49 protein-coding genes (2 of these 49 only partly in view) are annotated in these 57,671 nt (G+C 61.5%); 24 read left to right on the top strand and 25 right to left on the bottom strand.

Features of this window, described 5'->3' with window-relative positions:
• From NXC14_RS19230 to NXC14_RS19205, 6 genes are all read left to right on the top strand, one after another.
• Positions 1 to 340 carry the 3' portion of an EAL domain-containing protein gene (locus tag NXC14_RS19230; RefSeq protein WP_085779490.1) on the top strand. It extends 1,964 nt beyond the left edge of the window, so only the last 340 of its 2,304 coding nucleotides appear in the window; the start codon falls outside the window, past its left edge; the stop codon is at positions 338 to 340.
• Between the two features lie 138 nt (positions 341 to 478).
• Positions 479 to 1,231: a hypothetical protein gene (locus tag NXC14_RS19225; RefSeq protein ID WP_085779489.1), complete on the top strand. Its 753-nt coding sequence runs from the start codon at positions 479 to 481 to the stop codon at positions 1,229 to 1,231.
• A gap of 224 nt (positions 1,232 to 1,455) precedes the next feature.
• Positions 1,456 to 1,680 (top strand): aa3-type cytochrome c oxidase subunit IV, encoded by a 225-nt coding sequence (locus NXC14_RS19220; protein WP_011426827.1) that lies wholly within the window; start codon positions 1,456 to 1,458, stop codon positions 1,678 to 1,680.
• Between the two features lie 207 nt (positions 1,681 to 1,887).
• Positions 1,888 to 3,036 carry a Re/Si-specific NAD(P)(+) transhydrogenase subunit alpha gene (locus NXC14_RS19215; RefSeq protein WP_085779488.1) on the top strand — a complete coding sequence of 383 codons (1,149 nt, stop codon included), beginning with the start codon at positions 1,888 to 1,890 and terminating at the stop codon, positions 3,034 to 3,036.
• The gene (locus tag NXC14_RS19210; protein ID WP_085779487.1) at positions 3,036 to 3,434 is read left to right on the top strand and encodes a proton-translocating transhydrogenase family protein; all 399 of its coding nucleotides are present in this window, start codon (positions 3,036 to 3,038) and stop codon (positions 3,432 to 3,434) included. Before NXC14_RS19215 ends, NXC14_RS19210 begins: the two co-directional genes overlap by 1 nt.
• 7 nt (positions 3,435 to 3,441) lie before the next feature.
• Positions 3,442 to 4,836, top strand: a complete 1,395-nt coding sequence (locus NXC14_RS19205; protein ID WP_085779486.1) for an NAD(P)(+) transhydrogenase (Re/Si-specific) subunit beta — start codon at positions 3,442 to 3,444, stop codon at positions 4,834 to 4,836.
• Between the two features lie 30 nt (positions 4,837 to 4,866).
• Here the strand turns inward: NXC14_RS19205 and NXC14_RS19200 are convergent, their stop codons facing one another.
• From NXC14_RS19200 to NXC14_RS19180, 5 genes are all read right to left on the bottom strand, one after another.
• The gene (locus NXC14_RS19200) at positions 4,867 to 5,349 is read right to left on the bottom strand and encodes a DUF992 domain-containing protein (RefSeq protein ID WP_085779485.1); all 483 of its coding nucleotides are present in this window, start codon (positions 5,347 to 5,349) and stop codon (positions 4,867 to 4,869) included.
• Between the two features lie 59 nt (positions 5,350 to 5,408).
• Positions 5,409 to 7,061, bottom strand: coding sequence for a sensor histidine kinase (locus NXC14_RS19195; RefSeq protein WP_085779484.1), 1,653 nt, complete (start codon positions 7,059 to 7,061; stop codon positions 5,409 to 5,411).
• Positions 7,062 to 7,486: 425 nt separating this feature from the next.
• Positions 7,487 to 8,353, bottom strand: coding sequence for a tetratricopeptide repeat protein (locus NXC14_RS19190; protein WP_085779483.1), 867 nt, complete (start codon positions 8,351 to 8,353; stop codon positions 7,487 to 7,489).
• Positions 8,354 to 8,487: 134 nt separating this feature from the next.
• On the bottom strand, positions 8,488 to 8,700 hold the full coding sequence (gene rpsU, locus NXC14_RS19185) for a 30S ribosomal protein S21 (protein WP_003585885.1): 213 nt from the start codon (positions 8,698 to 8,700) through the stop codon (positions 8,488 to 8,490).
• A 156-nt stretch (positions 8,701 to 8,856) separates the two neighbouring features.
• Positions 8,857 to 10,407 carry an adenylate/guanylate cyclase domain-containing protein gene (locus NXC14_RS19180; RefSeq protein ID WP_245362168.1) on the bottom strand — a complete coding sequence of 517 codons (1,551 nt, stop codon included), beginning with the start codon at positions 10,405 to 10,407 and terminating at the stop codon, positions 8,857 to 8,859.
• A 330-nt stretch (positions 10,408 to 10,737) separates the two neighbouring features.
• Here NXC14_RS19180 and NXC14_RS19175 point away from each other — a divergent pair, with 330 nt between their 5' ends.
• Positions 10,738 to 12,909, top strand: a complete 2,172-nt coding sequence (locus NXC14_RS19175; RefSeq protein ID WP_085780197.1) for an adenylate/guanylate cyclase domain-containing protein — start codon at positions 10,738 to 10,740, stop codon at positions 12,907 to 12,909.
• 6 nt (positions 12,910 to 12,915) lie between these two features.
• Here NXC14_RS19175 and NXC14_RS19170 read toward each other — a convergent pair whose 3' ends face one another.
• Positions 12,916 to 13,953, bottom strand: a complete 1,038-nt coding sequence (locus tag NXC14_RS19170) for a FecR domain-containing protein (protein WP_085779481.1) — start codon at positions 13,951 to 13,953, stop codon at positions 12,916 to 12,918.
• Between the two features lie 307 nt (positions 13,954 to 14,260).
• Between NXC14_RS19170 and NXC14_RS19165 the strand changes: the two genes are divergently transcribed.
• The 5 genes from NXC14_RS19165 (at position 14,261) to NXC14_RS19145 (ending at position 19,925) form a co-directional block, all read left to right on the top strand.
• Positions 14,261 to 15,514 carry a sarcosine oxidase subunit beta family protein gene (locus tag NXC14_RS19165; RefSeq protein ID WP_085779480.1) on the top strand — a complete coding sequence of 418 codons (1,254 nt, stop codon included), beginning with the start codon at positions 14,261 to 14,263 and terminating at the stop codon, positions 15,512 to 15,514.
• A gap of 109 nt (positions 15,515 to 15,623) precedes the next feature.
• Complete coding sequence (locus NXC14_RS19160) at positions 15,624 to 15,965, top strand: sarcosine oxidase subunit delta (protein WP_085779479.1); 342 nt, start codon at positions 15,624 to 15,626, stop codon at positions 15,963 to 15,965.
• On the top strand, positions 15,962 to 18,955 hold the full coding sequence (locus NXC14_RS19155; protein WP_085779478.1) for a sarcosine oxidase subunit alpha: 2,994 nt from the start codon (positions 15,962 to 15,964) through the stop codon (positions 18,953 to 18,955). The genes NXC14_RS19160 and NXC14_RS19155 overlap by 4 nt, the downstream gene beginning before the upstream one ends.
• The gene (locus tag NXC14_RS19150) at positions 18,948 to 19,496 is read left to right on the top strand and encodes a sarcosine oxidase subunit gamma (protein ID WP_085779477.1); all 549 of its coding nucleotides are present in this window, start codon (positions 18,948 to 18,950) and stop codon (positions 19,494 to 19,496) included. Before NXC14_RS19155 ends, NXC14_RS19150 begins: the two co-directional genes overlap by 8 nt.
• Before the next feature lie 30 nt (positions 19,497 to 19,526).
• Positions 19,527 to 19,925: a VOC family protein gene (locus NXC14_RS19145; protein ID WP_085779476.1), complete on the top strand. Its 399-nt coding sequence runs from the start codon at positions 19,527 to 19,529 to the stop codon at positions 19,923 to 19,925.
• 16 nt (positions 19,926 to 19,941) lie between these two features.
• Here the strand turns inward: NXC14_RS19145 and NXC14_RS19140 are convergent, their stop codons facing one another.
• The 14 genes from NXC14_RS19140 to NXC14_RS19075 form a co-directional block, all read right to left on the bottom strand.
• On the bottom strand, positions 19,942 to 20,430 hold the full coding sequence (locus NXC14_RS19140; protein WP_085780196.1) for a MaoC family dehydratase: 489 nt from the start codon (positions 20,428 to 20,430) through the stop codon (positions 19,942 to 19,944).
• 89 nt (positions 20,431 to 20,519) lie between these two features.
• The gene (glgX, locus tag NXC14_RS19135; RefSeq protein ID WP_085779475.1) at positions 20,520 to 22,496 is read right to left on the bottom strand and encodes a glycogen debranching protein GlgX; all 1,977 of its coding nucleotides are present in this window, start codon (positions 22,494 to 22,496) and stop codon (positions 20,520 to 20,522) included.
• Between the two features lie 13 nt (positions 22,497 to 22,509).
• The gene (locus NXC14_RS19130; RefSeq protein WP_085779474.1) at positions 22,510 to 24,141 is read right to left on the bottom strand and encodes an alpha-D-glucose phosphate-specific phosphoglucomutase; all 1,632 of its coding nucleotides are present in this window, start codon (positions 24,139 to 24,141) and stop codon (positions 22,510 to 22,512) included.
• Positions 24,142 to 24,147: 6 nt separating this feature from the next.
• Positions 24,148 to 25,590, bottom strand: coding sequence for a glycogen synthase GlgA (gene glgA, locus NXC14_RS19125; protein WP_085779473.1), 1,443 nt, complete (start codon positions 25,588 to 25,590; stop codon positions 24,148 to 24,150).
• A gap of 3 nt (positions 25,591 to 25,593) precedes the next feature.
• Positions 25,594 to 26,856, bottom strand: a complete 1,263-nt coding sequence (glgC, locus tag NXC14_RS19120; RefSeq protein ID WP_085779472.1) for a glucose-1-phosphate adenylyltransferase — start codon at positions 26,854 to 26,856, stop codon at positions 25,594 to 25,596.
• A gap of 18 nt (positions 26,857 to 26,874) precedes the next feature.
• Complete coding sequence (gene glgB, locus NXC14_RS19115) at positions 26,875 to 29,082, bottom strand: 1,4-alpha-glucan branching protein GlgB (protein WP_085779471.1); 2,208 nt, start codon at positions 29,080 to 29,082, stop codon at positions 26,875 to 26,877.
• A complete protein-coding gene (locus NXC14_RS19110) occupies positions 29,079 to 31,541 on the bottom strand; it encodes a glycogen/starch/alpha-glucan phosphorylase (protein WP_085779470.1) in 2,463 nt (820 codons plus the stop codon). The genes glgB and NXC14_RS19110 overlap by 4 nt, the downstream gene beginning before the upstream one ends.
• A 271-nt stretch (positions 31,542 to 31,812) precedes the next feature.
• Positions 31,813 to 33,048 carry a pilus assembly protein gene (locus NXC14_RS19105; protein WP_085779469.1) on the bottom strand — a complete coding sequence of 412 codons (1,236 nt, stop codon included), beginning with the start codon at positions 33,046 to 33,048 and terminating at the stop codon, positions 31,813 to 31,815.
• A 114-nt stretch (positions 33,049 to 33,162) separates the two neighbouring features.
• On the bottom strand, positions 33,163 to 34,050 hold the full coding sequence (locus NXC14_RS19100) for a transglutaminase family protein (RefSeq protein WP_157131433.1): 888 nt from the start codon (positions 34,048 to 34,050) through the stop codon (positions 33,163 to 33,165).
• On the bottom strand, positions 34,047 to 36,464 hold the full coding sequence (locus NXC14_RS19095; RefSeq protein WP_085779467.1) for a circularly permuted type 2 ATP-grasp protein: 2,418 nt from the start codon (positions 36,462 to 36,464) through the stop codon (positions 34,047 to 34,049). Before NXC14_RS19095 ends, NXC14_RS19100 begins: the two co-directional genes overlap by 4 nt.
• A 37-nt stretch (positions 36,465 to 36,501) precedes the next feature.
• Positions 36,502 to 39,825, bottom strand: coding sequence for a transglutaminase family protein (locus tag NXC14_RS19090; protein ID WP_085779466.1), 3,324 nt, complete (start codon positions 39,823 to 39,825; stop codon positions 36,502 to 36,504).
• A gap of 110 nt (positions 39,826 to 39,935) precedes the next feature.
• Positions 39,936 to 41,318, bottom strand: a complete 1,383-nt coding sequence (locus NXC14_RS19085) for a sensor histidine kinase (protein ID WP_085779465.1) — start codon at positions 41,316 to 41,318, stop codon at positions 39,936 to 39,938.
• Positions 41,315 to 41,992: a response regulator transcription factor gene (locus NXC14_RS19080; RefSeq protein WP_085779464.1), complete on the bottom strand. Its 678-nt coding sequence runs from the start codon at positions 41,990 to 41,992 to the stop codon at positions 41,315 to 41,317. The genes NXC14_RS19085 and NXC14_RS19080 overlap by 4 nt, the downstream gene beginning before the upstream one ends.
• 93 nt (positions 41,993 to 42,085) lie before the next feature.
• Positions 42,086 to 43,954, bottom strand: coding sequence for a tetratricopeptide repeat protein (locus NXC14_RS19075; protein WP_085779463.1), 1,869 nt, complete (start codon positions 43,952 to 43,954; stop codon positions 42,086 to 42,088).
• Between the two features lie 321 nt (positions 43,955 to 44,275).
• On the opposite strand from NXC14_RS19075, the gene NXC14_RS19070 reads away from it, so the two are divergent.
• The 5 genes from NXC14_RS19070 (at position 44,276) to NXC14_RS33070 (ending at position 48,980) form a co-directional block, all read left to right on the top strand.
• Positions 44,276 to 45,322, top strand: a complete 1,047-nt coding sequence (locus tag NXC14_RS19070; protein WP_085779462.1) for an ABC transporter substrate-binding protein — start codon at positions 44,276 to 44,278, stop codon at positions 45,320 to 45,322.
• Between the two features lie 292 nt (positions 45,323 to 45,614).
• Complete coding sequence (locus NXC14_RS19065) at positions 45,615 to 46,559, top strand: tripartite tricarboxylate transporter substrate binding protein (protein ID WP_085779461.1); 945 nt, start codon at positions 45,615 to 45,617, stop codon at positions 46,557 to 46,559.
• A complete protein-coding gene (locus tag NXC14_RS19060; protein ID WP_085779460.1) occupies positions 46,556 to 47,047 on the top strand; it encodes a tripartite tricarboxylate transporter TctB family protein in 492 nt (163 codons plus the stop codon). The genes NXC14_RS19065 and NXC14_RS19060 overlap by 4 nt, the downstream gene beginning before the upstream one ends.
• An 87-nt stretch (positions 47,048 to 47,134) precedes the next feature.
• Positions 47,135 to 48,652, top strand: coding sequence for a tripartite tricarboxylate transporter permease (locus tag NXC14_RS19055; protein ID WP_011426797.1), 1,518 nt, complete (start codon positions 47,135 to 47,137; stop codon positions 48,650 to 48,652).
• Between the two features lie 157 nt (positions 48,653 to 48,809).
• Positions 48,810 to 48,980 (top strand): hypothetical protein, encoded by a 171-nt coding sequence (locus NXC14_RS33070; RefSeq protein ID WP_094299101.1) that lies wholly within the window; start codon positions 48,810 to 48,812, stop codon positions 48,978 to 48,980.
• Positions 48,981 to 49,094: 114 nt separating this feature from the next.
• On the opposite strand, the gene NXC14_RS19050 is transcribed toward NXC14_RS33070, so the two are convergent.
• Positions 49,095 to 50,186 carry a DUF475 domain-containing protein gene (locus NXC14_RS19050; protein WP_085779459.1) on the bottom strand — a complete coding sequence of 364 codons (1,092 nt, stop codon included), beginning with the start codon at positions 50,184 to 50,186 and terminating at the stop codon, positions 49,095 to 49,097.
• A gap of 349 nt (positions 50,187 to 50,535) precedes the next feature.
• Here NXC14_RS19050 and NXC14_RS19040 point away from each other — a divergent pair, with 349 nt between their 5' ends.
• The 3 genes from NXC14_RS19040 to NXC14_RS19030 all read left to right on the top strand — a co-directional run bounded on the left by NXC14_RS19040 (position 50,536) and on the right by NXC14_RS19030 (position 51,879).
• Positions 50,536 to 50,766 (top strand): hypothetical protein, encoded by a 231-nt coding sequence (locus NXC14_RS19040; protein WP_176536215.1) that lies wholly within the window; start codon positions 50,536 to 50,538, stop codon positions 50,764 to 50,766.
• A gap of 59 nt (positions 50,767 to 50,825) precedes the next feature.
• Positions 50,826 to 51,005, top strand: coding sequence for a hypothetical protein (locus NXC14_RS19035; RefSeq protein ID WP_085779457.1), 180 nt, complete (start codon positions 50,826 to 50,828; stop codon positions 51,003 to 51,005).
• 148 nt (positions 51,006 to 51,153) lie between these two features.
• Positions 51,154 to 51,879, top strand: a complete 726-nt coding sequence (locus tag NXC14_RS19030) for a hypothetical protein (RefSeq protein ID WP_085780194.1) — start codon at positions 51,154 to 51,156, stop codon at positions 51,877 to 51,879.
• Positions 51,880 to 51,885: 6 nt separating this feature from the next.
• Here NXC14_RS19030 and NXC14_RS19025 read toward each other — a convergent pair whose 3' ends face one another.
• The 3 genes from NXC14_RS19025 to NXC14_RS19015 form a co-directional block, all read right to left on the bottom strand.
• Positions 51,886 to 52,380 carry a hypothetical protein gene (locus NXC14_RS19025; RefSeq protein ID WP_157131432.1) on the bottom strand — a complete coding sequence of 165 codons (495 nt, stop codon included), beginning with the start codon at positions 52,378 to 52,380 and terminating at the stop codon, positions 51,886 to 51,888.
• A 445-nt stretch (positions 52,381 to 52,825) separates the two neighbouring features.
• Positions 52,826 to 53,869, bottom strand: coding sequence for a porin (locus NXC14_RS19020; protein ID WP_085779455.1), 1,044 nt, complete (start codon positions 53,867 to 53,869; stop codon positions 52,826 to 52,828).
• A 400-nt stretch (positions 53,870 to 54,269) separates the two neighbouring features.
• A complete protein-coding gene (locus NXC14_RS19015; protein WP_085779454.1) occupies positions 54,270 to 54,551 on the bottom strand; it encodes a hypothetical protein in 282 nt (93 codons plus the stop codon).
• Positions 54,552 to 54,842: 291 nt separating this feature from the next.
• On the opposite strand from NXC14_RS19015, the gene NXC14_RS19005 reads away from it, so the two are divergent.
• The 3 genes from NXC14_RS19005 (at position 54,843) to NXC14_RS18995 (ending at position 57,188) form a co-directional block, all read left to right on the top strand.
• The gene (locus NXC14_RS19005; protein WP_198175471.1) at positions 54,843 to 56,078 is read left to right on the top strand and encodes a site-specific integrase; all 1,236 of its coding nucleotides are present in this window, start codon (positions 54,843 to 54,845) and stop codon (positions 56,076 to 56,078) included.
• A 150-nt stretch (positions 56,079 to 56,228) separates the two neighbouring features.
• Positions 56,229 to 56,807, top strand: coding sequence for a hypothetical protein (locus tag NXC14_RS19000; RefSeq protein ID WP_085779452.1), 579 nt, complete (start codon positions 56,229 to 56,231; stop codon positions 56,805 to 56,807).
• A gap of 24 nt (positions 56,808 to 56,831) precedes the next feature.
• Positions 56,832 to 57,188 carry a DUF3768 domain-containing protein gene (locus tag NXC14_RS18995; RefSeq protein WP_245362109.1) on the top strand — a complete coding sequence of 119 codons (357 nt, stop codon included), beginning with the start codon at positions 56,832 to 56,834 and terminating at the stop codon, positions 57,186 to 57,188.
• A gap of 17 nt (positions 57,189 to 57,205) precedes the next feature.
• Here the strand turns inward: NXC14_RS18995 and NXC14_RS18990 are convergent, their stop codons facing one another.
• The gene (locus NXC14_RS18990; protein ID WP_085741730.1) at positions 57,206 to 57,469 is read right to left on the bottom strand and encodes a helix-turn-helix transcriptional regulator; all 264 of its coding nucleotides are present in this window, start codon (positions 57,467 to 57,469) and stop codon (positions 57,206 to 57,208) included.
• 97 nt (positions 57,470 to 57,566) lie between these two features.
• Here NXC14_RS18990 and NXC14_RS18985 point away from each other — a divergent pair, with 97 nt between their 5' ends.
• Positions 57,567 to 57,671, top strand: partial view of a hypothetical protein gene (locus NXC14_RS18985; protein ID WP_085779450.1) — the beginning only. The gene runs 237 nt beyond the window's last position; only the first 105 of its 342 coding nucleotides appear in the window; it begins with the start codon at positions 57,567 to 57,569; its stop codon lies off the right edge, out of view.

Below are 57,671 nucleotides of genomic sequence, written 5' to 3'. Positions count from 1 at the left end.
CGACGATTTCGGCACCGGCTTCTCCAGCCTCAGTTATCTCGACACGCTGCCGCTCGATATCGTCAAAATCGACCGCTCCTTCGTGCGGAATATCGTCGAGGATACTCGCCGCCTCAAGCTGCTGCGAGGGACGGTCAATCTCGCCCGGGAACTCGGTCTGAAGATCGTCATCGAAGGTGTCGAGACTGACGAGCAGCTCGCTCTGCTCAACAAACACCGCAGCACCGATCTGGTACAGGGCTATGTTTTCTCGCGGCCGGTGCCTTCCCAGAACATCCCACTCCTGCAACAGGGCGTCGGCCGCCGCGCCGTCCAACGTCGCCGCAACAAGGTCGCCTGAGCTTTCGGTAGCCGCCGATGTTTCTTGTGATACCCCGCCGTTAACCTTAATACTTTATAAAGGGCCCGAATTATCGGATTTTCTTGCCTAAACCTCACTGACGTATGATTAATGATCCGTTAACGAGTGGATCAAAATATGTCAGACACACTGTTCACGCGTAGTGATTTCAGTACGAAAATTTTGGAAATTCTGGATCATGTCGAATATCGCCGTGTCGAAAGCAGCGAAGACATGGAGGAGGTGGAGCGGCTGCGCTACAAAGCCTACAAGGCCCACGGCGCGCTGTCGCTTGCCCCGGAAGGCCTGTTGGACGATGTCGATTTCGACAGCCATGCCTATATCTTCGGTCTCTACTATTATGGCGAACTGGTCAGTACGATCCGAATTCATTATGTGACGCCGGAGCATCGTATCAGCCGGTCCGGAGAGGCCTTTCCCGAGGCGATGGATGAGCTTCTGGACGCCGGGCTAACCTTGATCGACCCGGCGCGTTTCGCGGCGGACCCGGAGCTCACCGCCAACATGCCATGGGTTCCCTACCTGACGCTGAGACCCGCCATCGTCGCGGCAGCGTATTTCCGGGCTGACCGCGTTATTCAGTCCGTTCGGCCCCCGCATGCCGCCTTCTATAAGCGGGTCTTCTATGCCGATACTATTGTGCCCGGCCGACTGGCGGAGAGTTACGGGGTTGATGTGACGCTGATGGCGACGAATGTGGTGGAGGTCGGGCGCAAGCTGTTGACGCGCTATCCCTTCTTCATCTCCAGCGCCAGCGAACAGCGCATGATGTTTTCGCGCAATCCCCACGATACGCTGCCGCCGCTTACCATCATCCCGACGGCGCGCTTCGTGCCGCAAGGTGAACTCGGCACCGACCTGCCGCTGTAATTTCTCCTGCTCTGCGAATGAGGAGAGGTTATGCAGCAGTGAGGAGATCCGCAGCCGGCGCCCTCACGTTTTTCCTTGCGGAAGAAGGTGGCTTGGAACCCGCGGCTGCGGCATTCTCATGCATTGCGCTTTCGCCTGTCATTGTGTAATTCGTGCAGGCAGGGACTTCCCTCGGCCTAAGAGGGAATCAGGCAGCGCAAAAGCATTTCAGGGAGACGATATTTATGGCCGAACATCATACCGGACCGGTCGAGACCGGCGCGCCGATGGATTACAAGGAACATGAGCAGACCTACAACATGTTCATTGCCGGCACGAAATACGGCACGATGCTTCTCGTCGTTCTCCTGCTCGCGATGACCGCCGGTTTCTTCGGCGGCGCCGGCCTCCTCGGCGGTCTCTTCGTCTTCATCGTTCTTCTCGCCGCCGGCATCTTCCTGTTCCGCTGATCGCGGCTGGCGCATCGGCCTGAAAATCGCAATTCGATTTTCGACAAACACGATGTGTCTATTCAAGGGAGTTGGAGCGTCTTTGTGCGTCCGGGGGGACGCAGGCGCTCTAAGGGGAGGGGAGGCTTCTCCGAAGCCTTGTGAATTAGGTGCTTGGCCTGCGCAGGCGAGCCTGCGGCGGTCTGGCTGACCCGGAGGAGGGGGCAGTTGGGCAATATTGTTTTCGTTGCAAGGGAAACCACGGACGGGGAGACGCGTGTCGCGGCCTCCGCCGAGACCGTGAAGAAGATGAAGGGTTTCGGTTTCGACGTCGTCGTCGAGGCCGGCGCCGGTGCGGCTTCGCGCATTCCGGACGCCGAATTCGAGGCCGTAGGCGCCAGGATCGGCAGTTTTGCCGATGCAGCCTCCGCCGACGTGGTGCTGAAGGTGCGCCGCCCGAGCCCATCGGAAATCGCGGGTTACAAGAGCGGCGCCGTTGTCATCGCGATCATGGACCCCTACGGCAATGACGAGGCGATTGCCGCACTCGCAAGCGCCGGGCTTTCGACCTTCGCCATGGAACTGATGCCGCGCATCACCCGTGCGCAGTCCATGGACGTGCTCTCCTCTCAGGCCAATCTCGCCGGCTACCAGGCCGTCATCGAGGCCGCGGCGGTCTACGACCGCGCGATGCCGATGATGATGACGGCGGCAGGCACCGTGCCGGCGGCCAAGGTCTTCGTCATGGGCGCCGGCGTCGCCGGTCTTCAGGCGATCGCCACCGCGCGCCGCCTGGGTGCCGCAGTCTCGGCGACCGACGTGCGCCCGGCCGCCAAAGAGCAGGTCGCCTCACTCGGCGCCAAGTTCATCGCCGTCGAGGACGAGGAGTTCAAGGCGGCGGAAACGGCCGGCGGTTATGCCAAGGAAATGTCCGCAGACTATCAGGCGAAGCAGGCAGCCCTCGTCGCCGAACACATCGCCAAGCAGGATATCGTCATCACCACGGCTCTCATTCCCGGCCGGCCGGCGCCGCGGCTCGTTTCGCGCGCCATGCTTTCCTCGATGAAGCCGGGTGCGGTCGCCGTCGACCTCGCGGTCGAGCGCGGCGGCAATATCGAGGGGGTCGTTGCCGGCGAGGTCGCCGACGTCGACGGCGTCAGCGTGATCGGCTTTGCGAACATGCCGGGCCGGGTCGCGGCCAGCGCCTCGGCGCTTTACGCCAAGAACCTCGTCACCTTCCTCGAGACGATGGTCAACAAGGAAACGAAGGCGGTCGTCGTCAACCTCGACGACGAGCTCGTCAAGGCGACGATGCTGACCTATGCCGGCGACGTGGTTCATCCCGCCTTCGGCGGCGCGAAGAAGGGAGACGTGTGATGGCCAGTGAAGCAATGGACAGAGCGCTGCAGCAGTTGAACGAAGCGGTGACGGCCGTTGCCACTGCAGCCGCGCAGGCTCCGGAAGCGGCAAGTGCGGCGACCGGCGGGGCGATCGATCCCTTCGTCTTCCAGCTGGCGATCTTCGTCTTGTCGATTTTCGTCGGCTATTACGTCGTCTGGTCGGTGACGCCGGCGCTGCATACGCCGCTGATGGCAGTGACCAACGCGATCTCGTCGGTCATCGTCGTCGGCGCGCTGCTGGCGGTCGGCATCTCCACAAGCGGTCTTGCGACCGGTTTCGGTTTCGTCGCCCTGGTGCTGGTTTCGGTCAACATATTCGGCGGCTTCCTGGTCACGCAGCGCATGCTTTCGATGTACCGCAAGAAGGACAGGTGAGGGATCGATGACCAGTATCGCAGCTTTCCTCTACCTCGTTTCCGGCGTTCTCTTCATTCTGGCGCTGCGCGGCCTCTCCCATCCGGCCACCAGCCGCAAGGGCAATCTCTTCGGCATGATCGGCATGGGTATCGCCATCCTGACGACGCTGGTGCTGGCGACGCCCAACTTCGGCGGGTTCGTGCTGATCATCCTCGGCCTTGCCATCGGCGGCAGCGTCGGCGCCTATGTCGCCCGCACCATCGCCATGACCTCGATGCCGCAGCTCGTCGCCGGCTTCCACTCGCTGGTCGGGCTTGCCGCCGTGCTGGTGGCTGCCTCGGCGCTCTATACACCAGCTTCTTTCCGTATCGGCGAGATCGGCCATATCCACACCGAGGCGCGCATCGAAATGGCGCTCGGCGTGGCGATCGGGGCGCTGACCTTCACCGGCTCGATCATCGCCTTCTTGAAGCTTGACGGGCGCATGTCCGGCAAGCCGATCCTGCTGCCCTACAGGCACCTGATCAATGCAACTCTGCTGGCGCTGATCGTGCTCTTCATCATCGGCCTTGCCGCGACCGAAAGCCATTTCGACTTCTGGGCGGTCGTGGCACTGTCGCTGGCGCTCGGTGTTCTGCTGATCGTGCCGATCGGTGGCGCCGACATGCCCGTCGTCGTTTCGATGCTGAACTCCTATTCCGGATGGGCTGCGGCCGGCATCGGCTTCACGCTCGGCAATCTGGCGCTGATCATCACCGGAGCGCTCGTCGGCTCCTCCGGCGCCATCCTGTCGTATATCATGTGCAAGGGCATGAACCGCTCCTTCATCTCCGTGATTCTCGGCGGTTTCGGCGGCGAGTCGGCGTCCGGCGGGACCGACACGTCAGACAGGACGGTCAAGCTCGGCTCCGCCGAGGATGCGGCCTATCTGATGGCCAATGCCTCGAAGGTCATCATCGTGCCGGGATACGGCATGGCGGTCGCTCAGGCTCAGCATGCGCTGCGCGAATTAGCCGATAATCTCAAGAAGAACGGCGTCGAGGTGAAATATGCGATCCACCCGGTCGCAGGCCGCATGCCCGGCCATATGAACGTGCTGCTGGCCGAAGCCAATGTTCCCTATGACGAGGTCTTCGAGCTCGAGGACATCAATTCGGAATTTGCCCAGGCCGACGTCGCCTATGTAATCGGCGCCAATGACGTCACCAATCCGGCTGCGCGCGACGACAAGACCTCGCCGATCTACGGCATGCCGATCCTCGACGTCGATCGGGCGAAGACCTGCCTTTTCGTCAAGCGCTCGCTTGGTTCGGGTTATGCCGGCATCGACAACACGCTGTTCTACAAGGACGGCACGATGATGCTGCTCGGCGACGCCAAGAAAATGACCGAGGATATCAACAAGGCGATCGCGCATTGAGCCGATGAGCCGCCCTTCGGGGCTGCTTTCTCATATTTCGCCCGGCACCAGCGTCATCTTCTCGACGCCGATCGCCAGGTTCAGCCCTTCCTGGGCCTGAACATTCAGAGGCTGCAGCATGAAAGCCTTATTGGTGCCGCCGGCGATCACTTTGGCGCCGGCGCCCGCACCGATGCTCGCATCAGCGCCGACTCCGTAATATTCGCCGGCAAGGGCGAATTGCGGCATATCGGTGCCGGTCTTTGCCAGGACCTGCCAGATCATCACGCTCTTGCCCGTCTGGCCGATATCGAGGCCGAATTTCTCGATTTTGCCGGCATAGACCGCCTTGGCGCCGCCGGCTGCCGGTGTATAGGTGCAGATGAGGTTCTTCTGCGAGGTGACGATCAGACCCTGACCGCCATCCGATCCGCAGACCAGACGGCCAAGCGTCACATAATTTTCCGCGCTCGCCGGGCTTGCCCAGGCAGCCGCGGTCAGAGCCGCGGTGGCGATCATCGTTTGCTTGAACATGGTCCTTCTCCTTGAAAACGACCTGTCCGAAACGGGTTGAGGTGGCGATTGTTCCTGGGTTATTCCCGCTCCAGCGTGGCGCGCTGGGCTATCAGTACCCATAACAGGCCTTCAGGTCGGAAATCGACCTGCACCGTGCCACGGAAGGCGGCAGCGGCATGCGCCTTGATGACGGTCGTGCCGAAGCCCGAGCGCGACGGCTCGGTGACCGCCGGGCCGCCGCGCTCCTCCCAGGTGAAGCGGAGCAGGGCATCCGGCTTGCCTTCGTCCCTAACATCGTGCCAGTCGAAGCGGACGCGCCCCTGCGGGACGGAGAGCGCACCATATTTCACAGAATTGGTGGCGAGCTCATGCAGGGTAAGGCCCAGGTTCTGCACCGCATCCGGCTTCAGGACGAAATCTTCGCCTGTGATTTCGATCTGGTCGCGCGATTGCGGGAAGGCCTGCAGATGGATATCAACGACCCGCCGGAGCGACACGCCTCCCCATTGCTCGCTCGTCAGGAGCTCTATTGAACGCGCCAGCCCCTCAAGGCGGTCGGCGACGGCAGCCTGAAAGGTTTCGACGCTGTCGGCCTGTTTGGCCAGCTGGCGCATCATGGCCTGAGCAAGCGTGAGAAGGTTCTTGGTACGATGGACGAGTTCATGCATGACGAACCGCAGCCGGTCCTCGGTCTGGCTGCGATCGAATGAGGCGTTCGAAAGAGCGATCGCCACCTGGTTCGCCTCGATGACGCTTGTTTCAACCGGTGAGACGATGTGGCCCTGACCCATGCGGTTCGCCATGTCGGCAATCTCGCGAATGGTGGTGCGGACCTGTCTCGCGACGGCATAGGCGGCCAGTACGGCAACGAGCACGAGGGCAACTCCTCCGATGATGAGGAAACGCCAGGTGCTGAGAATCGACGCCTGCGCCACCGGCCCCCAGATCACCGTCTTCCAGGACCAGCCGGGAATTTGTGCATAACCGAGAAGCATGTGCGGCAGGATCGTCTTGTCTTCGAACACGCCCCGGGAAAAACCGAGCGCCGGCAGGATGCGCGGATCGAAGGGCGTGCCGGGTTCGAGGGCAGTCGGGCCGGCGGCAACGACCACGTGACCACTTTGATCAAGCACAGCCGCCGACCATCCAGGGGCTAGAACCTGGGTCGTTACGAGCCGGCCGAGATCCTGGGCATCCTGTGTGATGATGAGGGCGGAAACGGGATTGTTCTTTCTCGGCAGGATGACATTGTAGACCCAGTCGCCGCTGGTTCTGCCGCGGACCACATCCGACGCTTCGATGCGACCGGATTTCATTGCGGCATCGAGGGCGGCGATGTTTGTCGTCTTTCCGAGCTCCGCGCCGAAAGGTCGGCGTGTGTTCAGCAGTTGCTGGCCAGTTGCGTCGACCGCTTGGACGTAGAGCGCATTGTTCCGCAGAGCTGCTTCCGTGCGCTGATGGAAAGAGGCGAGATCGCCGTTTTCGAGTTCCGGGGAGCTCGACAGCAGCCGCAACGTCGTCGCCATATCCTGAAGCTGGCGATCGATGATGCGCGACAGGGCAAGCGCGTCCTGCGCCGTCTCGCGCTTTAGCGTGGAGCGTTGGTTGTCCTCCAACTGCAGCAGAAGCAGCGTCACGAAGGCGAAGATCGGCAACGCGATCGCCACCGCCATGGCAACCAGATAGGTGCCGATCGAAGCTTTGGGAAAAAACAGCGCCACGATCTTCATTTATTGCGCGCCGCCGCCACAAGTCCCGATATTGCCGCGTCCTTTGTGCGTCTTGAAAGATGTGCGGCGCTGCTGTGCGCGCTGTCTGCAACAGTTTTCGTCTGCGGTCAGGAAAGCAAAGATCCGCATCTCTCGCAAACCGCCCTCAACATGTTTTCGCACACCCCGATAGCGGGCTATCGAAGCAGCCGCATGTTAGGGGGAGCAAAAGCAGGTTGCAACATCGTATAACATGCCACGGAAGACGGTGGCGGTTTTTCCGTCTCTCTTTTCAAAGCGATGCGGCGCCTTCATGACAGCTTATTCCGGCCACCCGTTGCTGCACGCGCACCGGGCCCGGTCATCGATAAAGCGGTTCTGCCGGAGATTTCCTGCAACGCCAAGGTTCTGGGCATCCGATGGCCCGGCCGCCCCAATTCACATACTTAGCCGGCTGGAGCGCCCACTCGGGCGAGACCATCGCGCGCCGGCTGGTATTTCGGGTCAAGCCCGACCGCATGGCGGTAGGAGCGGGCTGCCTTGGCCTTGTCGCCGCGACGTTCGTAGACAAGAGCCTGGTTGGCCCAGGATTCGGCGATATTGCCGTTGAGATCGATCGCGTGATTGAAATCGGCAAACGCGTTGTCGTCGTCATTCAGCGCGATGTAGGAGATGCCGCGGCCATTATAGGGCTCGGGCGAATTCGGGGCGAGCGAGATGGCCTTCGAGAAATCGTCGATTGCCTTATCCTGCTGATTGCGCTTCTGATAGATCAGGCCACGATTGTGATAGGCGCGGCCATCGGTCGTGCCGAGCTGGATCGCCTTGCTGAAATCGTTGAAAGCTGCATCGTCCTGTCCGGCCATGCGATAGACATTGCCGCGGCCGATATAGGCGACGTCGTAGCTCGGATTGATCTGCAGAGCGGCATTGTAGTCGGCAATCGCCTGCTGCTGCTGGCCCATGTTGCGATAGACGAGCGCGCGGTTGGCATAGGCCTGGAAGAAGCGCGGGTTGATCTGCAATGCTGTATTGAAATCGTTCAGCGCTTGGCGGAACTGGCCGCTGCGGCCATAGGCGGAACCGCGGACATTATACCCTTCGGGATCCCTCGGATTGGCGTTGATAACAGCCGTCAGCGACGCGATGTTCTCTTCCGAGCCCTGCGCCTTATCGATGCGGATTACGGCATCCGTCGTGTTGGTCGTCTCGCAGCCGGCAAGGCCGACCATGGCCGCCAGCGTCAAAGCCGGCAGGAATGCGGATTTCTGAAAGCGCCAGGCGCGGGACGGATTGAAGGTGGTATCAGCCATTCGGGCTCGCTTTCCCCATGCGGCATATCCGATTTCTGGATATGCGATCTTCAGCGGCAAACTAAAAAGGCGGCGGCGAACCCATCGCCCCCGCCACAATACATCTGAAAACGTCGAAAAAACGACGGCAACGCTTACCGTGCGACCAGGCCTTCGCGCTGGGCGCGCTTGCGGGCCAGCTTGCGAACACGGCGAACAGCTTCGGCCTTTTCGCGAGCGCGCTTCTGCGAAGGCTTCTCGTAGTAGTCGCGCATCTTCATTTCGCGGAAAATGCCTTCGCGCTGCATCTTCTTCTTGAGAGCGCGGAGAGCCTGATCGACATTGTTATCGCGGACAAGTACCTGCACGAGAATCACGTTCCTTTGGTTTGGTTGATGCCTGAGGCAGCGCAGCGCCAGGGGCAAAAATATAACGTTCGCGCGGCCGCGGCCTTGCGATTGGTGATGCGGGATAGCAGATCGAGTAGGGGAAGTCCAGATGGATATCGGCGGCAGTTGGAAAAATCATATCTGCCCGGCATCCTGTCTCAAGCGAGCCGCTTCCGGCGGGGCCTCGTCCAGGGCGGCGATTGCCTCCTTGAGCGCCGTCCTGACCCGGAGTCGATCGGCAGGCTCCAGCCGGCTCATATCCAGATGCAGGTCGAGACCCGAGAGATGTTCGCTGAGAACGCGGCTTTTGTGGTCGGCGCCGAGCCTCAGCCCGTCAACGGCATAGGGCACGACCTCGCGCTGGATGCCCTTCATGGTGATCTGCGGCAAGGGATGGGCGTCGACGATCTCGTTCACCAGCGCATAGGTTTCGTAGCTGATGACGATTTCTCCGCCCTGGGCGATCGACTGCAGCCTGGCTGCGAGATTGGCCTCCGCGCCGATGATCGTATAGTCCATGCGATCGTTGCTGCCGAAATTGCCGACGTTGCAATAACCGCTGTTGATTCCCATGCGCACGACGAAAGGTTCCTCGGTGCCGTTTCTGCGCCATCTGTCCTTGAGTTCGCCGAGGCGACGCTGCATGTCGACGGCCATGCGCAGGCAGGCTTTCGCATCTTCCTCCGGACCCTTCGTTTCCGGGTCGCCGAAGAAGACCAGCATGGCGTCGCCGATGAACTTGTCCACCGTGCCGCCATGGGCGAGGGCAATGTTCGACATTTCGGTGAGATATTCGTTGAGCATATCCGTCAGCGCTTCCGGCTGCAGCCGCTCGGTGGTCGCGGTGAAATCCTTGATGTCGGAGAAGAAAATCGTCAGGCGCTTGCGCTCTGTATGGACGACGACGTCTTTCTGTCCGCTGAAGATGCTCTTGTAGATCTGCGGCGAGAGATAACGTGAAATCTTCAGGGAAACGCTCGCCAGAAATTCGTTCGCCGCTTCGAGATCCCGGTTGGCGCCATGGATGGCGCGGGCCTGCTGGCGCTGCAGCAGAATGAAGCTGAGGCCGATGATGGCGACAAAAAGGAAATAGCAGAGCAGATATTTGAAGGCGAAGACGTTGCTTGCATAGGGCTGCTTGATGACCACTTCCTGGATGCCGCGCACATCGCCGACCTTCCAGTCGGTCTTCGGACTTTCCGGGTGGCTGTTGTGACAGGCAACGCAAGCCTGGCCCATGACGACCGGCGTGACGAAGCGCAAGGTATCGGTCAATCCGACGCGGGTGAGGTCGCTCAACGTCTGCTGTGGATTGGCGCGCAGTGCGACAAGCGCTCGTTTCTCGAAATCGTCGAGCTCGTGGGAAGCGCGACTTTTGAACGGCAGATCGGAGACGAAGCGGTATGTGATGTTGGCCTGCTGCTCTTTTATGACGTCGCCGAGTTCCAGCGAAAGTGTCGCCGGCAGCGGGATGGCGCCGGGGATATTGGCGTAGTTGTGGGACACGACCGTGCCTGCGGTCGCGCCGCTGGCGTGCGCGGCCAGAACGCGTCCGACGACATTGGCGGAATAGTAGGAGCGGATGCTCGATATCAGCGAGCTCATATCGCGCGCCTGGCGTCTGAGGGTATTTCCGGAGAGGTCGCTGATGTCGAGCCAGACGGCAAGCGGCAGTCCTGCAAGCATCGCCAGCACGACGACGATCAGCCAATAGCCGCTGCGGCGCACGGCGGTTTCGGAAATCACGGGAGCCCCTCACTCTTCCATATAAAAGCATTCGCGCTTCGCGCCGTTACAAGAACATTTCACCGCGCGTCCGACAAGATCGAAGCCGTGTCGTCCAAGCAAAAGCGTGGTCGAAACGACGGCGTCGCCAAATTTGAAGATGCCGTTGCGTCGACCGGCGGGAAGCGGAAGGCTGGAAAGCGAAAAGAAGCGTCGGGGCGCATGAGTGAATGGCGTCCGGGCAGAAAGCGGCGTAGCCTGTCGTTTGGGAGAGGGGCACCGGTTGAGATGATGACGCGCGTGCAGCAAATCGGTGTCGTTGTCGGACTGGTGATCGTGGCTGCGCTGACGATGCTGCGGGCAGACGATCCCGGGATCTTCAAGCTGATCCGTGGGGTGACCTTCGACGAGTACCAACGCCTGCTTCCGCGGACATTCGAGCCCATGCCGGTCCATGTGATCGACATTGATGAGGCGTCGCTGCGCGAGTTCGGCCAATGGCCGTGGCCACGGGACCGGTTGGCCCTGCTGGTGGACCGGCTTTCTGACATGGGCGCTGCGACCATCGCCTTCGACGTTCTCTTTTCAGAGCCGGACCGGCTGTCGCCGCGCAACGTCGTGCGCGAGGTGGCGGGGGTTGATCCGTCCCTGGCAGAGAAGCTTCCCGACAATGACGAGATCTTTGCCCGCTCGATCTCCGGCAAACCCGTCGTGCTCGGTTTCGGCCTTTCCAACGAGGGCAGTTACCGGCCGCCTGTCAAGGCTGGTTTTGCTTTCACCGGGGAAAGCCCCGTCTCGGCTCCGCCCTATCTTGCGGCATCGACGCCGCTCAGGCCGCAATTGGAAGCAAATGCCGCAGGGCTCGGCCACATCAGCCTCAATCCCGGCAATCCTTCGCCGGTGGTGCGGGCGGTGCCGTTGTTCCTGACCGACGGCGTGCAGCTCTATCCCAATCTCGCGGTCGAGGCGCTGCGCGTCGCGCAAGGTGTATCGACGTATGTATTGGCCGGCGCGACCGATCGCGCCGGCGTGATGACATCGGCAAAGATCGGCGATTTCGTCGTGCCGCTGACGGCGGCGGGCGAATTTTGGCTCTATGTCAGCCCCGACCGAGCCGAGCGCTATATCTCCGCCCGCCAGGTGCTCGCCGCCGGAGGCGCCTCTCCCGAGATCTCCGCCGCCATTGACGGCAGCATCGTCTTCATCGGCACCTCGGCGGCAGGCCTGCAGGACATCCGCGTCACGGCGCTCGGCGAGAACGTTCCCGGCGTTTCGATGCATGCGCAGGTCGTCGAACAGATTCTCTCCGGCCGTTTCCTGTCGCGGCCCGACTGGGCGGACGGGCTGGAAATTCTCACGATCGCGGTGCTCGGATGCCTGCTCGTCGTGGTGACGACCTTCGTCAGTCCCGCCGTCGCACTGGTCTGCGGCCTGCTCATTACCGCAATGGCGCTCGTGGCCTCCTGGCTCTCCTTTCTTTATGCGGGGCTTCTTCTCGATCCATTGGCTCCGATCGTCAGCGGATCGGTTATCCATTTTGCCGCAACCTCGTTCCGCATTCTGGTGATCGACCGGGAAAGGCGCGAGGTGCGGCGCGCCTTCGGACATTATCTTTCTCCGTCTCTGCTGCATCGCATCGAGCATAACCGCGATGCCTTGCGCCTCGGTGGAGATGACCGGGAACTGACGGTAATGTTCGTCGACGTCAGGAACTTCACTGAAATCAGCGAACGGCTGGCGCCGACTGATGTCGTTGCCTTCCTGAATACATTGCTCGACGCGCTGAGCCGCCATGTCGTGGCTAACGAAGGTACTCTCGACAAGTTTATCGGTGATTCGATCATGGCATTCTGGAATGCGCCGGTTGATGTAGCGGATCACGAAATCAAGTCGGTTCGCACGGCGCTCGCCATGCGCGAGACACTCGCCGAACTGAACGCCGGCGACGCCTTCGGCTTCGGACCCGATCAGGAGGTCGGCATCGGCATCGGCATCCATACAGGCGTTGCCTGTGTCGGCAATATGGGCGCCAAAACCCGCTTCAACTATTCGGCTGTCGGAGATGCGGTCAACGTCGCGGCCCGCATCGAGTCGTCCTGCAAGGAGGTCGGCTTCGATATCCTCATCTCCGACAGCACGGCTCGCTCCGTGCAGGGGATGGCGGTGATCGAGGCCGGCGCCCTCTCGCTCAAAGGGAAGAGCAGCCGGACGCAGATCCTTGCGGTCGTCGGCGATGAACGCGTCGCAGCATCCCAAGAATTCGCCGCGCTCGAGCTCGCCCACAAGCAACTGATGCAGGCCCTGCAATCGCACTCGCGGAACAGCCGGAAGCTTATCGGCGCGTCAAAGCTCAGGGCCGTGCAAGTGCTCGGCGGTCTGGCGGAATTCTACGAGCGTGTATCGGGCAGGACCGATCATTTTCGCGAAGTGCCGAGGGCGGTCGAAGAGAGCGCCGCAGACTGACCGGCCTCAGCGACCGAGATTGAAATCGCGGCTCCTATGGTGGTTCCGATCATTGTCACCATCACCAGCACCATCATGATCATGATGGTGATCGCGACCTCCATCATGCTGGCGGTCGTGCCCCCGATGATCCAGACCGTGATTTCCCGGCTTGCCGTCCTCGTCATGCCGGCCATGACCCTCATGCTTATCGGGCCTGTCCGGCTTATCGTGGTCGGGTCTATCATGATGGGGCTTGTCGTGGTGCGGCATTTCCGGCTTCTGCGGTCGCTCCTTTTGTGGCTCGGCCTCTCTCTGTGGCGGATCCTGTCTTTGCGGAGCGGGTGCAATTGCCGGCGGCGGCCGGTCTCGTTCGCTTCTTTCCGGCACCAGCGAAGCCATATTGCATCCGCCGAGCAGGCCGAGGCCACCCGAAAGCCGCTGGTTGCCGGAGAGGAAGGGCAGAGCGCGCTCGTTTCCAAGCTTCTGGAGGACGTTACGCTCCACTCGTCGGGCCGCCGTCATGTCGCCGTTCGGTTTGGCGATAACGCAGTCGCAGCGTTGCTGCAGCTGCCGGCAGCCGCCGGGGCCGCAGAAGCGGGCCGCGCCGTTCAACAGGACGACGGCGGTGGTGCCGTCAGGGCCGACATAAAAATCGAATGCGGTGCCGCGCACGCCGATCGTGCCTGCAGGCGTCAGAATTTGATAGGCCGAGGACTTCGAAGTGCCGCTGACCCAGCGGAAGGTCCCCTTGGCGGCCTTGATGGTGAGTTGCCTGACCGATTGGGTGTCGTCGAAAACATATCTGTCGATGACGACGGAGGACCCCCAGCCGACCGCAAGTTTGGTGCCGTCTCTAAATACAAACTGGCCCAGCCCAGACTGCGAAGTCTTGATGCGTTCGTCGCGGTGAACGCTTGTGTTGACTTCGATCGGGCCTGCTTGTCCAGTCACCTCGGTCTTGATGACCACAGCCTGGCCGACCGGCTCGGCGGCAGTTGCCAGCCGGAAGCCGCATAGCGCAATGAAAAGCGCCTGGAATAAAAGCCGCCCCCGTATGCACATGATACACCAATTCCGGCAACGGGGAAAAATTAACATCATACTAACTGCTTGTCTTTTCACCCTCTTGGGCTAGTCAGGTCTGCCGCCAAAGGGAAGGCCGGACCTTCGCAAGATCCTGCAGGATGATGTTCGTTTGAGTTTGGGAAGCGGCGCTTAACACCATCGCAAATTGCTCAGTTTTCGACACGATGTCGTTCAGTGTCAAAAGTGAAGCTCTCGCGCGTCGCAAAACAGCCGTTGTGCCGCATTTGGATTTGCGATTTGTATGGGCGCGAGTACAGCCCTTGCCCGAAGGAGAAGAAGGCGGATGCGGAAATATTCGGTTTTTGCCGTGGCGCGGGAGGCCCTTCGCGGCCACAGAGGTTGGGAGAAGCAGTGGACTTCGCCGGAGCCGCGCGCCGAATACGACGTCGTTATCATCGGCGCTGGCGGACATGGCCTGGGAGCCGCCTATTATCTTGCGAAGGAGCACGGCATCACCAATGTGGCGGTGCTCGAGAAGGGCTGGCTCGGCGGCGGCAACACCGGGCGCAATACCACCATCATCCGTTCGAACTATCTCTATGAAGAGAGCATGCACATTTACGAGCATTCGATGAAGCTCTGGGAAGGGCTTTCACAGGAGCTCAACTACAATGTGATGTATTCGCCGCGCGGCGTGATGATGCTCTCGCACAATATTCACGACCAGCAGTCGTTCAAGCGACACATCCACGCCAACCGGCTCTACGGCATCGATAATGAATGGCTGACGCCGGAGCAGGCCAAGGCTTATTGTCCGCCGCTCGACATCTCCGCCAGCGCGCGCTATCCGATCAACGGTGCAGCACTGCAGCGTCGCGGCGGCACGGCGCGGCACGATGCGGTGGCTTGGGGATATGCGCGCGCAGCCTCCGATCGAGGCGTGCACATCATCCAGAACTGCGAAGTGACTGGTATCCGGCGCGGTCCTGACGGACGGGTGACCGGGGTCGAGACCTCGCGCGGCTTCATCGGCGCCAGAAAGGTCGGCGTATCGGCCGCGGGCCATACCTCGACAATCATGAAGATGGCGGATGTGCGCGTGCCGCTGCAGTCGAGCCCGCTGCAGGCGCTGGTCTCCGAGCCGCTGAAGCCGATCTTCCCCTGCGTCGTCATGTCGAACACGGTGCATGCCTACATCTCCCAGTCCGACAAGGGCGAGCTCGTCATCGGCGCCGGTACCGACCAGTATAATTCCTATTCCCAGACCGGCGGGTTGCAGATCATCACGCACACGCTCGACGCCATCTGCGAACTCTTTCCGATGTTCCGGCGCGTGAAGATGATGCGGCAATGGGGCGGCATCGTCGACAATACGCCGGACCGTTCGGCGATCCAGTCAAAGACGCCGGTTCCCGGGCTTTACGTCAATTGCGGTTGGGGCACCGGCGGCTTCAAGGCAACGCCGGGCTCGGCCAATCTCTTTGCGCACCTCATCGCCCGCGATGAAGCGCACAAGTTCAATGCCGGCCTGACGCTGGAACGCTTCCGCAGCGGCCGGCTGATTGATGAAGCGGCGGCTGCGGCGGTGGCGCACTGATGATGAACGTGTTCGCTCAGACGCTCGCTTCTTTCGTTATTCACGCCCTCATCCGCCTTGAAAGCACCTTCTCCCTGCTGAGGAGAAGGGGAGGAGAAGGAAATCTCACATGCTGCTGATCCATTGCCCTTACTGTCAGGAAGAGCGTTCCGAGCTCGAATTCCGCGGCGCGGGTGACGCGCATATTGTGCGGCCCGCTGATATCGCCTCGGTCTCGGACGAGGAATTTGAAGAATACTTCTTCCTGCGCGACAACCCGAAGGGGCTGATCTTCGAACGCTGGCGGCATATTCACGGCTGCGGCCGGTTCTTCAACGCGGCGCGCGATACGGTGAGCGACAAGTTCATCATGACCTACAAGGCGGGCGAGCCGAAGCCGCGGATCGGTGCAGAGGCCGAACAGCATAGCCCTGTCGAGACCTATGAAGCGGTGGAAGGAGAGGCCCAATGAGCGGTGCTAATCGTATCGCCGGGAAGGGGCGTCTGACGCCTGCAAAGACCGCGCGCTTCAGCTTCGACGGCAAGAGCTATACGGCGCTGGAAGGCGATACCGTCGCTTCGGCGCTGATCGCCAACGGCATTCATCTCGTCGGCCGCTCGTTCAAATATCATCGGGCTCGCGGCATCCTCTCGGCAGGCGCCGAAGAGCCGAACGCGCTGATCGATGTCGCGCGTGACAAGGCGCGCAAGCAGCCGAACGTCCGCGCTACGGTGCAGGAAATCTTCGACGGCATGATCGTCCAGTCGCAGAACCGCTGGCCTTCGCTTGCCTATGACGTTGGTGCGGTCAACAACCTGATGTCGCCGTTCTTCGCCGCCGGCTTCTACTACAAGACCTTCATGTGGCCGCGCTCCGCCTGGAAACATGTATACGAACCGTTCATCCGCCGCGCTGCCGGTCTCGGCGTCGCGCCGACGGAAGAAGATCCGGACCATTATGCCAGCCGCTACGCCCATTGCGACGTGCTGGTGGTCGGTGCCGGGGTGGCCGGGCTTTCGGCGGCGCTGGCCGCGGCCGAGACCGGCGCCAAGGTGATCCTCTGCGACGAGCAGGCGGAAGCCGGCGGTGCGCTGCGCTACGATGCCGGCATCAGGATCGACGGACAGGATGGTTACGCCTGGGCGCAGAAGACCGTGGCGCGGCTGAAGGCGATGGACAATGTCGAAGTGCTCACCCGCACGACCGCCTTCGGCTACTACAACCATAATTTCGTCGGCCTTGCCGAGCGCGTCACCGATCACATGGCCAAGCCCTCCCGTGATCTGCCGCGCGAGCGGCTGTGGCAGGTCCGGGCCAAGCGGGTGATTCTCGCAACCGGCTCGATCGAGCGGCACATGGTATTTCCCAACAACGACCGGCCCGGCATCATGCTCGCCTCGGCGGGGCGGATGTACCTCAATCATTACGGTGTCGCCGTCGGAAACAATGTCGGTATCTACACGGCGCACGACTCTGCCTATGAGGCGGCTTTCGATCTCAAGCGGGCCGGTGTTTCGGTCGCCGCCATCGTCGATTGCAGGCAGGCGCCGGGTGCTGCAGTGCTGGCGGAGGCGCGTGCACTCGGCATAGATGTTCTTACCGGCCAGTCGGTCATCAATACGGCGGGGCGGCTGCGCATCTCATCGATGACAGTAGCGCGCAACGGCGGCGGTTCGCCGCGCAAGATCCCGGTCGATGCGCTTCTGGTTTCGGCCGGCTGGACGCCATCCGTGCATCTGTTCTCGCAGTCCCGCGGCAAGGTGGCCTTCGAAGCGGAAAGCCAGCGTTTCCTGCCCGGCACCTATGCGCAGGATTGCCTTTCGGTCGGCGCCTGTAACGGCACCGACGACCTGCAGCGAACGGTCGAGGAATCGCTTGCCGCAGGCGAACTGATGGCGCAGGCCGCGGGCAAGAGCGGCGGCGGGAAAATCACGATTTCGGCCGAGCAGCCCTATGACTGGACGGGCGGGATGATCGGCGCTGCCGAAGGCGCCGGACCGAAGACGAACGCCAAGGCCTTCATCGATTTCCAGCATGACGTCTGCGCCAAGGATATCCGCCTTGCCGTGCGCGAAGGCATGCATTCGATCGAGCATATCAAGCGGTTTACGACCAACGGCATGGCCTCGGATCAGGGCAAGCTTTCGAATATGCATGGCCTGGCGATTGCCGCCGAAATGCTCGGCAAGGAAATCCCGCGGGTCGGTCTCACGACTTTCCGCGCACCCTATACGCCGGTGACCTATGGTACGCTGATCGGCCATTCACGCGGAAAGCTGTTCGATCCGACGCGCAAGACGCCGCTGCACGACTGGGAAGAAGCGCATGGCGCCGTTTTCGAGGATGTCGGCAACTGGAAGCGCGCCTGGTTCTATCCGCGCTCGGGCGAGAACATGCACCAGGCGGTCGCGCGCGAGTGCCGGACGGCCCGCGAGTCGGCAGGCATCTTCGATGCCTCGACGCTCGGCAAGATCGAGGTGGTAGGCCCGGATGCGGCGAAATTCCTCAATCTGATCTACACCAACGCCTGGGATACGCTGAAGCCCGGCAAGGCGCGCTACGGCATCATGACACGTGAGGACGGCTTCGTTTATGACGACGGCGTCGTCGGGCGTCTGGCAGAGGATCGTTTTCACGTGACGACGACGACAGGCGGAGCGCCGCGTGTTCTCCATCACATGGAAGATTACCTGCAGACGGAATTCCCCGATCTGAAGGTGTGGCTGACCTCGGTGACCGAACAATGGGCTGTCATCGCCGTCCAGGGACCGAAGGCGCGCGAGATCGTCGAGCCTCTCGTCGAAGGGGTCGATCTTTCCAACGAGGCCTTCCCGCATATGAGCGTTGCCGAGTGCACGGTCTGCGGCGTACCGGCGCGGCTCTTCCGCGTTTCCTTCACGGGAGAAATCGGTTTCGAAATCAACGTGCCGGCCGACTACGGCCAGTCGGTGCTCGAAGCGGTCTGGGCCAATGCCGAACCGCTCGGCGCCTGCGTCTACGGCACTGAGACCATGCACGTGCTCCGCGCCGAGAAGGGCTATATCATCGTCGGTCAGGATACGGACGGGACCGTGACCCCGGACGACGCGGGCGTCGCCTGGGCCGTTTCGAAGAAGAAGAAGGACTTCGTCGGCATTCGCGGACTGCAGCGGCCGGACCTCGTCAAGGAGGGACGCAAGCAGCTCGTCGGCCTCATTACCAAGGATCCGAAGTTGGTGCTCGAAGAAGGCGCGCAGGTCGTCGCTAGCCCGAACGAGCCGAAGCCGATGACGATGCTCGGCCATGTCACATCGGCCTATTGGTCGGAAAATTGCGGCAGGTCGATCGCCTTCGCTCTGGTCGCCGGCGGCCGGGCGCGGATGGGCGAGACGCTTTATGTGCCGATGCCGGACCGGACGATCGCCGTCGAAGTGACGGATCTGGTATTCTTTGACAAGGAAGGAGGCCGCATCCATGGCTGATGTCGCAATTCGCAAGCCGGCGCTGGCCGGCCGTCTCGGCGGCTCCGCCACTGTGCGTCTGGCCGTCGCACCGCCGGCAAGCCGCGTGGCGCTGCGCGCGCCGGCGGGGTCGCTCAAAGCACTTTCTTTGGCTCTCGGCCTCTCTGTGCCGACCACGCCGAAGACGTCCGGCCGCGCCGGTGCGCGCTCGGCGCTCTGGCTCGGGCCGGACGAGTGGCTGTTGATCGATGAGGCCGGTGGCGATCTGATGGCAGCATGTTCCAGCGCCGGCGCGCTGCATTCGGCGACTGACGTTTCCCACCGCAACGTGGCGGTCATCGTCTCCGGGCCGGGTGCTGAGGCGACGCTTGCGGCCGGCTGCCCGCAGGACCTGTCGCTGTCGTCCTTTCCAGTCGGCGCGGCCTCGCGCACGGTCTTCGGCAAGGCGGAGATCGTACTTTTCCGCACGGAAGAAGACACGTTCCGGGTGGAGTGCTGGCGGTCGTTTTCCGATTACGTCTTCGGGCTGCTGGCCGAGGCGGCGGAAGATGCCGGACATTGAGATCGCGACAATTTTGCTCAGGGATAGAGAATGCTGCACCATGCTTCCCTCGGCGTCTCCGATATCGAGTGGTCTGCGGCATTTTACGATGCCGCTTTCGCCGCGCTCGGTTATGTCAGGGTCTGGGACGACATCAGGCCGGGGCAGGTAGGGCAGGCGGTCGGCTATGGCCTTCCTGGCGGCGGGGACAAGTTGGCGATCAAACATCGGCCTGATGGCCAGCGTCCGCCGCGTTCGGGTTTTCATCTAGCCTTTGCCGCACCAAGTCACCAGGCGGTTGACGGATTTCATGCGGCGGCAATCGCGCATGGCGGCCGTGACAACGGCGCTCCAGGTCTGAGGCCCCACTATGGCGAGCATTATTATGCTGCCTTCGTAATCGATCAGGACGGACATGCTCTCGAAGCGGTGATCAACTCACCGGAATAACAAGAGCCGCGATTGCCTACGCGTCTTCCGGGCGGTCCTTGGGATCGAACTGGATGATGGTGATCCATCTTGCCGTCAGCGCCGGCTTCTTCTCGTTTTCGATTTCGATCGTCACGTCATAGGTGGTCATCAGCATGCCGCCGCCGCGGAAGCGGGCGTCGGAGAGCAGGAAGCGGCCGCGAACACGGGCGCCGCTCCTGACGGGGGTCATGAAGCGGACCCGGTCGAAGCCGTAGTTGATGCCCATGCTCTGCTCGCGCACCCTCGGCAGGCAGTTGTAGTTCATCGCCGACAGCAGGGACAGCGTCAGGAAACCATGGGCGATCGTGCCGCCGAAGGGGCTTTCAGCGGCGGCGCGCTCGGGATCGACATGAATGAACTGATGGTCGTCGGTCGCCCCCGCAAAGGCGTCGATCATTGTCTGATCGACGGTGATCCAATCCGAAAGACCCGTTTCCATGCCGATCAATCCCCGCACGTCGGAGAGTGAAATTTCCGTGACCATGAATTCCTCGTGAGAAAAGCCGCCGGGCAAAGCCTTATCGTGCATTCATGACGATTGCGACAAGGATTTGAGTGAGTTGGGTGAGGCGATCATTTTTCTACGAAAAAGGCGACGGAGCGTGGCTCGACGGTCACGCTGGCACCGGCCTTCTTCGCTCCCTCCGGCGTCAACTGGCGCCAGCCCGGCTCATTCTCTGACGGGAGCGTAAAGAGCTGGCGGCTCTCGGAACGATTGAAAAGCACGGCAAGCCGGGTCTGTTTGCCGCGCGAGGAGCGGTCGCCTGTGGTAAGCAGCATGCCGAGGGTCGAGAGCGACGGAGTCTCCCATTCCGTAACGGTCATCGGTTCTCCGGAGAGTGAGATCCATTCGACGTCGCCGTTGCCGGAAAGGAAGCCCGTTTCGGAAAAGACGGTAAAGCGGCGGCGCAGTCCTGCGACGAAAGCGGTATGGGCGACGAGATCCTCGTTCAGCGCCTTCCAGTCCAGCCAGGTGATCTCATTGTCCTGGCAATAGGCATTGTTGTTGCCGCGCTGGCTGCGGCCGCCCTCGTCACCCGCCGTCAGCATGATGCTGCCGCGGGTGGCAAAGAGCGTCGAGATCAGCGCCATGACGTCGTTGATCCGGCGCTTGCGGATACTGGGATAGAGGGTCTCGCCTTCGACGCCGTTGTTCCAGGAATGGTTCTCGTTGTGACCGTCCCGATTGTGCTCGCCGTTGGCGTCATTGTGCTTGCCGGCATAGGAGACGAGGTCGATCAGCGTGAAGCCGTCATGGGCGGCGAGGAAATTGACGCTGCGCGTCTCTTTGCCGTCGTTGCGGGAGAAGATGTCGGAGGAACCGGCAAGCGCCGTTGCGAGCGAGCCGGTCTTCCATTGGTCGCCACGCCAGTAACAGCGCAGATCGTCGCGAACCCTGTCATTCCATTCGAGGAAGGACGGCGGGAAGTTGCCGAGCTGGTAACCGCCCGGACCGATATCCCAGGGCTCGGCGATCATGATGCGGTCGGCAAGCAGATCATCGGCAAGGATCGCAGCGAGCGTTCCGCCGTCGCGCTCGAAGCCGCTCGCGGTGCGGCCCAGCACCGGGGCGAGATCGAAACGGAAACCATCGACGCCGGCGTTGAGCACGAAATGCCGCAGGCTGTCGATGGCGAGGCGCCTGACCTCGGGATGGTCGCAGGCGATCGTGTTCCCGGTACCGGTGTCGTTGATCAGTTCGCCGGGGCTGTTTCGGGCGTGGCGGTAATAATGCAGGTTGTCGAGGCCGCGCAGCGACAGCGTCGTGCCATAGCGGTCGCTCTCGCCGGTATGGTTGAAGACGAGATCGAGGATGACGGCGATGCCTTCGGCATGGAGAGCGGCGACCGTCCTGCGCAGTTCCGCCATGCCGCGGGGGACAATCCGCGGATCGAGCGCCATTAGGCCGACGGGGTTATAGCCCCAGCCGTTTGTGAGACCGAGCGGCGGCAGATGGCGCTCATCGATCCAGGCGGTAATCGGCATCAGTTCGATGGCATCGACCCCGATCCGCTTCAGATGCGCGATAACGGAGGGATGGGCAAGGGCTGCGACCGTGCCGCGTTCGGCTTCCGGCACATCGGGGTGAAGGATGGTGAAGGGCCGCACCGCCACTTCATAGATAAAACCGCCCGGTTTGAAGAGCGGCTTGTCGATTGCGGCTGGGGTGTCGGTGGTGACGATCGCCTTCGGCATCAGATCCTGGCTGTCCTCGCCGTAGAGCCCGAGGCGGGGATCGTAGCGGAACGGCCGGTCGATTTCCTTGGCGTAGGGATCGATCAGCAGTTTGGACGGGTCGAACCAGAGGCCGTTGTCGGGCGCATAGATGCCGTCGGCGCGATAGCCGTAGCGGGCGCCTTGACCGAGGCCGTCGACGAAGAGACGATGGATGTGGTTGCCATCGCGGGTCATCGGTAGGCGCGCAAATTCCCTGTTGCCGTCACCGTCGAAGAGGCAGAGTTCGATCTGCGCGGCGTGATGCGACCACACGGCAAATTCGACGCCGCTCTCGAAGACGATCGCACCCCGCGCCGAATTGCTGTCCTGCATGTCCCGCCCCGGATCAGGTGATCACGGTTGGCTCATCGCGTCCCGTGCGCTCACGAATGCTGGCAATGCTTTCGGCGGCCGCAATCAGATCGGCGAGCGCTTCCTGCGTTTCGATGTTGTGACGAGTCGAATCCGGCTCGTAGCGCTCGATATAGACGCGCAAGGTTGCGCCAGACGTGCCGGTGCCGGAGAGACGGTAGACGACGCGGGAGCCGCCCTCGAAGAGCACGCGGATGCCCTGATGCTCGCTCACCGACTTATCGATCGGGTCGTGGTAGGCGAAGTCGTCGGCTTTCTCGACCTTCAGGCTGCCGATGTTCTTGCCGGCCAAGGTGGAAAGCTGGCTGCGGAGATTGTCCATCAGGCCATTCGCCGCGTCGGTGTCCAGGCCTTCATAATCGTGGCGCGAGTAATAGTTGCGGCCGTAGGTCTGCCAGTGCTGGGTGACGATGTCGGCGACGCTCTCGCCGCGCACGGCAAGGATGTTCAGCCACAGCAGCACGGCCCAGAGGCCATCCTTCTCACGGACGTGATTGGAGCCCGTGCCCGAGCTTTCCTCACCGCAGATCGTCGCCATGCCGGCGTCGAGCAGGTTGCCGAAGAATTTCCAGCCGGTCGGCGTCTCATACATGCCGATGCCGCGCTTTTCGGCGACGCGGTCGGCCGCGCCCGATGTCGGCATCGACCGGGCGATGCCGGCGAGACCGCCGGAATAGCCGGGGGCGAGATTGGCGTTGGCGGCAAGGATCGCCAGGCTGTCGGAAGGGGTGACGAAGATGCCGCGGCCGATAATGAGGTTGCGGTCGCCGTCGCCGTCGGACGCGGCGCCGAAATCGGGGGCGTCCTCGCCCATCATCTCATCGAAGAGTTCCTTGCAGTGAACGGGGTTCGGATCGGGGTGATGGCCGCCGAAATCCGGCAGCGGCATGAAATTGCGCACCGAACCGAGGGGAGCGCCAAGACGATTTTCGAAGATTTCCTTGGCGTAGGGTCCGGTGACGGCGCTCATGCCGTCGAAGGCGATGCGGAAACCGAGGCTGATCAGATTGCGGATGGCGCCGAAATCGAACAGTTCTTCCATCAGCGCGGCATAGTCCTCGACCGGGTCGATGACCGAGAGGATCATGCCGCCGGGAAGCTCGTCCTTGCCGATGCGGTCGAGATTGACGTCGGCGAAATCGGCGATCTTGTAGCTGTCGATTGTCTTGGAGCGCGCATAAATCGCGTCGGTGATCTTCTCCGGCGCCGGGCCGCCATTATTGATATTGTATTTGATGCCGAAGTCTTCGGTCGGGCCGCCGGGATTGTGGCTGGCGGAGAGGATGATGCCGCCGAAGGCCTTGTACTTGCGGATGATGTGGGAGGCGGCCGGCGTCGACAGAATGCCGCCCTTGCCGACCATGACCTTGCCGAAGCCGTTGGCAGCGGCCATCTTGATCGCCTTCTGGATGACTTCGCGATTGTAGTAACGTCCGTCGCCGCCGATGACGAGGCACTTGCCCTGATAGCCTTCCAGCGAATCGAAGATCGCCTGGATGAAATTCTCGGCATAATTCGGCTGCTGGAAGACCGGAACCTTCTTACGCAGACCCGACGTGCCGGGTTTCTGGTCCAGATAGGGCGTGGTGGGTACGGACTTGATCATTTTAGGTCACATGCCTTTCGAGACGAGGCTTGAATAGAGGGCAGCGTAGCGTTCGGCGCTCTTCTCCCAGGAGACATCCGATTTCATGCCTTGCTTTTGCAATTGGGTCCAGAGTTTTCGGTCCGCGTAAAAATGCATCGCACGGCGGATTGCCTGTAGCATGCCCGTTTCGGTCACGGGTGAGAATTGTATGCCGGTTGCTACTTTCGCCGCAAGTGCGGCGTGATTGGCGTCGATCACGGTGTCGTTCAATCCGCCGGTGCGGGCGACGATCGGCACGCAGCCGTAACGCAGGCCGTAAAGCTGGGTGAGGCCGCAGGGTTCGAAGCGCGACGGGATGATGATGGCGTCGCAGCCGGCCTGCATCAGGTGCGACATCGGTTCGTTATAGCCGATCGACACGCCGATCCGGCCGGGATGGCGGCTGGCGGAGGCAAGCAGCGCGCCTTCGAGCGCTGCTTCGCCGGAGCCGAGCACGACGAGTTTGCCGCCCATGGCGACGATCTGGTCGGCGACGTTGGCGACGATATCCATGCCCTTCTGCCAGGTGAGGCGGCTGATGACGCAGAAGATCGGCGCATCGTCATTGTCGAGGTGGAAGAACTCGGCGATCGAGCGGCGGTTTTCCTCGCGGTTCTTCAGCGTCGTCGGGCCATAATGGGTGTGGACGACGGGGTCGGTCGCCGGGTTCCAGACATCGGTGTCGATGCCGTTGACGATTCCATGCAAATCGTCGATGCGGGTGGCGATGACGCCTTCGAGCCCCATGCCGAATTCCGGCGTCAGAATTTCGTCGGCATAGGTGGGGCTGACTGTCGTGACCGCATGGGCAGTCTGCAGGCCGCCCTTGAGGAAGCCGACGGTGCCGTAATATTCGATGCCGTCCATGGCGAAGGCATGACCTGGCAGACGCAGACCGGCAAAAATCTCCGGGCCGAACTGGCCCTGGAAGGCGATATTGTGAATTGTCAGCACGCTCGGCAGTTCCGGGGTCGGATAATAGCGCATGTAGACCGAGGTCAGCGCCGCCTGCCAGTCGTGGGTGTGGACGAGATCCGGCCGCCAGCCGGGCAGCAGTCCGGCGCCGATTTCGGAAGCGGCAAGCGACAGGGCGGCGAAACGGCGCCAATTGTCGGGATAATCCTTGCCAAGCGGATCAAGATAGGGACCGCCCGGCCGCTCGTAATAGGCGGGCGCGTCGAGGACGAGCAGATCGAGACCCTCATGTTCAACCTCGAGCACGGTCGCCCGCTCACCGAGCAGGTCCGGGAATTCGAGTCTGACGACAGGGTCGCGAATGACCTTCATGACGGCGGGGTAGCCGGGCAGGAGGGTCTTGGTCTCGACCCCGAAGGCTTTCAGAGCAATTGGCAGGGCGCCGGACACGTCGGCCAGACCCCCTGTCTTGATCAAGGGGAAGACTTCGGACGAAACCGAAAGAACTTTCATACGTCAGATATCCAGCTTGTCGATCATCGGTTGGGTGATCAGGCAGATGCCCCCTTCCGACCGCCGGAAGCGTTTGGCGTCGAGTTCGGGATCCTCGCCGACGACCAGCCCTTCTGGAATGACGACACCATGGTCGATCACGACGTTCTTGAGCTGCGCCCGCCGTCCGATCTTCACATTCGGCAGGATGACCGCCCCTTCCAGCTTGGAAAAGGAATTGGCCCTGACGCCGGTGAAGAGCAGGCTTTTGTTGAGGCTGGCGCCTGAGATGATGCAGTCGCCTGACACAACCGAGGAGGTGGCCGAACCGCGGCGGTCGTCGTCGTCATGGACGAACTTCGCCGGCGGGGTGATCTCGGCATAGGTCCAGATCGGCCAGGACTTGTCGTAGATATCGAGCTCCGGGACGATGGCCGTCAGATCGATATTGGCCTGCCAGTAGGCGTCGATCGTGCCGACGTCGCGCCAGTAGGGCTCGTGCTCGAAATCGGAGCGGACACAGGATTTGGCGAAGCGGTGGGCGACGGCCTTCCCGTTTTTGACGATATAGGGGATGATATCCTTGCCGAAATCGCGGCTCGATGTCGGGTCGGCGGCGTCGCGGCGCAGCGCATCGAGCAGGAACTTGGTGTGGAAGACATAGATGCCCATCGACGCGAGCGCGAAATCCGGCTTGTCGGGAATACCGGGGGGATCCGCCGGCTTTTCGATGAAAGCGAAGATCTCATCCTTTTCGTTGACATGCATGACGCCGAAGCCGGTCGCTTCCATGCGCGGCACTTCCAGGCAGCCGATCGTCACGTCGGCGCCGGAATCGACATGCTGCTGGAGCATGTATTCATAGTCCATCTTGTAGACATGGTCGCCGGCGAGAATGACCATGTATTCGACGCCGTAATCCTCGATAATATCGATGTTCTGATAAACGGCGTCGGCGGTGCCTTCATACCATTGCGTTTCGGAAACGCGCTGCGAGGCAGGCAGGATGTCGAAGCTTTCGTTTCGCTCCGGGCGGAAGAAGTTCCAGCCGCGCTGCATGTGGCGGATCAGCGAATGCGCCTTGTATTGCGTCGCGACGCCGATGCGGCGAATGCCCGAATTCAGCGCGTTGGACAGCGCGAAATCGATGATGCGCGCCTTGCCGCCGAAATAGACGGCGGGCTTGGCACGCCGGTCGGTGAGTTCCTTGAGACGGCTCCCCCTGCCGCCCGCCAGAACGTAAGCCATTGCGTCGCGGGCAAGTGGCTGAATACGCTTCTCTACCATTTTCTCCTCCCACCAGTCTTAATTTTCAGGTTCAAGCATTATTGTCGCCAAGGGCGGCAGCGTGATCGAGCAGGTGATATTGCCGCCGGCATCGACGGCCTGCACGCGCCCGCCATTGCCCTTCCCGCTACCGCCATAGATGTCGGCATCGGTATTCAGAATCTCCCGCCAGCGGCCTGCGGAAGGCAGGCGTAACAAGTAGTTCTCGCGGTAGACGGGAGTAAAGTTGGTGATGACGACGATCGGCTTCTGGCCCGGCGCCTTGCGCTGCCAGGCGAAGACGGAATTCTCGCCGTCGTCGGCAATCAGCCATTCGAAGCCGTCGCCCTCGCAGTCACGCTCATGCAGGGCGGGCTTGCTGCGATAGGTGAAGTTGAGGTCGCGCACCAGGCGCCGCATGCCCTCGTGCATACGATATTGCAGCAGGTTCCAGTCGAGCGAGCGATCCTCGCTCCATTCGCTCCACTGGGCGAATTCCTGGCCCATGAACAACAGCTTCTTGCCGGGATAGCCCCACATGTAAGCGTAGTAGGCGCGCAGATTAGCGAACTTCTGCCAGTCATCGCCCGGCATCTTGGCGATCAGCGAGCCTTTTCCGTGAACGACCTCGTCGTGCGACAGCGGCAGGACGAAATTTTCCGAATAGGCATAGAGGAGGCCGAAGGTGAGCTCGTTATGATGGTGTTTGCGGTGCACCGGGTCGCGCTTCATATAGCTCAGCGTGTCATGCATGAAGCCCATGTTCCATTTGAAACCGAAGCCGAGCCCGCCTTCATGCACGGGTTGCGAGACTTTTGGCCAGGAGGTCGATTCTTCGGCGATGGTCATGACGTTGGGGTGCTGGCCGTAGATGCGGGTGTTGAGGTCCTGCAGGAAGCGGACGGCTTCGAGGTTCTCGTTGCCGCCATATTCATTCGGAATCCATTCGCCGTGCTTGCGGGAATAATCGAGGTAGAGCATCGAGGCGACGGCATCGACGCGCAGGCCGTCGAGATGGAATTTCTCGGCCCAGTAGAGGGCATTGTTGATCAGATAGGAAACCACTTCGGTGCGGCCGAAGTTATAGATCGCCGTGTTCCAGTCCGGATGGAAGCCCTTGCGCGGGTCTTCGTGCTCGTAGAGCGCCGTGCCGTCGAACCAGCCGAGGCCGTGTTCGTCGGTCGGGAAATGCGCCGGTACCCAGTCGAGGATGACACCGATGCCCACCTTGTGGCAGCCGTTGACGAAGCGGGCGAAGCCTTCTGGCTCGCCGAAGCGGGCAGTCGGCGCATAAAGGCCGGTCGTCTGGTAGCCCCAGGAGGGGTCGTAGGGATGCTCGGTGATCGGCAGAAATTCGATATGGGTGAAACCCATGTCGACACAATAGGGGATGAGGCTGGAGGCAAGTTCGTCCCAGGACAGCATGGTGCCGTCCTGCCGGCGCTGCCAGGAGCCGGCATGCACCTCATAGATCGAGATCGGCTGTCGGCGCTTGTCGGTTTCGCGCCAGTGCTTCAGATGGGCCTCATCCTCCCAGACCTGCTCCAGCTCGGCAGCGGCGATCGAGGCGGTCTTGGGTCTGAGCTCGCTGCGGCGGGCGAAGGGATCGGCCTTCAGCGGCAGCAACACGCCGTCGTGGCCGCGAATCTCGAACTTGTAGGCGACGCCGAGCGGCACATCCGGAGCGAAGATTTCCCAGATGCCGCTGTCGGCGCGAAAGCGCATGACATGGCGGCGGCCGTCCCAACCGTTGAAATCGCCAACCACGGAAACGCGCTGGGCGTTCGGCGCCCAGACCGCGAAGTGGATGCCCTGCGCGCCGTCATGCTTGATGAGATGGGCGCCCATCTTGTCGAACAGGCGCAGATGCGAACCTTCACGGGCGAAATAATCGTCCATCGGCCCAAGCACCGGCCCGAAGCTGTAGGGGTCGGTGACTGCCCATTCGGCGTCACCGCGCCGGGCGCGGTAGCGCACCGGCTGCAGCTTCGCGAGCGAAACCGGCCCGGCGAAGAACCCGTCGGCGTGGAGCTGATTCAATTCGCCGATGATGCCGCCATCGAGCGTCATGGCTGTCACTTCCTCGGCACCCGGGATGAAGCACCGGGCAACGAAAGCGTCGCCGGCTTGGTGCACACCTAGGATGGCAAAGGGATTGGAATGCGAGCCGGCAAGGATCGCCGTGATTTCATCTGCCGAAATTTCCCAGGAAAGCTTTACTTCAGGGAGGGTTTTCGGCGGTTTCATCCGGCTCTCCAGATTTCGTCTGCATATTGCCTGATCGTACGGTCGGAGGAGAACCAGCCCATCCGTGCGGTATTGTTGATCGTCTTCGTGTACCAGGCCGCCTGGTTGGTCCAGATCTGGTCGACGTCGCGCTGGGCCTGGGCATAAGCGTCGAAATCGGCGGCGACCATGAACCAGTCATGCGAATAGATGCCATCGATCAGCGCCGTGTAGCGATTACGGTCATCGGGCGAGAAGACGCCGGAACCGATGGCTGAGAGCGCCTGGGAGAGTTCGCGGGAGCCTTCGATAATGGCGCGGGGATTGTGGCCATCACTGCGGACCTTGGCGACCTCGTCGGCCCTAAGGCCGAAGATGACGATGTTATCCTCGCCGACATTGTCACGCATCTCGACATTAGCGCCGTCGAGCGTGCCAATCGTCAGCGCGCCGTTGAGGCCGAACTTCATATTGCCGGTGCCGGAGGCTTCCATACCGGCGGTCGAAATCTGCTCGGAAAGGTCGGCGGCGGGAACCATGACCTCGGCGAGCGAGACATTGTAGTTGGGCACGAAGACGACCTTCAGCAGGCCGCGCACCGACGGGTCGTTGTTGATGGTGCGGGCGACGTCGTTGACCAGTTTGATGATGAGCTTGGCGTTGTAATAGCTCGGCGCCGCTTTGCCGGCGAAGAGTTTTACGCGCGGCACCCAGTCCAGTTCCGGATGCGAGCGGATCTGGTCGTAAAGCGCGACGGCTTCGATGATGTTCAGAAGCTGGCGTTTGTATTCATGGATGCGCTTGATCTGGATGTCGAACATCGCCGACGGATCGAGCTTCACGCCCATGCGGCTAGCGACGAGATTGGAAAGGGCCACCTTGTTGGCCCGCTTCACTGCGGCAAACTTCTGCTGGAAGCTCGGGTCCGAAGCATGGGCCTCGAGCGGGCGCAGCTTCTCGGCGTCATCGAGGAACTCATCGCCGATCGCCTCGCGGATCAGACCGGTGAGGCTGGGATTGCACTGCTGCAGCCAGCGACGCGGCGTTATACCGTTGGTCTTGTTGTTGATGCGCTCGGGGTAGAGCTTGTGCAGGTCGGCGAACACCGTGACCTTCATCAGGTCGGTGTGCAGGGCCGAGACGCCGTTGATCGAGTGCGAGCCGATGAAGGCGAGATTGCCCATTCGCACGCGGCGGTCGCCGCTTTCCTCGATCAGCGAAATCGAGCGGATTTCGCTGTCGGAGAAGTTCTTGCCCTTGCGGGCATCAAGCAGGATCTTGGCATTGATCGCGTAGACGATCTGCATGTGGCGCGGCAGCAGGCGCTCGAAGAGCGGAACGGGCCAGCTTTCCAAGGCTTCGGGCAGTAGCGTGTGGTTGGTGTAGGAAAAGGTGCGGTGGGTAATATCCCAAGCCTGGTCGAAATCCATACCGTGCACGTCGCAGAGCAGGCGCACCAGTTCGGCGACCGAGACGGCCGGATGGGTGTCGTTCAGCTGAATGGCCACCTTGTCAGGCAGCGAGGTGAAATCGTCATATTGCTGCAGGTGGCGGCGAAGAATGTCTTGCAGCGATGCCGACGAGAAGAAGAACTCCTGGCGCAGGCGCAGTTCCTGGCCGGCAGGGGTGGCGTCGGCGGGATAGAGGACGCGGGTCAGGCTTTCGGCCTTGTTGCTTTCGCGCAGCGCGCCGATGTGGTCACCGGCGTTGAAGGCATCGAGCAGGATCGGGTCGATCGGCTGCGCCGACCAGAGGCGTAGCGTGTTGACTCGTTTCCCTCGCCAGCCGACGACCGGAGTGTCGAAGGCGGCGGCGATGACACGCTCGGCCGGTTTCCAGACGTAGCGCGGCTGGTCGTCATGGGTGGTGATGAATTCGACAGAGCCCCCGAAACCGATTTCATAGGAGCTCTCGCGGCGCTCGAATTCCCAGGGATTGCCGTGGGCGAGCCAGTTCTCGGGCAGTTCCACCTGCCAGCCGTCGGCCATCTGCTGCCGGAATAGGCCGTGGACGTAACGAATGCCGTAGCCATAGGCCGGAACATTGACCGTCGCCATGCTCTCCATGAAACAGGCGGCGAGGCGGCCGAGGCCGCCATTGCCGAGCGCTGCATCCGGCTCCAGGCCGGCAATGACATTGACGTCGACGCCGAGCGAGGCCAGCGCATCGCGAACCTCTTCCATCAGGCCGAGATTGGACACGGCATCGCGCATCAGCCGGCCGATCAGGAATTCGAGCGAAAGATAATAGACGCGCTTGGCGCCGGTCGCATAGACCTCGCGTGTGGAGGCCATCCATTTGTCGATGATACGGTCGCGCACCACCAGGATCGTCGCCGTCAGCCAGTCATGCGGCTTTGCCACCTTGGCATCCTTGCCGATGCGATAGGTCAGACGTTCGATGATTTCCTCAGCGAGAATTTCCGGCCTTGAGCTTCGGGGAGCGGGAGAGGGGATAACCGGCTTGGAAACGGTATTCATGGTCAGATCTCGCCAATTTTAATTTGGTATCAGGCTGTTATGTCTGATTTAATCGATTTGTCGCCTGTGCTTGCGACAGTTTATGCATCGTTAGGAAGCACTTGCAACAAAGGATTTGGACAAACGAAAAAATTGCGAGAGCTTCATAATCAGATCGCCGAGGAGGGTTGATTTCAATCGCCTTTCCCGATCGGACGGGTGGGCTATCGATAATGAAAAGCCGCGCCGGTTTGTTCCGGCGCGGCTTTTCATTCGGTTCCTCGCCGGCATCTCAGTTCGTCAGGCGCGTCACCTGTGCGGAGGCCTTCGCTCCGATCGCTTTGAACGCTGCGAGGAGGTCTTCCATTTTTTCGGCCTGGAAATAATGGGAGTCGTCGGAGGCACAATAATGCAGCAAGGCCTGTCCGCCCGCCGGCGCCATGAAGGCGATCGTATAGATCTCGATGCCCTTGGATTTGGCAGTGTCGCATGTTGCCTTGGTCAGTGTGTCATATGAACGGCCGCCGCTGCTATCGTTGTTATTGTCGCCGTCGGTCATGAAGACGATGTACTTTTTGGGTATTTGGCCAGTCTTCAGCTTATGGGCGGAATCTTCGGCGTCATTCCCCGCAGCATTCTTTGCCGTCAGGGACGAATAGGCCGTGTTCATCGCGCCGCTCGAATTAGTGCCGCCATTCGCCTGAAGTGCGTTGACATAGCTCGAGGCCCCAGAAGTTCCCCAGGCAAGAGTGCTGGGTGTATATTGAACGATATCGTAAGATACTGCGCCGGTGCGCACGTATTGGGCGTTGGGATCTGCGCTGTTCAGCTGGCCGAAGAGATTGCCGGCGGCGATCTTAAGCGCCTCGATCTTGGTGTAGTAATTTGTGCGGCTACCGGTGCATTTGTCGTAAACCCACTTATCATTCTTGCTGTTGTAGTGGAGGTTGCAGTCGTAGGTGTATGATTCCGTCGGAACATCCTTATTAACGGTCGCGGTATCCTCTCCCATCGATCCCGATTTATCGAGCGCCAAATACATCGAGATGGAGCCCTGAGTCTGCGAATGGCCGCCGACCGTCGAGCCGGACGTCGAAAGGTGTTGCGTGGTGAAACCGACCGCTTGCATCAGCGGATTGACCTTCAGGTCGTAGCTTGGCGAAACCGTTACCTGATAGGATGTCGAATTTCCCGACGTGTTTGTCTGCACGGTAACGCCAGTCGCGCTTTTAATGTCGACGCCGCTTTGCAGATAATTCGCCATTTGCCCGGCGACAAAATTCCGCGCAAAGGCTTCGGCCTCAGAGGTTTGGATCGTGCTATTCGCTAGCGCGGTGGCGGTGGCAAGCGCCGCCGAATCGGCCGCCTCCTGCAATTGCTGCTTGGAGAGCAGCATATCTCCGACCTGAATCGCCAAGCCGGCGGCGCCGAGAAGAACCGGCGCCAAAATCGCCGTCATAATTCCGAAATTACCGCCTCGATCGCTGAACATGCGACGCAGGCAGGGATGCAAAATGGAGGTGCTCATCATGTTCACCCAACTGGAAACCCTGTGGGATGATTAACGCACGCGGCTTCTTTATGCAGTCCTTACCGCGTCAATAGAATTTTAACGAATCGGCTAATTTTTCCAATTTTGGGATCATTTCAGCGGAATGACGTCAACCGCCTGAACGGCACGTTGGCCGCCATAGCTTTTCAATACACCGATGACGGGGACGACGTCGGAATAGTCCCGGCCATAGGCGACGACGATATGGTCCATGCCGGCGGGGATGTTGTTGGTCGGGTCGAGTTCGATCCAGCCGATCGTCTCGCCGCACCAGACCCGCACCCAGGCATGCATCGCGTCCGCCCCTTCGAGCCTTTCCTTGCCGGGGGGCGGAATGGTGCGCAGGAAGCCGGAGACGTAGCCGGCTGGAATGCCGAGGCTTCTGAGCGCCAGGATCATGACGTGGGTGAAATCCTGGCAGACGCCGCGCTTCAGCCTAAACGCTTCGAGTGGGGTCGTGTCCACTGCGGTTGCGTCGGAATCGTAGGTGAAATCCTTATTGATGCGGGCGCAGAGCGCATGGGCGATCTGCATGGCTGTCAGCTGGGGCGTGACGCAGCTTCGTGCGTAATCGCCAATCTCGCGCGTCTGCGTCAGGCGCGGGCTGTCGCCAAGAAAGTGATGCGGCGAATCCGGTGCAAGTGACCAGACGCCGGATATTTCCTCGGGCAAGTCGGCAAGCAGCGGCGAGAAATCGGCGGCGATCGGCTGGCTTTCGACCTGCACACGGGCCTGCATGCGAATGTCAAGCGTCTCATGCGGCGTCCGCAGCATGAAGGAAGTGGCGGGATGCTGAAAGAAATCGACGAAATGAGACTGCTCGTCCGGCGTCGGCGAGATGGTGATCGAGCCGGCGACCAGGCGTTGCCGGTTGCTCAGCGACAGCGGCATCAATCGCATGATATGGCGAGCGCCGGAGGCCGGCACGTCGTAGCTGTAACTCATGCGGAGCGAGAGATCGTAAAGCACTGCCATCAGCCGAGATAGGTCTGGGCGAGCAGATCAGAAAGCTGCTCCAACTCGCGTTCGAGCCGCTGGTAGACCTCTATCCCCATGCCCTCCGGCGTCATTACCGCCAGACCGGAATGAAGCCGCATCGCCTCGCGGTAGAAGGGCGACATCTGCCCATTGATCAAGGCGTTCGGCAATTGCTCGACCTCATGATGGATTTCGTTCACCTGGAAGAGGACCGAGCGCGGATTGAGGGGGTCGAGCGCCAACAGGTCGGTGACGGTCAGCCTTGCTGTATTGACGTTGTAGCGGCGGCGGTGAGTCATGACGCTGTCGCCGATCTCGAGCAGCATGTCGAGCGCGCCGTCGGGCGCTTCCGGGCCGGACATGTGGCCGAGCAGGCGCGTCATGTGCAAGCCGCGCTCGATATAGCGGCCGAGGGAGAGGAAACGCCAGCCCATGAAGCGGTACATGTTCTCGTGCACGAGGCCGGCAAAGCCCGCGAGCTTGCGCAGGAGGATCGTCATCGCATGGCTGGCGTCATCGCCGGCAGTGACGGTGGCGTGAAAGCGGCGGGCGGTTTTGGCGAGATCGTTGAGGGCGAGCCAACCATCGGGCGAGAAGCGGTCGCGGATGTTGCTGGCGGAATAGACGGCGCTGTCGATGTTGCGCAGGAGCCTCTCGGGCACGGGCTCGGCGGTATCGATATCGACGGCCGCGAGATAGGCGGAGACGTCTGCGAGCAGCGGCTGGCTCGGATCGGCGGCTTCGGCATAACGCGCATGCCAGGCGCGCAGGATCCGCAACGCCCCTTCGGCGCGTTCGATATATCGGCCGAGCCAGAACAGATTGTCGGCCGCCCGGCTCGGCAGGCTGCCCGGCATGTTGCGGGTGAAGCTGCCTTCGGCCGGCAGCAGGGTGTGGCGCTCGACCGGCTTGTCGCTGACGATCCAGACGTCGGCGGCTGCTCCGCCGGACTGCATGGCGATCGCCGAGACGTCGGCGCCGGAGCCGATGCGGGCAAAACCGCCGGGCATGATCTGCCAGCCGTTTGCCGTGCGGGCAGCGAAGACGCGCAGCGACATCGGCCGCGGCATGAGTTTGCCGTTCACCCAGGCGGGCGTCGTCGACAACGTGACGACTTCCTGACCGACCAGTTTCTGACCGTCCGAATTCAGCCAATTGGCGATGGAATCTTTGGCCGTTGCCCGCAGCGACGAGCCGAGCACGGATTCGCCGTTGTCGTCGAAGAAGGGCGCACGGGAATAGGCCGGGCCGATCACCATTTTCTCGATATTCTTGGCGACCTGCTCGCGCTCTTCCTTCTGGCCGCACCACCAGGTGGCAATCGACGGCAGTCTCAGATCCTGCCCGAGCAGATGCCGGCAGATGGTCGGCATGAAGGCGAGAAGCGCCCGGGTTTCGAGAATGCCGGTGCCGAGCGCGTTGACGATGGTGACGCTTTCGGCACGCAGCGCTTCCACGAGACCGGGCGTGCCGATATGCGAATTCTGGTTCAGTTCCAGCGGGTCGGCAAAGGCCGAATCGAGGCGGCGCCAGAGCACGCCGATCGGCTTCAGGCCGGCGACGGTGCGGACCATCACGCGGCCCTTGACGACGGCGAGATCCTCGCCCTCGAGCAGCATGAAGCCGAGATAGCGGGCAATGTAGGCGTGTTCGTAATAGGTCTCGTTGGCAGGACCTGGCGTCAGGACGGCGATGCGGTCGTCGCCTGAATGTTTCATGTCCTGCAGCGCATCGCGGAAGGCGCCGAAGAACGAGGCGAGGCGGTGGACGGGCGTTTCGGCATAGATGTCGGAGAAGGCGCGGGTCGTCGCGACGCGGTTTTCAAGCGCGAAGCCGGCGCCGGAGGGAGCCTGGGTGCGATCTGCCAGCACCCACCAATTGCCGTCGGGCCCGCGGCCGATTTCGAAGGCGCAGAAGTGCAGATAGTGGCCGGATGCCGGCCGGATGCCGGCCAGCGGGCGCTGAAATTCGGGATTGGCGGCGATCAGCGCCGGCGGCAGGAATCCTTCCTCGACCAGCCGGTTCTCGCCGTAGATATCGGCAATGATCGCCTCCAGGAGGTCGGCGCGCTGGACGAGGCCTGCCGACAGCGCCTGCCATTCGCGCTCGTCGATCAGCACCGGGATATGCGAGATCGGCCAGGCGCGTTCGCCGGCTCCCTTGCTGCCATAGGCACGGTAGAAGACGCCGGCGTCTCTGAGGTAGCGGTCGGCGCGGGCGAAACGCTCCGCGAGATCCTTTTCCGGCATTGCGCCGAGATGCGAGAGGAAACGCTGCCAGACGGGGCGGACCGCGCCTTTATTGTCGACCATCTCGTCGGCGGTGCCGGGAAGCGGCGCATAGCCGAAGGCCGCATCCTTGCCGATGCTGCTCTCCGCCTCTTGCCTGCGCTCCACTGCCGGTCTCTTACCCATCAAACCCAACCTCACCCTCGGCCTCTGCCCCCGGGTCTCAAATGCCGGCAGGCCGCCTCAGATCCAGCGTCAGCGGGAATTCCGGCGAACCCGTCTCGGCGCGCGGGATGAAACCGCCCGCAGTATGCCCCCACGGCTCGAAGCGGGCCAGCCGCCTTGCTTCCGCCTCGTTGCCGTTGACCGGGAAGGTGTCATAGGTCCGGCCGCCCGGATGGGCAACATGATAGATGCAGCCGCCAATCGAACGCTTCGACCATGTATCATAAATGTCAAAAGTCAAAGGTGTGTTGATCGGCAGCACCGGATGCAAGCCCGAAGCCGGCTGCCATGCCTTGTAGCGGACGCCGGCGACCGATACGCCCGACGTGCCGGTCGGCGTCAGCGGCAGGATGCGGCCGTTGCAGGTGACGGTGTAGCGCGCGGTATTGCTGGTTTCGAAGCGTACCTGCAGGCGTTCGACGGACGAATCGACATAGCGAACCGTGCCGCCGATCGCGCCTTGCTCACCCATGACGTGCCAGGGTTCGAGCGCCTGACGCAGTTCCAGCTTCGATCCTTCATAGTCGACCTCGCCGCAGAAGGGGAAGCGGAATTCGAGCTGGGCCTTGAACCATTCAGGGCTGAGATCGAAGCCGTTTTGACGCAAGTCCGCCAGCACATCGAGGAAGTCGGCCCAGACATAATGCGGCAGCATGAAGCGGTCGTGCAGCGAGGTTCCCCAGCGCACGAACTTGCCGTCGGCCGGTTTCATCCAGAAGCGAGCGATCAGCGCACGCACCAGCAGCTGCTGGGCCAGCGACATGCGGGCATTCGGCGGCATTTCGAAACCGCGGAACTCCACCAGGCCGAGGCGGCCCGTCGGGCCATCGGGGGAGAAGAGCTTGTCGATGCAGATTTCGGCGCGATGGGTATTGCCGGTCACGTCGATCAAGAGGTTGCGGAACAGGCGGTCGACGAGCCAGGGCAAAGGCTGCCGGCCGCGGCCGGGCGCCGGGATCTGCGCCAGTGCGATTTCCAGCTCGTAGAGGCTGTCGTGGCGGGCTTCATCGATGCGCGGCGCTTGGCTGGTCGGGCCGATGAACAGCCCGGAGAAGAGGTAGGAAAGCGAGGGATGGCGTTGCCAGTGCAGAACGAGGCTCTTCAGCAAATCCGGGCGGCGCAGAAAGGGGCTGTTGTTCGGATTGCTTCCGCCGACGACGACATGGTTGCCGCCGCCCGTGCCGGTATGGCGGCCGTCGATCATGAACTTGTCGGCGCCGAGACGGCTCTGGCGGGCCTCCTCGTAGATGGCAGTGGTGATGTCGACCGTCTCTTTCCATGTCGAGGACGGATGAATGTTGACCTCGATGACGCCGGGATCCGGGGCGACGCGGATGACGTTGATGCGCTCGTCTTGCGGCGGCGGATAGCCTTCGATGTGAACGGCGAGACCGAGAGCGGCGGCCGCTCGTTCGGTCGAGGCGATGAGATCGAGATAATCTTCGAGCGTTTCTGTGGGCGGCATGAAGACGCAGAGGCGGCCGTCGCGCGGCTCGACGGAAATCGCGGTGCGGACGTGGCCGCCGATCTCGTTCAACGATTGAGGTGCCGCCGGTTGCTGGCCGGTGAAGGGCTGGAAGTGCGCGGCCTGTAGCGGACGCCCGCTATCCTCGCCGAAATCCGGCAGTTCCGGGCGCTGCACAAACGGATCGAGCGGGTTGATATAAGGATATTGCGAGGGCGGGATATAGGCGAGCGAATTGAGCGGCAGACGATAGCCGACCGGGCTGTCGCCCGGCACGAGGAAGATGCGGCCGCGCCGCGTCGACCATTTCTCGCTCGTCCAGGTGCGGCCGCTGGCGCGCGCGTTCCAGGCCTGAACAGGCAGGACATAACCGGTCGGGCGGGTCAGTCCGCGATTGAAGACACGGGCGATACGGCTGCGCTCCTCGGCGTCCTTGAGCTTGGAATTCGCCGGATCGACATTCTCCGGCAGGTTCGCTTCCTTGGTGAGCCATTCGGCGGGATCCTCGAAGGCCGGCGCGACATATTCCGGGGACACATCCAGCTCGCCGGCAATCGCCGTGAGCAGCCGGCCGGCATCATCCTCCGTGACCTCATAATTGCGGCCCTCGGTGGCGACGAGATTGTCATCGGACCAGATCGGCAAGCCATCTTTGCGCCAGTAGAGCGAGAAGGTCCAGCGCGGCAGGCTTTCGCCCGGATACCATTTGCCCTGGCCGTAATGCAGAAAGCCGTTCGGGGCGAAGCGGGTGCGAAGCCGGCGGATGAGCGCGTCCGCCTTTTCGCGCTTGGTCGGGCCGACCGCCTCGGTGTTCCATTCGGCGGATTGAAAATCGTCGATCGAAACGAAGGTCGGCTCGCCGCCCATGGTGAGGCGCACATCCTCGGTTTCGAGGATACGATCGACTTTCTCGCCGAGTTCGTTGAGTTCGTTCCAGCTGTCATCGGAGAAGGGCTTGGTGATGCGCGGATGCTCGGCAACGCGCGAGACCTTCATATCGAAGGCGAATTCGGTTTCGGCCTCGCCGAAATAGCCGCCGGAAATGGGGGCAGCGTTGCGGTAATGCGGCGTCGCTGCAAGCGGGATATGGCTTTCGCCGGTCAGGAGGCCGGAGGTCGGATCGAGGCCAACCCAGCCGGCACCCGGCAGATAGACCTCGGCCCAGGCATGCAGGTCGGTAAAATCGACTTCGGTCCCGGAGGGGCCATCGAGTGCCTTCAGGTCAGGCGTCAGCTGAATGAGGTAGCCGGAGACGAAGCGCGCGGCAAGGCCGAGATGGCGCAGGATCTGGACGAGCAGCCAGCTGGTGTCGCGACAGGAGCCTTTGGCGTTTTCCAACGTCTCTTCCGGCGTCTGCACACCGGCTTCGATGCGGATGACATAGCCGATCTGCCGCTGCAGGCGGGCGTTCAAACCGACGACCATATCGATCGTCGGCTGGCCCGGCGACCAATCGAGCGTCGGCAGCAGTGCCTTGAGACGCGGGCCGGCGGGCTCCGGCGTCATGTAGATCGACAGATCCTCACGGATGGTTTCAGGATAGTCGAACGGCCATTTTGTCGCCTCCTCCTCTACGAAGAAATCGAAGGGATTGTAGACCGTCATGTCGGCGACCAGGTCGACCTCGATCTTGAACTCGGTCACGGGATCGGGGAAGACGTAGCGGGCGAGGTAATTGCCGTAGGGGTCCTGCTGGAGATTGACGAAGTGGTTGGAGGGCGTGACCTTCAACGAGTGGCTGAGCACCCGCGTCTTCGAATGCGAGGCCGGTTTCAACCGGATGATCTGTGGGCCGAGGCGGACCGGTTTGTCGTAGGTATAATGCGTCAGATGATAGATGCTGGCTTTGATCGACATATTTCTCTTTTTATCCGGCGCGCATCATTGTGCGGCTTGCTGTTCCCGAAGTCAGTGTGTGCAATGCAGCGAAAGAAAGCAAGGGCCGAACGTCGAGGACCCGGCGGCTTTTACGCCGCTTTGGCGAAGGTGACCGCCGCCTTCAGACCCTTGCCGCCCGCGCCCGGTTCCAGCGTCAGGGCGGCGTTGAAAAGATTGGCGATTTCTTCGACGATCGGCAGGCCGAGGCCGGCGCCGGGCGCGCCGGAATCATTGCCGCGCGAAAAGCGCCTGCGGACCGCCTCCAGCTTCTCGCTGGGAATACCGGGACCATTGTCCTCGACTTCGAGGCGAACCGTGTCGGTGGCTGCGATGATGCGGACGGTGACCTCAGCCCCCTTGCCGGCATAGGCGATGGCGTTGCCGGCGAGATTGCGCAGCATCTCGCCGATCAGCAGCGGCTCGGCGCGGATCATGGCCGGGCTTTCGCCTTCGAAGCCGAGATCGATATCGGCGACGGCGGCCGCTGGGATCTGCTCGCCGGTGATTTCCTGAGCGATTGCCGCAAGGTCGATGGCGGAGGCGGTCAGCGCCTCCTTGGCCGTGGCGGCATCGATCTTCGCCATCAGGAGAAGCTGCGCAAGGATGCGCTCGGCATGCGCCACGGCCTGGTCTCCCTTCAGCGCCGCCGCCTGGGCTTCATCGAGTGCGCCGGCGCGGGCGGAAAGGGCGAGCTGGGTGCGGATAATCGCTAAGGGCGTGCGCAACTGATGGCTGGCGTTGCCGGTGAAATTGCGCAGCGCATCGAGGGCCGACTGCAGGCGGACCATGAAAGAGTTCACCGTATCAACCAGCGGCTCGACTTCGCTCGGCACGGTTTGTTCGATCGGATGCAGATCGTCAGGGCTGCGTTCGCCGATAGCGTCGCCGAGCTTGTAGAGCGGGCGGAGCGCCACCGTGACCGATATCCAGACGATCACCGCCGCCCCCAGGATCATGAAGGCGAGACGCAGCGCCGAACGTACGAGAATCGCCTGCGTCAATTGCCGACGGGCGATGGTGGTTTCGGCGACCGTCACGACGAAGGGCACGGAGCGGATGCCCGTCGAGGCCGAGCGCTCGAGAGTGGCAATGCGGATCGGTTCGCCGCGGAAGCTGTCGTCGGCAAAGGCCGCTGCATTGCCGGGCGTTTTCTTCAGGACCGGCAGGGATTGATAGCCGGTGATGAATTGACCCGGAGGGCCGTCAACACGGTAGAAGACCCGGTCCTGCGCCGCCGAGGTCAGCATTTCAAGAGCGACATAGGGAATGTCGACCTGCAACGTCCCGTCTTCGGCGACCACGACGCGTTCGGCAATTGCCAGAGCAGAGCCGGCGAGCACGCGGTCGGAGACGATATTCGACGTCTGGATCGCTTCGCGATAGGTATCGGCGAGCGCCAGCGTGCCGATGACGGCGGTCGAGATCAGCAGCCAGAAGAGCAGCCGGCGCCTGAGGGAATAGGCGGCTTTCATGAGGCCCCGGGCAGCTTGTCGAGATAGTATCCGATGCCGCGGGCGGTCTTGACCGTCAGGCCGTGCGGCGACAGGCGTTTCCTCAGCCGGCTGACATATTGCTCGATCGCGTTTGCGGAAATATCGTCGTCGAAGGCCGTCAGCGACTGGATGATCGCCTCCTTGGCCACGACCTTGCCGGCCCGCATGAAGAGGATTTCGAGCAAGCCGAGTTCGCGGGCGGGAATATCAAGCGGGGTATCGCCTGATGAAAAGGTGCGGGAATTGAGGTCGAAGGAAATGCCGCCGAAACCGACGGTCGCCGAACGCAGCCCGGCCTGGCGGCGCAGCAGCACGCGTACGCGGGCCTCGAATTCGGTAATATCGAACGGTTTGATCAGATAATCGTCGGCGCCGAGATCGAGACCCTTCACCCGTTCTTCCGGCGTGCCCCGCGCCGTCAGGATCAGGACGGCTGCTTGGTTCTGCCGGGCGCGCATGGCGCGCAGCACGTCGAGCCCGTCCATCTCGGGCAGGTTGAGGTCGAGAATGACAAGATCGAAATTTTCCGCGGCGATAACCGCATTTGCGGATGCGCCGTCATGGACGACGTCGACGGCATGGCCCGTGCCGCGCAAAATCGCCGACAGGCCGTCGGCCAACGCGATATTATCTTCTGTGAGCAGGATGCGCACGGATGTTCCCTCTGTTTTCAAAGGAGATTACAGAGGTGGCTGAGCGATGTCATAGCGATTTTCAAAATTCGGTGAATGGCCGGGGACGAGATTTCAGCTCCCGGTCCTCTCGACCCGTTCACGTTCCGTCATTGCGATCGCCAACAATTTCCGAAAGCGGGGATCCTGGCGGATGTTGTCGAGGTCGGAATCATTGTCGAACCATTTGATATGATAGACGGAGCTGTGCGGCAGCAGCTTCTCGAGCAGGTCGATTGCTCGGTCGGTATCGCCGAGGACGGAATAGACGCAGGCAAGATTGTACTGGGCGACAATGTCGTCGGGATCGATGGCGATCGCGCGGGCGGCCCAGTCGCGCGCCCGCTTCGCATCGCCGAGATGGGCAAGCGCCAGCGCGCCGCGATGGGCCGGGCCGGAGTTTTCGGGATTGAGATTCAGCGCACGTTCGGCGCGCAGCAGGCCGAGTCGTGCCCAGTTTTCCGTATCCACCGGACGGCCGAGGGAGCGGTACGCCGACATCAGATGGATCGGCGAGACGTAGTCGTCAGGGCGGATTTCGGCGGCGCGGGTGAAATATTGAACGGATTTGGCAAAGTTGCCGCGCATGAAGAAGAACCGGGCGTAATGAAAATTCGCCTCGAAAAGGTTCGGATCGAGCGTGAGGGCACGTTCGAAGGCGGCCGCCGCACGATCATCGAGGCCGCTCTGATGCAGGGCCAAGCCATGCGAGGCGTGGGCCTCGGGAAGATCGGGGTCGAGCTGAAGGGCCCGTGCGCTCATATCGAGAATGCGCCTCAGCGGCACATCGTCGGGCGCCCAGTCGCGGATCGCAGCGTCGCAATCGGCGATGCCGGCATAGGCCCGGGCGTAATCGGGGTCAAGTTCTACCGCCTTGCAGAACATGCGCCTTGCGAGCTCGAGGTAGGATTTTGTCCAGGTGTGGGAGAGCTGGCGACCCCTGAGATAATAGGTATAAGCCTCGACATTGGCCGTCGGTTCGTTGGCGATTGCCTTCTTCTCCTCCGGCAGCAGGCGCACCTTCAGCTGACTGACGATCGCCTGTGTGATCTCGTCCTGGATGGCAAAGATGTCGGTAAGGTCGCGGTCGTAACGTTCGGCCCAGAGATGGTCGCCATTGGCAGTGTCGATCAGCTGGCCGGAGATGCGTACGCGCTTGTCGAAGATCCGTACGCTTCCTTCGAGCACATAGCGCACACCGAGTTCCTGGGCGAGGCGCTTCAACTTCACCGATATGCCCTTGTAGGTAAAGATGGTGTTGCGCGGCACGACGTGCAGGCTCGAGATCTTGGAAAGATCGGTGATGATGTCTTCGGTGATGCCATCGGAAAAATAATCCTGATCGGCGTCACCGCTCATATTTGTGAAGGGCAGCACGGCAATGAAGCAGGTATTGCGGTTCTCAGCCACCAGCCTGGTGGAGGAGGGCGGCGCCAAGGTGACGGTGTAGACCTGAACGGGCTGCCTGATATTCTTCAGCATGTGCTCGCCGATGAACTCGAAGCCGAGATTGAGGCGCGAGCCGACCTGGTCGCGCACGGATGCCGACACGGCGATGCCGCCCGGTGCTGCGATACGCTCAAGCCTTGCGGCAAGATTGACGCCGTCGCCGAATATGTCGCCGTTCTCGACCACGACATCGCCGAGATTGATGCCGATGCGGAATTCAACGCGCTCGTCCTTCGGCACGTTCTCGTTGCGGGCCGACATGCTGCGCTGTATTTCGGCGGCGCAGGCGACGGCATTCACCACGCTCTGGAATTCGGCAAGGATGCCATCGCCGGTGAGTTTGACGATCCGGCCCTTGTAGTCGGAAATCCGAACGTCAATCAGCTCGCAGCGATGGCGGTTCAGCGCCTGCAAGGTGCCTGACTCATCCATGCCCATCAGCCGGCTGTAGCCGACGACATCCGCAGCGAGAATAGCGCTCAGTCGTCGTTCCATGACCCCTCCCATGGATCTTCCCAGGATAGTCTAGCTTTTTCTAGAGTTTTTGTCGCGTAGAGTCGTCCCCGAAAAACAAGTTCGGGTGGCTTCGACGTTTTGACGCGGCAGCGCGACCTTATATCGTCGCGATTCTTCATCAATACTCTAAAGGGGTGAAGCATGGCACTGATCGCTAATCCTTTGTGGTGAAGAGGCCGTTCCCACTGAGAACGTCATATACTGTCCGGATCGATGTTTCCCGGTCGGCAGCTTCGATCCAGCGCCCTTGCTCCTCTCTGTGCGCTCAGGCATTGTTGCTGCATGAGGAGAATCTGCATTTTGCTGCTGGCGTTCTGGCCGGGTTGCGTCCTGGCGGACCAAGCCTTCTTTCCAGCGAAGTCGGGCGATGCCGCCGCACCGGTGCTGACGGTCTATTCTTCGCTTGACGAGCCCTTGGCACAGCCGATGATCCGCGGTTTCCAGGAGGCCAATCCTGACGTCGCGGTCAAATACGAGGACATGCTGACCGGTGAAATCTACGACCGGATCGTCAGAGAAACCGATGCGGGTGGCAAAACGGCGGATTTTGCCTTTTCCTCGGCGATGGACCTGCAGGTGAAGCTTTCCAACGACGGCTATGCGCAGGTCAGCAATCTGCCGATGAGTGCGGCCTGGCCGAAATGGGCGAACTGGCGCAACACCGCCTATGCGCTGACTTTCGAGCCGGCGGTATTCGTCTATCACAAGCCGAGCTTTGCGCACGAGCCGGTGCCGAGCTCGCGGGCGGAATTCGTCGACTATCTGAAGCGCAAGGGCAATGCGGTCTATGGCCGGATCAGCACTTACGATATCGAGCGATCGGGCGTCGGCTTTCTTTTCATGGCGCGCGACCAGGAGCAATTCGGCGACATCTGGTCGGTGATCGGCGCGATGGGCGCGGCCGGCGTCAAGCTCTACTCGACGAGCTCGGCGATCCTCGAACGCGTCGCCGACGGGCGCTTCGTGCTCGGCTATAATATTCTCGGTTCCTACGCCGCCGACTGGGCTTCGCGGCACCCCGATGTCGGCATCGTGCTGCCGAAGGACTATACGGTGGTGATGTCGCGCATCGGGCTGGTGCCGCAGGCTGCAGCCGAGCCGGAGCTCGGCCGCCGCTACCTTGCCTTTTTCATGTCGAAGGAGGGCCAGACGATCATGGCGCGCGAGCTGCAGATCCCGGCCGTCAGCCCGGAGGTGGCGGGGGAGAACACTGCCAATACGCTGCAGGAACTGCTCGGCGCCCAACTTCGGCCGGTGCCGGTCAGTCCCGGGCTGATGGTCTATCTCGATCAGGTAAAGCGTGCGCGGCTGATCGCGCACTGGAACGAGGTTCTGCGGGCACAGTGAAGAAGGCCAGCTTTTGGCCGGTTCATGACCTCAATATCTGTTACACCTCGGCGGGCTGCTGGCGCAATTACGGCAAAAAAGCGGCTTCTCCTTCTGGATATCTGGCCGATGTCAGCTAGATGACAGGTTGTTGTGGTGGCTTTGGCTACTTCTTCTCCGTGGAGGCGGAGAATTGAAGTTTGGGAGGCATTCCGCTCGTCATTCAGGACAACTGCGTCCGCTGGCCGGCCACCCCTTCCGATTCACTCGAGAATAACAGGCGGTTCGCTCAACCGCCCACGGAGGACACATCGTGAAGCATACGTTCATCGCAACCATTCTTGCAGCCGCCATCGCGCTGCCGGCCTATGCTGCCGACTACACCATCATCGCGCCGGCCGCTCCCGGCGGCGGCTGGGACCAAACGGCCCGTTCCCTGCAGGCTGCGCTGCAGCAGGAGAAGATCGCCGGCAACGTACAGGTCCAGAACGTCCCCGGCGCCGGTGGCACCATCGGCCTTGCGCAGTTTGCCAGCCAGGCTGCCGGCAATGCGAATTCGCTGATCGTCGGCGGCTATGTCATGGTCGGCGCCATCCTCACCAACAAGTCGCCGGTGACGCTTAAGGACGTGACGCCGATCGCCCGTCTGACCGGCGAATATGAAGCCATCGTCGTTCCTGCCTCGTCCGATATCAAGACGATGGCTGATCTGGTGGCGGCGCTGAAGAAGGATCCGGGTTCGGTTTCCTGGGGCGGCGGCTCGGCCGGCGGCACCGACCACATCACCGCTGGCCTGATCGCCAAGGCTTCCGGCGTCGACCCAACGAAGATCAACTATGTCGCCTTCTCCGGCGGCGGTGAAGCGCTCGCAGCCATTCTCGGCAACCAGGTCACAGCAGGCGTTTCGAGCTACAGCGAGTTCGAATCGCAGGTGAAGGCAGGCATGCTGCGTCTCCTCGCCGTCTCCAGCGACAAGCGTATCGACGGCGTCGACGCCCCGACGCTGAAGGAGGCCGGCACCGACGTCAGCATCCAGAACTGGCGCATGGTCGCCGCAGCCCCTGGCCTGTCGGAGGACGAAGTCGCAAAGATCACCGCCGATTTCGAGAAGCTGCACAGCTCCGCCACTTGGCAGGAAACACTGAAGACCAAGGGCTGGGCTGACACCTATCTTTCCGGCGATGCCTTCAAGGCGCAGCTCGAAAAGGACGTCTCCGCCACCGAGGGCATTCTTAAAGAGATCGGACTTGTTCAATGAGCGAGGATAAGACCTCCTCGGCAACCGAGCGCCGCCCTGATCGGGCGGCGTTCATCATTGCCGTTTTTCTCTTCGCCATCGCCGGTGTGATGGCCTGGGATGCAACGCATCTGAAAACGATCGCACAGTATGCCCGCATCGGTCCGGCGACGGTGCCTGAGGTGGTGGCGTTCGGGCTCTTCTGTCTTGGCATCTGGACCCTCGCCGAAGCTTGGCGCGGCGAGTTTCCGGAACGAGAAAAGCAAGAAGTGGCGCCTGTCATCTGGATCGTCGCCGGCCTTGCCTGCCAGATGCTGCTTCTGCGCGTTGCCGGCTTCTCGATTGCGACCGGTATACTGTTTGCGCTGACCGCACGCGGCTTCGGCAAACGCAAGCTCTGGATCTCGCTGCCGATCGGCATCGTTTTCAGCTTCGTCGTCTGGGCGATCTTCTCGCAGCTCCTACAGCTGACGCTGCCGGCCGGCCCGCTCGAACATCTGTTCTTCTGACCGCGCGGGACTCGCTGTCAGCTCTTTTGATTTTTCGCGGCGACCGATTGCGAAGGCACGGACGGGAACGCCGCCTGGGACACCAAGATGAGCACATTCGAATTTCTATGGCAGGGTATCTTGGTTGCGATGCAGCCAATGAACCTGGTTTATGCGCTGGTCGGCGTGACGCTCGGCACGGCCGTCGGCGTGTTACCCGGTATTGGCCCGGCGCTCACCGTGGCGCTGCTGCTGCCGGCCACCTACAAGCTTGATCCGGGCGGCTCGCTGATCATGTTCGCCGGCATCTATTACGGCGGAATGTATGGCGGTTCGACGACGTCGATCCTGCTCAACACGCCGGGTGAAAGCGCCTCGATCGTCACCGCGCTCGAAGGCAACAAGATGGCGCGGGCCGGGCGCGGCGGACCCGCATTGGCGACGGCAGCGATCGGCTCCTTCGTCGCCGGCCTCATCGCCACGCTCGGGCTCGCCTTCATCGCGCCCTACATCGTCAAGCTGGCGCTGGTCTTTGGGCCGCGCGAATATTTCGCGCTGATGGTGCTCGCCTTCGTCACCGTCTCCTCGGCCTTCGGAGATTCGGCGCTTCGAGGCCTGACCGCGCTGTTCATCGGTTTCGCGCTCGCCATGGTCGGCATCGACCAGCAGACAGGGCAGGCTAGGCTTTCCTTTGGCATCCCCGACCTGCTCGACGGCGTAGAAGTAACGACGCTGGCGGTGGCGATGTTCGCGATCGGCGAGACGCTCTACATCGCAGCGCAGGGCAATCGGGTCGCGGAGCAGGTGGAGGCGGTCAAGGGTTCGCTCTGGATGAACGCGCAGGACTGGTCGCGCTCCTGGAAGCCCTGGCTTCGCGGCACGCTGATCGGCTTCCCGATCGGCGCGATGCCGGCGGGCGGCGCTGAAATCGGTACCTTCCTGTCCTACTCGACCGAAAAGCGGCTGGCGAAGAACCCGGAAGAATTCGGTCATGGCGCGATCGAAGGCGTAGCCGGGCCGGAGGCGGCGAACAATGCGTCAGCCGCCGGCACGCTGGTGCCGCTCCTGACCCTCGGCCTGCCGACGACGGCGACGGCGGCGATCATGCTCGCCGGCTTCCAGCAATACGGGCTGCAGCCGGGGCCGCTCCTGTTTGCCACCAATCCGCAGCTCGTCTGGGGACTGATCGCCAGCCTGCTCATCGCCAATGCAATGCTGCTCGTCCTCAACCTCCCGATGATCGGGCTCTGGGTGCGGCTGCTGACCATTCCGAAGCCGTGGCTCTATGCCGGCATCCTGCTGTTTGCGACGCTCGGAACGATCGGCGCCAACCCTTCCGTGTTCGAACTCGGCATGCTGCTCGCCTTCGGCTTGCTCGGTTATGTGATGCGGCTCTTCGGCTATCCGATCGCGCCTGCCGTCGTCGGCCTCATCCTCGGGCCGCTGGCCGAGCAGCAGCTGCGCCGCGCGCTGGCGATCAGCCAGGGCGACGTGACGACGCTGGTGATGTCACCGATCGCGGCAGGCCTTCTCATCGTTGCGGCGGCTGCCTTCCTGATCCCGCTGATCCTGCGCATCCGCGGTCGGGGCCAGGTGCTGTCGCAGCTGGCGGCAAACGAAGACTAGAAGAAAAAGACGATCTTGCCCCTGCCTGGAGGCCGGCCATGGTACCATGCGCCGGCCTCTTCTTTTTGCATGGCTGCGGAGATTTTCCGTGCATTGTCGATGCGACAGCGCACTGCCATCTATGAGTGGTCAATCATCAAGCAAGAGGAACAGGACAATGTCCGCCATCCGCAATTCAGTCCACGCCGGCTTCCTGGGCCGTGCATTTGCTGCGCTGAGCGCCGCCAACGCCGTCAGCGCCGCTGTCGAAGCCGGCCGTCGTCCGCGCGCCCGCGACCTTAAGGAGCTTGGCATCGATCCGGCTTCGTTCGGTCAGGTCATCCGCTAAGCCGCTCAAGGCATGCAGGAATGAAACAGCCCGCAACCGGAGGGTCGCGGGCTTTATTTATGTCGGAGTAGCCGCAACGCTGAGGTGCGTTGCGACCCGTAATTGTCTGCCACGTCAGGCGTGCAGTTCCTCCCGCCGGTCGGCGTGATCTTCTGCCCGCTCGCGCCTGTTGTAGCGAATGGACGACCAGAGCGACAGGCCGATCAGTGCCGCGCCGCCGAGACCGGTGATCACTTCGGGAATATGCACCAGGGTTTGCGCATACATGATCACTGCGAGGATTAGGATGGCGTAGAAGGCGCCATGTTCGAGGTAGCGGTATTCGGCAAGCGTTCCCTTCTCGACCAGCATGATCGTCATCGAGCGCACATACATGGCGCCGATGCCGAGGCCGATCGCGATGACGAAGAGGTTCTGCGTCAAGGCGAAGGCGCCGATGACGCCGTCGAAGGAGAAGCTGGCATCCAGCACCTCCAGATAGATGAAGGCGCCGAGGCCGCCCTTGGCGGCAGCGCTCATCGTCTGCTGCGACGCGTCGAGCAACTCGCCGGCGACCTCGACCGCGAGGAAGGTGAGCAGGCCGTAAATGGCGCAATGGACGAAGATGCTGGCTTCCTCGCCGCCGATCAGCCAGGAGAAGACAAGCATCAGCGCCAGCACGAAAGCGATCTCGATGCCCCTGATGGTGGCCGAGCGTGCCATCACCTTTTCAAGGCCGCGAAGCCAATGGATCGTCTTCTCATGGTCGAAGAAATAGCTGAGGCCGACCATCATCAGGAAGGTGCCGCCGAAGGCTGCGATCGGCAGATGCGCATCGTTCATGATGCGAGCATATTCCTCGGGTTCGCGGGCGGCGAGCACCAGAGCGTCCCAGGGGCCGATCCGTGCCGCGATCGCGACGATCGCCAACGGAAAGACGATACGCATGCCGAAGACGGCAATGATGATGCCCCAGGTGAGGAATCGTTTCTGCCAGACCGGCGTCATCTCCTTCAGCTTGTTGGCATTGACGATGGCATTATCGAAGGAGAGCGAGATCTCCAGCACCGCAAGCACGGTGCAGATGAAGAAGACGGTCGCCATGCCGCCGGTCGTGCCGGTCGTCTGCCAACTAAGCACGGCGCCGAGAGCAAGGCCGAGAGCCGTGACGATGAACGCCCAGCGGAAATAGCCGAGCGAGGATTTAGTGGTCTGGGGCTGGTTCATGGCCGCACCTCGCGGCCGCACAGCTTGTTGGAGAGGGTGGAGATTTTGTCAAAACGCCGCATGCCACAACGGGCATGCTGACGGGGCATGGTGAGCTTTTTCATCGATGAAAAATCCGCCGGCTGAGTTGCAGGCGGTACCGACATCACGAGAGCGCCGTAAAAACTCTCGCCAGAGGGGCCCGGCACCAATGTTTCCCGTAGCCGATGTCTGGAAGGCTGCGGGATGGGCCTTAGGTAATCTACTTCCCAAACCAGTCAAGGCCAAACGCCCCACGGAAAACCGCATAATTTCGGGAACCATCCGCGCCTCCGCTCGTTAAACCCTGGTTGAGCTGAAAAGGAAGCCGATGATGCACACTTCGACCCATATTCCCGACAAACGCACAGAGGCATCCGACCGCATGAAGCGGGCAAAGCCGAACCGCATGCAGAAGGCACAGGTGCTGCCGCCGCATCACGTCGATCTGACGCTGACGCCCGGCGTCTATCACGACATTCACGTGCCGGCACATGTGAGCGGTGCGGACCTCTCCAAAGGAGGCCCCGACATCAAAGCTCATACGAAAACGAAGAAATAGCGGCTCCGAGGGCTTTTCGGCGCACCGACAGTTGATTTGAAACGCAGGGTGAGAAGCACATGACAATGAACTTTGTGCCCCGGGATATTGTTATCCGGCACGAAAATGAATGGCAGGCCATCCGCGAGGGGGCGGACAACCGCATCGAGATCGGTAAACGCAAACAGCCGATCGGTTCCCCCATCAGCGGCGCCGCATCGGCCGGAAAAAACGAGTCTTCAGCTCAACGTCCGGACTAGGCGAAAGACAAACCTCTGGAGATTGGCGCCCGGCGATGCCGGGCGTTTTGTCGTCTAGCGCATCGGCCCGCGTCAAAGATAACGGCCCTCGCCAACCTTTCGGAAAGGATTGGGCAGCGATAATCCCGGCCTCACGGGATTCGGAAAGATGGCCAAGACAGCGACACGCGGCCGCCGCAAGGCGCCGGCGAGAGGAAAGAGCAGAGCACGCAGCAGTGGCGGATTGCTGCCCTGGGCGGTGATCGGCATTGCCGCGGTCGGCGGCATCGTGGCTCACGACAATTGGAAGAGCCTTCAGCCGCTGCTTGAACGGCAGTCGACGCCGATCGCACGCGAAATGGCGGAGCCGAGACCTGTCGCCAGGAAGGATGTGCCGCCGAAGCAGGTGGCGCTTGCCGCACCGACGCCGAGAGCCGCGCCGACGACGCTACAGGCGCCGCCGCTGCCGCCGGCCGCAATCCCGACGCCGGCCATCCAGCCGATCAAGGCGGTGCCGGCCCCGGCCTCTCCCGGAGCTCAGCAGACGGCGACGGGCGCCTTCGGCTATTGCGGGCAGGGCGCGCACATCAATTGCGTCGGCGACGGCGGCGTTTTCTGGTACAAGGGCGAAAAGATCGTCATTGCCGATATGGCAAGCCCGGTGGCCGACCAGGCGCGCTGCGATGACGAACGCAGGGTGGCCTTTGCCGCGAAGCTGCGCCTGCTGGCGCTTCTGAACGCCGGCCCGTTCACCATCGTTGCGGCCGGAAAGACGGAGTCCCCGGGCGCGCCGCGGATCGTCTCGCGCGACGGACGCTCTTTTGGCGCACAGCTGATCAAGGAAGGGCTGGCGCGCAAGCCGGGGGCTGCCGGCGGCGCGTGGTGTGCCGCCTGACGGCAGCTATTTTCCCTTTTTCACCAGCTTGCCGCCGGTACGGAAGCTGCCGGTGAAGGAGGAGTCCTTGCTTTCGGCGGTGCATTCGATCGCGATCGGCTTGCCGGCGTAGGGATTGCCGAAGGTGCAGAAACCGGCGACCTTGACCTGGCCGGTCATCTTGTTGCCGACGCCCGTCGTGACGAGGCTCAGCGGCAGGCGAGCATTGCCGTTGGAGGCCGGCTTGATGCCGCTGCCATCGCCCTGGAAACCGAGCGCCTTTCCATCCGAAGTGAAGATGAAGGTCACCGAGCCGTTGGCCAGGGTGACGCTGGCAAGCTCATTTCTGCAGCCCTTGGTGGCGTCGAACTTGGCGACGACCAGTTTGGCGCATTTGCCGGAAAGCGTAATGACGCCGGGGGCGCCGGGAAATGTCTCTGGCGGGGAGGCGGGCGCCGCGGACGCGGGCAATGCGAGGACGGATGCAACAAGGCCGGCGGCAACAAGCGCGGATAACTTCATTTCGATCTCAAACCCCATCTCGTGGCGAAGCGAATCAGTGCTTCAGCCTCGGTTCGCCATGGCATGGTTCTGTGTCCGAATTTGGCTCTGTTGTCGACGGCACCAGGATTTCGCCGACGACCGGGCCGGATCGGCGATCGGTGGCGGATGAACGGAAGGTTTTTTGAACTGAGTGGGTACAGATGGCTTGGGATGCTGGAGATCGACAGCGACCCGATGCGACATGACGGTGGCAAAGCGCTCATCGAGCGCCTGCCGTCTTGACCGTATTTCTGGGTTGGACGCACTTCGGATCAAGGGGAATGGGCCCAGGCAGGGAAGTCCAGGCCCATTCTTTCCCGATCGGAGGTCAGTCAGATCAGGAATTCGTGGCCGCCGGCCCGCAGCGCCGCGCGTCTTTTCAGATGCACAAAGAGCGCTGTGGTTGATTGCCGGCAGCCTTTTATTAGAACGTGCGCTGCAGGCGGAAGTAGCCCGAGGTGACGTCGTCAGCATTGTCCGGATCGAGGTACTGAACCGAAACCTTTGCCGAGAAGTTGTCGACGATCTGGTAGTCGACCGTTACGCCGGCCTTCCAGGCGTTAACGTCATCCTTGAACTCGCCGGCAGTGATGCCGTAGTTGTCGTAGTACTGAACAGCCGGGGTGATCTTGAGCTTGTCGGTCGCCTTGATGGCGTATTCAGCAGCAATCGCCCATTCAGCCTTGTTGTAATAAGCGTTCGGATTGCTTGCGTAGACAACTGCGAGGCCGAGCGTGCCCGGACCGACGGCCACCGTACCCATTGCACGGACAGCGCCTTCTTCGTTGTCGGTGTCGTAACCAGCCGTGATCTGGTAGCTGACGATACCAGCCTTGCCGCCGAGACCGACTGCAACGCCGACGTTGTTAGCGGTTTCGCCGTTGTAGAACGGGCTGTCTTCCAGCTCGTCGACGCTGATGCCGGCGTAGAAGGCGTCGGTTTCGTACTGATAACGCAGCGAGTTGTGCAGCGTGACCGGAGAGCCGATATCGTCGGTTTCGCCGGAGAGGCCGTCGTCCCACCAGCTGTAGAACAGACCAGCGCGGAAGCCGGCGATGTCGAGGTAAGCCGAGTCGAGCTGAGCCTTCTGGGCCGAAGCGTTGTCAGCGTTGAACTGCATGACGATGACGCCGGTCAGCGGACCATATTCGGTGTCGCTCTTGGCCGTGAATTGAACCTGGCCGCGCGTACGGGCGTCCCAATCCGAGTCGTTGGCGACAGAACCGCCGCCGCCGGCGCCGATCGAGCTGGCGTTCGGAGCAACGTCCACCTGGAAACGGATGTAACCGTTGATCTTCAGGCAGGTTTCGGTGCCCGGGATATAGAAGTAGCCGGTGCCGTAAGCGTCGCAGACGCGGACATATTCAACCGGTTCCGGCTCGGCAGCAACGATAGCGTCAGCAGCCTGGGCGCCGGGTACTGCTGCGAGAGCAGCAGCGGAGCCGAGAAGAAGGCTCTTGATGTTCATGGAATAACCTCCAGTTCAGATGCGAGAGGATGAAGACCGTTGCCATCGGCAGTCCCTACATGTCTTCACCCCGTGTGATCGAAGCGGCACCTTTTTGGCAAGGTGTCTGCCTCGCCGCGGAAGTTACATAGGGGTTGTTGCGCTGCAATGTGATTATCGATCATGACAACACGCTTCACAGCTATGTTGCTGAAATCACACGCTTTTTGTCACAAACTCGTCATCTGTTTGTCACAAAAATCATACTTTTGAATTGCGAACAACGAGGGGCTGAGCACTCAGCAACTGTATGCAATTGTTGCTCGAATGAGCGCGTCCGCATATGAGGGCGCGCCGCGGCCGCCATCTGCATGCATCCCTGTGGGGCAAGGACAGTGGTCAACCATCCATGCTCTGCAAATCACTCCAGAATAGCTTCCTTGCGCGCTACATTGCCGCTCACATCGATGTCGCTGCCCAGCATCGCGCTGCCGGACAGATCAACGCCGTAGTCCAGGAGGTTCTGCCGTGTCAGATGGAGTATTACCCGGCCAGCCTGCTCGACCGGCCTTCCTCGCAGGTGAGATACGACATATTCGGCAGTGACGGGGTAGCGTCCCTGGGGAAGGCTGACACCTTTTGCCAGCGAAATCTTGTCGTTGGACACGACGAGAGTTTTGCGTCGTTTAATGACCTGCGCCACGCTGAGAACTCCTATTGGCAGGTTTATCGAACCTGCGGGCCACTATGCAAAAAAGGCCTCTCGATTTCTCGAAAGGCCTTTGCTTTTCAGCGAATTAGGATGGTGGGCGTGACAGGGATTGAACCTGTGACCCCTACGATGTCAATGTAATGGTCGCCGGTCCCGTCAATTCCCCGCAATTGGGAAAATCTAATAAAAACAGCAATTGACCAACGAATTCGAGCGATGGCGAGTTGCCTGTATCCCCCATTTTTGCTTACTATGTGCTTACTGCAACATAGGTATGGATATATGAAGCTCACGAAGAAGGTTGTCGAGGCTTTGGAGGCACAGGCGACCGATAGATTTTACTGGGACGAAAGCCCGAAAGGTTTTGGGGTAAAGGTAACGGGTAAGGGCAAGAAGGTTTTTGTGGTTCAGACACGCTTAAACGGCCGCACGAGGCGCGCTACGATCGGCGAGTTCGGCAGCCCTTGGTCCGTGGATCAGGCGCGCGAGGAGGCGCTTAGCCTACTCTCCCAATTCGTACGGGGAAGAGATCCAGTACTTGAGAAGAAAGCGGCGAGAGTCAGGGGCATCACCGTCCGCGAACTCTCTGAGAGGTACTGGAACGAGGCCAATCAGCATAAGAAGTCATCAACTCTTGATGTTGAACGCGGCTTGATGAAGCGGCACATTTTACCGCTTCTAGGAGAGCGGGTTGTCTCAGAGCTAACGACCTCTGATGTGCAGCAATTCCACCAGCGCGTGGCGAAAGGCGAAACTGCTGTCGACGAGAAAACGAAAGCGAGGGGCAGAGCGATCGTTAAAGGAGGGAAGGGAACGTCAAACCGAACATTGGATTTGCTCTCTTCAATGTTGTCGTTTGCTGTCGACGTGGATGCAAGACCAGACAACCCCGCCCGCAGTGTTAAGAAATTCAAACTGAAAACTCATGACCGACAATTGACGGAAGAAGAACTCGGTCGCCTCGGTGAGGCTTTGGCAACTTTGGCGGCGTCCGGCGTCAGCGAATTTGCGATCGCTGCGCTCCGCTTTCTAGCTCTCACGGGTTGCCGAAGAGGTGAGGCTCTAAGTCTACAGTGGTCATGGATCGACAAGAGAAACGGTATCGCCAAGTTGCCGGATAGCAAGACAGGTCAAAAAATTCTCGTTCTCGGCGAGGCTGCTCTATTTCTACTCGACGACATCCCCAGGCGCGCTGACAGCCCCCTTGTCTTTCCGTCGTCAGCAGGAGGAACTACCCCGATTAGCATTCAGAAAATCTGGAGAAAGGCATCCAAATTGGCGGCAATTTCTGACGTTCGGCTCCATGATCTAAGGCATAATTTCGCGAGCGAGGCTGTTTCCGCTGGACAGAGTCTTTATATTGTCGGGAAACTTCTCGGCCACAGCCAGCAGCAAACGACGCAAAGATATGCGCATCTTGCTGCCAATCCGGTAAAAGCAGCGGCGGATGCCACGTCTTCGTCGTTAGCAAGGCAGATGATCGGAAAGGTGCCGGCGCCAGACCATTCACCGGAATAGGTGGTGCTCGGACCTACTGTGGGGTGCTCCATTTATGCCGATTACAACCGGGAATTGCTTTCGAGCTGGTGTTCTGATATAACATTATGGTGCCGACCCAAATCGGCAGTTATCGAGGGGCTTCGGCCCCTCTTTCTATTGGAGAGCTAAATGACCAATTTGACTGCCCTTGCTGCCAACGCCATCACCTTGCCCCACCCCGTAATCATCCTCGGCCGCGACGACAACGGCAAAGCCCACGCCTCGTTCTTCCCTGCAACAGATGCTCAGCCGGCCTCACGTGCCGCCAGTCTGATGGGGATGCTTGCACTCCCTGCGGACAACGAGGCCGTGCGCTCGCTGCTGCCGATGTTGCCGAAGGGAAAGCTGTTCGACAGCGGCAAGGCGTTCGTGCCCTTTGTAAAGCAGGACCTCTATAAGCAGATTGCCGCTCACCTGCCCGAGCCCGATCGGGCCAAGGCGGAGGAAGTGCGGGCTGCTCCTGCCGACGTTTCGCAACAGGGACACGCTGCGACGCCGGGCAATGTTCCCGGTGGCTGGGATAAGGTCGTTGTCGGCAGCTTGGTTCTCGCAACCGAGGATCCGCTTGAAGGCTGGTTTGAAGCCACGGTCGTCGAGCTGAAGCCGGACAATGTTCTGCGGCTTCAGTGGCGGCACTATCTCGACCTACCGCCGTTCAACCGCCGGCTTGAAGACGTGGCGCTGCTGCACCCCTCTATGAAGCTGTGAGGCAAGACGATGCGGAGCCTCGCCATGACTTCATCTCCTGATCAACAGGCGGCCGTCGACACGACGGCCACCATTCGCAGCCTCAACGACGCCTTCAGGCGCAATCCGACCGCCGGCAGGGCGGTTATCACGCCGGGGGTGAGTTCTCTGCCCCACGACCGACGGCTAGCCCTGCTGATGGCGGTTGTCGGCTTCACCGCCTTTGATGCAGGCAATGATCCCTACAACGAGCACGACTTCGGCGCGGTCGAACAGAACGGGGTCAGCTATTTCTGGAAGATCGACTATTACGACCTGGACTACAACATGGGGTCACCAGACCCCGCCAATCCGCATGTCACCCGACGCGTGCTGACCATCATGCGGGCGGACGAATACTGATGGCAGATCTCCCTAAATCATCGACCGGGCTTTCGTCCAGCAGGCAGCGTGCTCGGCGGCGCTTCACCCTCAACTGGGATCGCAAAGAGATCGGCAACATCGATGGCCAGCGCCGCGGCGATGCGATCGAGGAGATCGATCGACACGTTGAAATCGCCACGCTCGATTCCGCTGATTGTCGTGCGGTCGACTCCGGCATCTACGGCAAGGTTTTCCTGCGTCACCTTCTTGTCGGCACGCACCTTCCGAAGATTCCAAGCAAGTCGTTGACGAGTATCCATGGTCGCATGGCGACCATCTTGAAGGCACGTAATCCATCGGATATATCCGACATATTTCAGATTTGGGCGCGAGGGTATGCGCCGCTGGGGACAAACTATGAAAATCGCAGTTGGAATTATTGGAATCTTCTTGGGCCTGCTCGTGCTGATGCAGTCGTGTGCGGTCACGGCCGGCAGCGGCTTGCTTCAGGACAAAGCCACC

The organism is Rhizobium sp. NXC14, assembly GCF_002117485.1.
Lineage (GTDB): Bacteria > Pseudomonadota > Alphaproteobacteria > Rhizobiales > Rhizobiaceae > Rhizobium.
The sequence above is the reverse complement of the archived record's forward strand: the minus strand, read 5'-3'. Positions and strand labels throughout refer to the sequence as shown.

Excerpts from the sequence above, each read along its gene's own strand:
- NXC14_RS19225 (WP_085779489.1), top strand. The coding sequence starts at position 479 with ATGTCAGACACACTGTTCACGCGTAGTGATTTCAGTACGAAAATTTTG.
- NXC14_RS19220 (WP_011426827.1), top strand. The coding sequence starts at position 1,456 with ATGGCCGAACATCATACCGGACCGGTCGAGACCGGCGCGCCGATGGAT.
- NXC14_RS19210 (WP_085779487.1), top strand. The coding sequence starts at position 3,036 with ATGGCCAGTGAAGCAATGGACAGAGCGCTGCAGCAGTTGAACGAAGCG.
- NXC14_RS19205 (WP_085779486.1), top strand. The coding sequence starts at position 3,442 with ATGACCAGTATCGCAGCTTTCCTCTACCTCGTTTCCGGCGTTCTCTTC.
- NXC14_RS19200 (WP_085779485.1), bottom strand. The coding sequence starts at position 5,349 with ATGTTCAAGCAAACGATGATCGCCACCGCGGCTCTGACCGCGGCTGCC.
- NXC14_RS19195 (WP_085779484.1), bottom strand. The coding sequence starts at position 7,061 with ATGAAGATCGTGGCGCTGTTTTTTCCCAAAGCTTCGATCGGCACCTAT.
- NXC14_RS19190 (WP_085779483.1), bottom strand. The coding sequence starts at position 8,353 with ATGGCTGATACCACCTTCAATCCGTCCCGCGCCTGGCGCTTTCAGAAA.
- NXC14_RS19180 (WP_245362168.1), bottom strand. The coding sequence starts at position 10,407 with ATGCTTGCAGGACTGCCGCTTGCCGTCTGGCTCGACATCAGCGACCTC.
- NXC14_RS19175 (WP_085780197.1), top strand. The coding sequence starts at position 10,738 with ATGACGCGCGTGCAGCAAATCGGTGTCGTTGTCGGACTGGTGATCGTG.
- NXC14_RS19170 (WP_085779481.1), bottom strand. The coding sequence starts at position 13,953 with ATGTGCATACGGGGGCGGCTTTTATTCCAGGCGCTTTTCATTGCGCTA.
- NXC14_RS19165 (WP_085779480.1), top strand. The coding sequence starts at position 14,261 with ATGCGGAAATATTCGGTTTTTGCCGTGGCGCGGGAGGCCCTTCGCGGC.
- NXC14_RS19160 (WP_085779479.1), top strand. The coding sequence starts at position 15,624 with ATGCTGCTGATCCATTGCCCTTACTGTCAGGAAGAGCGTTCCGAGCTC.
- NXC14_RS19155 (WP_085779478.1), top strand. The coding sequence starts at position 15,962 with ATGAGCGGTGCTAATCGTATCGCCGGGAAGGGGCGTCTGACGCCTGCA.
- NXC14_RS19150 (WP_085779477.1), top strand. The coding sequence starts at position 18,948 with ATGGCTGATGTCGCAATTCGCAAGCCGGCGCTGGCCGGCCGTCTCGGC.
- NXC14_RS19145 (WP_085779476.1), top strand. The coding sequence starts at position 19,527 with ATGCTGCACCATGCTTCCCTCGGCGTCTCCGATATCGAGTGGTCTGCG.
- NXC14_RS19140 (WP_085780196.1), bottom strand. The coding sequence starts at position 20,430 with ATGGTCACGGAAATTTCACTCTCCGACGTGCGGGGATTGATCGGCATG.
- glgX (WP_085779475.1), bottom strand. The coding sequence starts at position 22,496 with ATGCAGGACAGCAATTCGGCGCGGGGTGCGATCGTCTTCGAGAGCGGC.
- NXC14_RS19130 (WP_085779474.1), bottom strand. The coding sequence starts at position 24,141 with ATGATCAAGTCCGTACCCACCACGCCCTATCTGGACCAGAAACCCGGC.
- glgA (WP_085779473.1), bottom strand. The coding sequence starts at position 25,590 with ATGAAAGTTCTTTCGGTTTCGTCCGAAGTCTTCCCCTTGATCAAGACA.
- glgC (WP_085779472.1), bottom strand. The coding sequence starts at position 26,856 with ATGGTAGAGAAGCGTATTCAGCCACTTGCCCGCGACGCAATGGCTTAC.
- glgB (WP_085779471.1), bottom strand. The coding sequence starts at position 29,082 with ATGAAACCGCCGAAAACCCTCCCTGAAGTAAAGCTTTCCTGGGAAATT.
- NXC14_RS19110 (WP_085779470.1), bottom strand. The coding sequence starts at position 31,541 with ATGAATACCGTTTCCAAGCCGGTTATCCCCTCTCCCGCTCCCCGAAGC.
- NXC14_RS19105 (WP_085779469.1), bottom strand. The coding sequence starts at position 33,048 with ATGAGCACCTCCATTTTGCATCCCTGCCTGCGTCGCATGTTCAGCGAT.
- NXC14_RS19095 (WP_085779467.1), bottom strand. The coding sequence starts at position 36,464 with ATGGGTAAGAGACCGGCAGTGGAGCGCAGGCAAGAGGCGGAGAGCAGC.
- NXC14_RS19090 (WP_085779466.1), bottom strand. The coding sequence starts at position 39,825 with ATGTCGATCAAAGCCAGCATCTATCATCTGACGCATTATACCTACGAC.
- NXC14_RS19085 (WP_085779465.1), bottom strand. The coding sequence starts at position 41,318 with ATGAAAGCCGCCTATTCCCTCAGGCGCCGGCTGCTCTTCTGGCTGCTG.
- NXC14_RS19075 (WP_085779463.1), bottom strand. The coding sequence starts at position 43,954 with ATGGAACGACGACTGAGCGCTATTCTCGCTGCGGATGTCGTCGGCTAC.
- NXC14_RS19060 (WP_085779460.1), top strand. The coding sequence starts at position 46,556 with ATGAGCGAGGATAAGACCTCCTCGGCAACCGAGCGCCGCCCTGATCGG.
- NXC14_RS19055 (WP_011426797.1), top strand. The coding sequence starts at position 47,135 with ATGAGCACATTCGAATTTCTATGGCAGGGTATCTTGGTTGCGATGCAG.
- NXC14_RS33070 (WP_094299101.1), top strand. The coding sequence starts at position 48,810 with ATGTCCGCCATCCGCAATTCAGTCCACGCCGGCTTCCTGGGCCGTGCA.
- NXC14_RS19050 (WP_085779459.1), bottom strand. The coding sequence starts at position 50,186 with ATGAACCAGCCCCAGACCACTAAATCCTCGCTCGGCTATTTCCGCTGG.
- NXC14_RS19040 (WP_176536215.1), top strand. The coding sequence starts at position 50,536 with ATGATGCACACTTCGACCCATATTCCCGACAAACGCACAGAGGCATCC.
- NXC14_RS19035 (WP_085779457.1), top strand. The coding sequence starts at position 50,826 with ATGACAATGAACTTTGTGCCCCGGGATATTGTTATCCGGCACGAAAAT.
- NXC14_RS19030 (WP_085780194.1), top strand. The coding sequence starts at position 51,154 with ATGGCCAAGACAGCGACACGCGGCCGCCGCAAGGCGCCGGCGAGAGGA.
- NXC14_RS19025 (WP_157131432.1), bottom strand. The coding sequence starts at position 52,380 with ATGAAGTTATCCGCGCTTGTTGCCGCCGGCCTTGTTGCATCCGTCCTC.
- NXC14_RS19020 (WP_085779455.1), bottom strand. The coding sequence starts at position 53,869 with ATGAACATCAAGAGCCTTCTTCTCGGCTCCGCTGCTGCTCTCGCAGCA.
- NXC14_RS19005 (WP_198175471.1), top strand. The coding sequence starts at position 54,843 with ATGAAGCTCACGAAGAAGGTTGTCGAGGCTTTGGAGGCACAGGCGACC.
- NXC14_RS19000 (WP_085779452.1), top strand. The coding sequence starts at position 56,229 with ATGACCAATTTGACTGCCCTTGCTGCCAACGCCATCACCTTGCCCCAC.
- NXC14_RS18995 (WP_245362109.1), top strand. The coding sequence starts at position 56,832 with ATGACTTCATCTCCTGATCAACAGGCGGCCGTCGACACGACGGCCACC.
- NXC14_RS18990 (WP_085741730.1), bottom strand. The coding sequence starts at position 57,469 with ATGGATACTCGTCAACGACTTGCTTGGAATCTTCGGAAGGTGCGTGCC.